The organism is Aquabacterium sp. (assembly GCF_029946005.1).
In the GTDB taxonomy this organism is placed as follows: Bacteria; Pseudomonadota; Gammaproteobacteria; order Burkholderiales; family Burkholderiaceae_C; genus Aquabacterium.
The window spans coordinates 114,596-170,015 of sequence record NZ_JAQSDR010000015.1 but is presented as its reverse complement, the minus strand read 5'-3'; the positions used below and the strand labels follow the sequence as shown (position 1 = coordinate 170,015).

Genomic DNA, 55,420 nt, shown 5'->3' with positions numbered 1-55,420 from the left:
CGCTCAAAAAAGAGATAGAGATAGATTTCTTGAGAGAAGACGTTCCCCAGCTCTTCAAGGAGAGCCGTGACGGGCTTGACCGGGTCAAGCGCATCGTTCAGGACTTGAAAGACTTCTCTCGGGTTGACCAAGCTGAATGGCAGAGCGCCAACCTGCACGACTGCTTGAACAGCACCCTCAGCATCGTTCAAAACGAGGTCAAGTACAAAGCAGAGGTGATCAAGAACTACGGTGCTTTGCCCTTGGTAGAGTGCATGCCATCGCAGCTGAACCAGGTTTTTCTGAACCTTTTGGTCAATGCCGCGCAGGCCATCAAAGAGCACGGCCGGATCACGATCCGAACCGCCGTTGAATCGGACTGGGTGCTGGTGTCGGTGTCAGATACCGGTTCGGGTATTCCACCGGATGTGGTCAAGCGGATTTTTGACCCGTTCTTCACCACCAAACCCGTCGGGACAGGCACTGGTCTAGGCCTGTCGGTTTCTTACAGCATCGTCAATCGACATGGCGGCCGCATTGAGGTTGATACGCAAGTAGGTGCTGGAACGACCTTTTCGGTATGGCTGCCGATCGTTCAAACTGCGGACGCCGTCGATAAAATTTCTTAACTCATTCAGCGCTTGCTGTTGAGGAAATCCATCGGTGCAGAGCACTCGCCGGACGATCAGGAGAATGCTTTTCCTGACGTCCCTGCTGAACTTGGTGCTGATGTCCCCCGGCTTCAAGCCGCTTTCTGATCCTTGCGGCGCAAGGCCAGGTCGCGGATCGCCTCGTCGCGCAAATCCTTGCGCAGGATCTTGCCCACATTGGTCATGGGCAGGTCTTCTCGGAACTCCACGTACTTGGGGCGCTTGTAGCCGGTGAGTTGTTCCTTGCAGTACTCGGCCACCATCTTCTCGGTCAGGCTGTAGTCCTTGCGCACCACGAACAGCATCACGGCTTCGCCAGCGCGTTCGTCGGGCACGCCCACCACCGCGCACTCGGTCACGCCGGGGTGCAGGCTCACCACTTGTTCGATCTCGTTGGGGTACACGTTGAAGCCTGACACCAGGATCATGTCCTTCTTGCGGTCCACGATCTTGATCTGCCCTTGCTCATCGAACACGCCGATGTCGCCGGTGCGGAAGTAGCCATCGGCGGTCATGACCTTGGCGGTTTCGTCGGGGCGGTTCCAGTAGCCGGACATCACCTGTGGGCCGCGCACGCAGATCTCGCCGGGCTCGCCCGTGGGCTGCACCTGGCTGTCGTCGTTCAGCAACAGGATCTCGGTGGAGGGCAGGGGGTAGCCAATGGCGGCGCTGTACCCCTTGTTGTCCAGCTTGTTGATGGTCAGCACGGGGGCCGTCTCGGACAGGCCATAGCCTTCAACGATGGGCACGCCGGTGATGCGCTGCCATTCGTCGGCGGTGGAGCGTTGCACGGCCATGCCGCCGCCAATGCACATGCGCAGGCGTGAGAAGTCGACCGTGGCGAAATCGGGTTCTTCTACCAAGGCGTTGTACAAGGTGTTGACCGCCGGGAACTGCGTGACCTTGTACTTCTTCAAGGTCTTGATCAGGCCGGGCAGATCGCGTGCATTGTCGATCAGCACGTTCATGGTGCCCATGCGCGCGCTCAGGAAGAAGCACACCGTCAAAGCGAAGATGTGGTACAGCGGCAGGGCCACGACGTTGATCAACTGGCCGTCGATCTTGTCGAGCTCGGGCTTGAGCCAGGCCTCGCACTGGAGGATGTTGGCGGTGACATTGCGCTGCGACAAGGTGGCGCCTTTGGACACGCCCGTGGTGCCGCCGGTGTATTGCAGGAAGGCCGGGTCGGCGCCCTGGATGACGGGGCGCACGTACTTGCCAGCGCGGCCCTTGGCCAGGGCAGCCTTGAGGGTGGTCTGCTTGCAGCGCTCGTTGTCAGGCAGGCTGAAGGCCACGACATTTTTCTCAAGGTGGCGGGCGTTGAAGGTGACCAGCGGCCCCTTGATGGGCCCGAAGACATCGCCCATGGCGCTCAGCACGATGTGCTTGAGCGGCGTGCGTTCAACCACCTCTTGCAAGGTCACCGCGAAGTTTTCGAGGACGATGATGACCTCGGCGCCGGAGTCCTTCAGTTGGTGTTCCAGCTCGCGCGGTGTGTACATCGGGTTGACGTTGACGACCACGAAGCCTGCGCGCAGCACGCCTGCGATGGCCACGGTGTATTGCGGCACGTTGGGCATCATGATGGCCACGCGCGCACCCTTGGCCAGGTTCAGTGACTGCAACCAGGTGGCCAGGGCCTTGGAGTGGGCATCGATCTCGGCAAAGGTCCAGCGCGAGTCCCGGAACGCCGCCATGTCGCGCTTGGCGTGCTTGGCGAAGGCTTCTTCCATCAGGTCAACGAGCGAGGTGTACGCGTCGGGGTTGATCTCGGGGGGCACGCCTGCGCCGTACTGACTCAACCAAGGTTTGGCAATCGACATGAATTTGTCCTGTGAAAAAAGCCGGGATCAATCTGAAAACAACTGCTGTCATTTTGCAATAGATCCGGGCTTTTGCCATCCCTCAGTCAAGTGCGGGGTTCTGCCGAAGTCTGGTGCCATGGCATGAAAAAAGGCCCTCTTTCGAGGGCCTTCGCGCATCGGTCGATGTCGTGCCGACATCACTGGAACGTGAAATGCTCCGCGTCCATCGCCATGACGGCGCTGGTGGGCGCCAAGGCGCTCTTCTTGTGGCCATCTGCACGTGGCAGCATGCGTTCGAAGTAGAACTCGGCCGTCTGGATCTTGGCCTTGTAGAACTCGGCCGGCTCTTTGCCCTTGCCACTGGCCAGCAGGTCGTTGGCCTTGACGGCCTGCAGCAACCAGAAGTGGGCCATCATCACGTAGCCCGAGTACATCAGGAAGTCGACGCTGGCCGAGCTGACCAGGTCACGGTCCTTGGCGGCGCGCAGCATGATGCGGGTGGTCAACACGTTCCACTGAACGGCGCGGCAGGCCAGCGTGCGGGCCATCTTGCCCACGGCACCACCCGACAGCAGGTGTGGCTTGGCCAGTCCCAGCATGTCGCCGGTGAACTCGCGCACGCACTTGCCCTTGGTGGTCAGCAGCACCTTGCGGCCCAGCAGGTCCAAAGCCTGGATGCCGGTCGTGCCTTCGTACAAGGTGGAGATGCGCGCGTCGCGGGCGATCTGTTCCATGCCGTGTTCCTTGATGTAGCCGTGGCCACCGAACACCTGCATGCCCAGGTTGGCCGCTTCCAGGCCCAACTCGGTCAGGAAGCCCTTCAGGATGGGGGTGTAGAAGCCCAGCTGGTCGTCGAACGCTTCGTACTTGGCCTTGTTGCCTTCCAGCACGCCGTTGACCATGTTGTCGGCCAGCTTGGCGGCGTGGTAAATCATGGCGCGGCCGCCTTCGGCCACGCACTTCTGGATCAGCAGCATGCGGCGCACGTCGGCGTGCCAGATCAGCGCGTCGGCGGTGTGCTCGGCGTCTTTCTTGCCCGACAGGGAGCGCATGGAGCGGCGCTCCTTGGCGTAGGGCAGGGCGCCTTGGTACGACAGCTCGGCATGGGCCACGCCCTGCACGGCCGTGCCGATGCGGGCGGTGTTCATGAAGGTGAACATGGCTTCCAGGCCCTTGTTGGGCTCGGCGATCATGTAACCCACGGCGCCGTCGAAGTTCAGCACGGCGGTGGCCGAGGCGCGGATGCCCATCTTGTGCTCGATCGAACCGCAGACCACGGGGTTGCGTTCGCCCACCGAGCCATCGGCGTTCACCAGGAACTTGGGCACGATGAACAGCGAGATGCCACGGGTGCCGCGCGGGGCGTCGGGCAAGCGGGCCAGCACGATGTGGACAATGTTGTCGGCCAGGTCGTGTTCGCCAGCCGAGATGAAGATCTTGGTGCCGGTGAGCTTGTAGCTGCCGTCGCCCACGGGCTCGGCCTTGGTCTTGACCTGGCCCAGGTCGGTGCCGCACTGGGGCTCGGTCAGGCACATGGTGCCGGTCCATTCGCCGGACACCAGCGCAGGCATGAACAGGTCTTTTTGCGCTTCGGTGCCGTACTGCATGATGGTGTTCATGCAACCCAGGCTCAGGCCGGGGTACATGGTGAACGACCAGTTGGCCGTGCCCATCATTTCCGCCTTGAGCAGGTTCAGCGACATGGGCAGGCCCTGGCCGCCGTGCTTGGGTTCGTGCGACAGGCCTTGCCAGCCGCCTTCCACGTAGGCACGGTAGGCTTCCTTGAAGCCCTTGGGCGTGGTGACGTTGCCGTTGTCGAAGTGGCAGCCTTCTTGGTCGCCTGACAAATTCAAGGGGGCCAACACCTCTTCGCAGAAGGTGGCCGCACCTTCCAGGATGGCTTCAACCATGTCGGGTGTGGCTTCGCCGCCGTTGGACAGGCTGGCGTAATGGCTGGTGTAGTCGAACACGTCGTTCAACAGGAAGCGCATGTCGCGCAAGGGCGCCTTGTACTGCGGCATAGGAAGTCACCTCTTTGTAAGCCGCGTGAACAGCGGCCGGGCCATGGGAGCAATCTGGGATTTTCGAACGACCGTGCTTTTCAAACGATCGTTCGAATTAAGGTCGCATTTATACCGCAGACTGGAGCGTTCAGGGGGATGTTCTGACAGCAAAGGGGCTAATTTGCCCATTGGTCGGCCATTTCTGCCCCCTTGAAACGGGGGTGCCTCGGAGATACCCTGGTGGGCTTGAATGCCTTGCGTGCAACGATCGCCTCTGTCACGCGGATCCGAATTGAGGAAGTAGCAGTCATGTTGGTGATCAAAAAACAGCGCTCAAAAACCGTTTGGGTGGTGGCTGGCGCCCTGGTGGTGGCCATGTCGGGCGGCGCTTACTACGCCAGCCGAACCTACTCGGCCGATGCCCTGCCCATGCCGCCCCACGAGGAGGCTTACGCCAAGATGCTGGACAGTGAACCGCCTGCAGCGGCCCCCTCGTCTTCGGGCAGCCACGAACTGGAGCGCCCGGCCGACATCGACCCCAAGGAGTGGCAGCAACTGGTGGACGCCTTGCGCAACCACCCGCAGCGTGACCAGGAACTCAAGCGCATGGTGGGTTACCTCCGCTTCAAGCGCGACATGGACAAGTGGACCGCGTTGAAAGACCAGCCCAATGCGATCGAGCGCGCCCAAGTGGGCCAGCGCATCCTGGATGCCTTGCCGGTGCGCTTTGCCAACCAGGAGGTGACCGGGCCGGAGGCCTTGATGCTGCAGGCAGCGATTTACGCCGACATGATCCCCGACGAGGCCCAGCGCAAGCCCATGGAAGAGGCCGCGCGCCAGGCCCTGATGCGCGCGCTGGATCACGACGCGGCCATGGACGCCAAGCTCATGGCCGAGGATGGCCAGACCGCCGTTTACAAGGAGCGGGAAAAGGTCATCATGAAACGCTTCCAGGACCAGCTCATCGACCAGGGGCAGATGGAGAAGGAGCTGGACGTGGCCCGGGTGGCCGCGTTCAAGTAAGGCAGGACGCGCCCTCGTCCAGCGGTCTCGGACGAATGGGCATGAATGCCGTACGGAATGAACCCTTGGGTTCGTGAAGCGCCGGGACACTGAGGGCTCCATTCATCCACAAGGAGTCACCATGTCCCGCGTCAATCTTCTCCAGTCCCCGCAAGCTCCTGCCGCCAGCCAAGCCCTCCTCGGCCAGATCCAGCAGGCCTTTGGCGCCACGCCCAACATGTTCAAGGCCGTGGCCAATTCGCCGGGCGCACTGCAAAGCATGTGGGCTGCCTTTGGCGCCTTGAGCAAGGGCAGCCTGGGGGCCACTTTGGGCGAGCAGCTTGCCGTGGCCATCGCCAACCGCAACCACTGCGAATACTGCCTGTCGGCCCACACGGCGCTGGGCCAGAAAGCCGGTGCATCAGCGCAGCAGATGGCCGCCGCGCAGATCGGCCAGTCTGCCGATCCCCGCACGGCCGCGGCGTTGCGCTTCGCGCTCAAGGTGGTCAGCGAACGGGGGCAGATCACCGATGGCGATGTGGCCAGCTTGCACGAAGTAGGCTTTGGCGATGAGCAGGTGGTCGAGATCCTGGCCCATGTGGCTTTGAACCTCTTCACCAATTACGTCAACGTGGCCTTGAATGTGCCCATCGACTTCCCCAAGGTGGCTTTGCAGCATGGCGACTCCGCCCATTGACCGACTGTCCTCGCTGCTCGAGCGCTTCAGCGTTCGGGCACACCTGTTCCACACCGGGCCTTTGTGTGGCGTGACCACTTACGCCGCAAAACCCGGGCGTGGTTTTTTGCACGTGCTGCGACAAGGCGAGATGGTGGTCACCCACCGTGCCAGCACCGGGCTTCAAAAGCGCATCAAGGTGTCCGAACCCAGCCTGCTGTTCTACCCCAGGCCGATGGCGCACCAGTTCCACAACACCCCCGACGACGGCGCCGACTTTGCCTGCGCCACGCTCGATTTCGAGGGCGGCCCCACGCACCCGCTGGTGCTGGCCCTGCCGCCCCTGGTGCTGTTGCCTTTGAGCCGAGTGGAGGGGCTGGCGCCCGCGTTGGCATTGCTTTTCGCCGAAACCGAACGCGTTCAATGTGGCCAACGCTTGCTGGCCGATCGCCTGTTCGAAGTCGTCTTGCTGCAAATGCTGCGCTGGCTGCTCGACCACCCCGAGGATGGCGGTGTGCCGGTGGGCATGCTGACCGGGCTGGCCGACCCGCGATTGGCCCGCGCACTGGTGGCGGTGCACGACCACCCGGGCCAGCCGTGGAGTCTGGAGTCGCTGGCGCAAGAGGCCGGCATGTCGCGCACCTCGTTCGCGGCCAGGTTCAAAAGCATGGTGGGGACTACCCCGGGCGATTACCTGGCCAATTGGCGGATGACCTTGACGCAGACCGGCTTGCGCCAAGGCAAGCCAGTCAAGCTGCTGGCCTCGGACTTGGGGTATGCCAACGCATCGGCCTTGTCTCGGGTCTTTGGGCAAAGGATGGGGATGTCGCCACGGCAGTGGTTGATGCAGTCGCGCGCAGAATTTTGCGTCTGAGGTGTAAGAAGTGGACGGTGTACTCGACTACACCCTGGTCCCGAACGAGAAACAGCGTTCGGGCCTTGTTCACCAACCATGTTTGACCCATCGGAGAAACACCATGACCCAACGCACCACCTCTTCTTCCGCCGCCCTGGCCGCCGCTGCCGCCCTGATCGCCATGTCGGGCGCCGCCTTCGCTGCCGAAGCACCCGCCGGCAGCATGGGCTCGGCCGTGGCCGCCAGCGACAAGGTGCATTGCTACGGCTTGCACACCTGCAAGGGCAACAGCGATTGCAAGACCACGGAAAGCGCTTGCAAGGGCCAAAACGCTTGCAAGGGCCACGGCTTCAAGGCCATGGACGCCAAGGCCTGCCTGGGCAAGGGCGGCACCATTGGCGACCTGGGCGCCGCCAAGTAATGCTTGAGGCGACCACGGCATGAGTGCTTCACCGCATGCCGCGCTGACGCGGCCCTCGCCCGGATTTGGGCTGGGGCTGCGCACCGTGCACTACCCCGACTTCCTGGCCGCACCGCAGAAGGTGGATTGGCTGGAGATCATTTCCGAGAACTACATGGTGCCCGGCGGCAAGCCGCTGTGCATGCTCGACGCCCTGCACGAGCGCTACCCCATGGCCATGCACGGCGTCTCGCTGTCCATCGGTTCGGTGGCCGGACCAGACCCCGCCTACCTGAAGAAACTGGCCGCGCTGGTGCAACGTGTCGATCCCCTGTGGGTGTCAGACCACCTGTGCTGGACGGGTGTGCACGGCCGCCAGTTGCACGACCTCATGCCTTTGCCCTACACCGACGAAGCGCTCGCGCTGGTGGTGCGCAATGTGCGCCAGGTGCAAGATGCCTTGGGCCGCCGCCTGGTGCTGGAGAACGTCTCCAGCTATGTTCAATTTCAAAGCTCCCACATGACCGAGTGGGACTTCATCGCCCGCCTGTGCGAAGAGGCCGATTGCCTGCTGCTGCTGGATGTGAACAACATCCACGTCAGCAGCGTGAACCATGGGTTTGATGCCTTGGACTTCATCCGGCACATCCCCGTGGGCCGCGTGCAGCAGATCCACCTGGCGGGCCACACCGACCATGGCGACCACATCATCGACACGCACGACCACCCCGTGGCCGATTCGGTGTGGGCCCTGTATGCCAAGGCCTGCGAGCGCTTTGGCGCGGTGGCCACGATGATCGAACGCGATGACCACATCCCGCCTTTGCCAGAGCTGATCGCCGAGTTGGACCATGCGCGCAGCGTGGCCGCCTCGGTGTTGGAAAGGCAGGCCGCGTGATGCTGCCGCTCGACGCAAACTCATTGTCGCTGGAGGCTTTGCAGTCACGCCTGCAGGGCCATGTGTTGGCGGGCGATGCAAGCGCATTGGCCGATGTGGTTTGCGTGGTGCCGGGCAGCGCGGCGCAGCGCCTGGGCATCTACCACCACGCTTACCGCGCCCGCTTGCAAGAGACGCTGCGCGACAGCTTTGGCCACACCTTGCTGTACCTGGGGGATGAGTGGTTCGATGCCTTGTCGACCGAGTTCATCGAGGCGCACCCATCGGAGTCGGCCAACTTGCGCTGGTATGGCGGCGCCTACCCCGATTGGCTGGCGCAGCGATTGAACGATGCGGACAGCGCCTTGGGTGATCACCCCGAGGTGGGAGAGATTGCCCGCCTGGACTGGACCATGCGTGCGGCCTTTGATGGCCCCGATGCACCGGTGTTGGCCTTGGCTGAGGTGGCCGCGCTGGCGCCCGAAGCCTGGGCCACGGTGGTGTTCAAACCGCACCCCACGCTGGCCTTGATCAGCCTGCGCTGCAACACCCTGAGCTTGTGGCACGCGCTGGACCAGGACGCCGACGTGCCTCCGGTGGAGGTGCTGCCATCGCCGATGGACGTGGTGGTGTGGCGCTTTGAAGAGCGGCCGCATTTCAGGAGCGTGGCGCCGATGGAGGCGGCCGCTTTGCGGGCGGTGATGCAGGGGCAGTCGTTCGCCGAGACTTGTGCCTTGCTGGCGGAGTGGTTGCCCGAGGATGAGAATGCGGCGGCGGTGGCCGGTGGCCATTTGCGCCGCTGGATCGATGAGGGGTTGTTGGCAAGTCAACCATGAATTACCCCCGGCTCTCCTCGGGCTGAATGGTCAGCGGCACACCTTTTGGCCATCGATGGCAGCTGTTGTGGCCGTTTGGGGCATTGCCTGTGCTGCGGCAAATCCTTAGACTTGATGAATACACACAGATAAACAGAGAGGATCTCGTCATGACAGGCATGTTCGTTCAACGCCCATTGATGCTGCTGGCCGCTTTGGCCACCGCATCGGCCTTTTGCCACCAAGCCCACGCCGAGGCCCACAGCAAGGTATCTCTTGGCAACTACCAATACACGCTCACGGATCTGGACCTGACCGATGGCATCGACCCGTCGATCGCCTTGGGACCAGGTGTGATGACACAGTCGGTGAGTGCGTCAATGTCCAACGGCGTCGGCAGTGGCGGCGGCCCCAATTCCATCGCCTCCAGCAGCGTCAAGAAAACCTACGAAGTACCGTTGGGCACGCCCAAGTCACTCGCCTACCAGGGCTTCGCTGTCTCCTCCGATGCCGGGAGCATGTCTGCTTCGGCGGACATCCTCGCTGGCGGAGGCACGTGGAGCCTGCTGGCCATGCATGAGCAGGCATTTGTGCTCAGCCCGCACACGGCCATCACGTTCACCGCAGCCGCAGACATCGAGCACAGCGTGGTGGTGCCGCCAGGCTCCGTGATCTATGGGCCGTACGGCAACCAGAACGGTTACTTCGATTGGGCACCCATCCAGGTCGATGGCAAGGCCTTCCTCACGGTGGGCAATGACGCCTTGTCTGCGCTTGGCAGTTCTCCTCCGTGCTGGGGTGATCGGTGCCAGTCGATGGATTATCTGCAGGACTTCATGCGCAGCTACAACACGGGTGAACACGTTCAAGGCAAGCTGCTGAGCCTGACGGTGAGCAACGACTCAAGCGGTACTTTGAGCAAGACGCTGTCGGCCGTGGCCTACACCAATGGTTATGCAACGGCCCCGCTGGCGTTGGTGCCGGAATCTTCCACCTGGGCCATGATGGGCCTGGGGTTGGTCGGCATTGGGGGGGCCATCGTGCGGCGTCGGCAGGCTGTGTCCCTGGTCGTCAAGGCACCATCTGACAACCGCGGAACCGCTGTTTGAACCTGGGCAGCGCCTTGCACCGGCTTGGCCGCATCGTCACTGTTGTGCGCGGCGGCCAAGTGCCATGATCGGCAACAGGCCAAACAGCATCAGTGCCCAGGTGGTGGGTTCAGGCGTTGACGGACTGGACCGAGGTGCCCGACGCCGAGACCTGCCTCCGCTGAGCGACATCTGAACCGTTTTGTTGAAGCATGGCCAAGGTGGTCTAGCGGGACTTCGCGTGGCATGCGCCCCTCGCTTCAGGGGTTGGCGGCGCGTTATGCTGACCGGCAGCATTGAAAGATCGCCCATGAAGACCGTGTACAACGCCGCCAATCTGCTTGAAGCCCAGATGCTGCTGGACGTGCTCAGGCAAGAGGGCATCACGGCCCACATCCGTGGCGCGCACCTGCAAGGGGCCATGGGCGAGTTGCCTGCCGCCGGTCTGGTGCGGCTGGAAGTCCTGGAAGAAGATCACCCGCGTGCCCGGGAGGCGATCGATCGCTGGGAAGCCGTCAACCCCGTTCCCGACACGCCCGTTGGCGCCACCGCGGACGGCAGCGGTGGCCGCTCGAGTTGGGCGCGGCCCGCCTTGACCGGCGTGGCTGTGGGCATGGCCTTGTCCTTTGCCTTGATGCGCTTGCCCGCCTCCACCGAAGGCCAAGACAACAACGGCGACGGCGTGCTCGATGAACACTGGCGGTTCTCGGCTTCGGGCCGGCACTTGTCGACCGAACTTGATCGCAACTTTGACCAGCGGATTGATGAGATCAGCACGTTCGACGGACATGGTCAGTTGCTTCGCTCCGATTCGGACGAGGATTTCGACGGTGTCATGGACACGCACATCCATTACAAGCGCAACAACCCCGAGTTGGCCGAGGTGGATCTGGACGGCGATGGCCTGACCGACGTGCGAACCCTGTATCGCGACGGCGTGGCGCACACGGTGGAGTACGTGGATCCCATCACGCAGAAAGTGGCTCGCCTTGAGCGGGTGCGCCTGGGCGCCGCCCTCAGTGCCGACATTGACACCGATGGCGACGGTCGGCTGGACACCACTGAGAATTACTCTCGCGTTGGCGCGGTGACATCGCGCGCGCCCATCGCGGTAGACAGATGAATGGTGGGGCCAGCTGTTTGAGAATGGGCTGGTCGGGCTTTGTCAAAGAACTCCATCCGCGGATGGTTTTCGGGCAACGATACCTCGGCGGCGCCAGCACGTCAGGCCAGTAACACCAGCCATCAGCAGTGCGGCGGTAGATGGTTCTGGTACGGCGGTGGCATCCAGCACCCAAGTACCCGGCACGTCATTTGGCGCCGGCCTCACCGTACCCGTACTTGAAACAGACGAGAAGTAGCTGCTCAGCCAGGGCGAGCCCTTGTAGGTCGTGTCGTAGGTGCTTGCGGTGATTGCCCCCTGCCACTCCTGCAGCGCTTGGGTATAGCCCATATTTGGCAGCACTTCGGTGAGTAACAAGCGCCCTCCTAACGACAAAGTTCTCGTCATCGAGAAGACCCCTTGCATGTCAATGGTAGCGGGCGCGAGCGATGTGCCGGAGAAGGTTCCGAACGCGGTTACCACGGCGTGAGAGGTGACCAACGCATCGTCGTAAGACAAGACCTGCCCCGGGAACTGAACGGCCATCAACTCACCCGTAATCGAGAAGGTGCCGGTCGATGCGTCAAAGTTGAGAACGGGGTTGGTGAACATGGCGAAGGCGTTGTTGTCAGGCACCGGTACTACTGCTGCCATCGCGCAGGGTGGCGCCGATGCGAGCGCGACCAGCAGCACTCCGGTAATGCGAAAGCAAGGGCTTCTCGTTTTCATAACATCTCCTTGGGTTGCTATTTGGTCCGCCGATGGTAGGGCAGATCACCACTGGAGTGAACCCCTAAGGCTGGATCTGGTGACGAAGACTGAGAGCGCTGCTCACATGGATGTTGAGAGTTGCCAGATCGCTGTCTTTGGCCGGCAGCGGCGGTTCGTGGACAGTGCCGACGGCTGGCTTTGGTTGGCGAGAGCTCTTGCAGCGAAGGTCATGTTCCTGGCACTGCCGCGTGCTCACGCGCCGACGCGCTACATAGCGGCCTGAAGGTCGGGTAGAGGCTGTCTGCGGTCGGTGGGTTTGGACTGGTGAATGTCGGCAGCAGCCTAAACCTGCCGTCCAGCAGTCGCCGAGGCGAGCGACCGGTCCACTCCGGAACTTGACGCCTACCAGCGCCGTCGTGCGATTGACCGTCAAGTCGAAAAGGCGCACGGGTTTACCATCAAGGGGCGCAGTCGGCCGACTGACTGCATCCAACAGCAGCGCAATCAACCTACCGACCCTGAGCAGTCGTAGGCTCACCGAACGGGCCCGCCAGATTGCTGACGGTCGCGCTGGTGCGCGAGTCGATGCTGCCTGAGATCCAGCACGGCGCTTGAAGATGTAGTGCGGATGCACTACAATGAAATCATGAAAACCGCCGTCATCCCCCAAGTTCGTGTTGAACCTGAGTTGCGCGCTGATCTTGATTCGGTGCTTCTGCCTGGCGAGACGCTGACTGACTTTGTCGAGGCATCGGTGCGTCGCGCCGTCGAATTTCGTCGCGTACAAACGGACTTCGCCGCGCGGTGCGAAGCATCATTGGCAGCGTATGAGCACTCCGGTGTTTCCATCCCGTCGGACGTTGTCTTGTCCAAGCTTGAGGCGAAGGTCGCAGCACGGGTGAAGCAACTTCGCAAATGACGTTCAGAGTCGAGTTCACGCCTGAGGCCGAGGCCGATCTGGATCGCCTTTTCGACTTCCTGCTGGATCGCGCCGAGACTGTCGAAGAAGCCATGCGTGCCTACGAAGCTGTCGAGGCCATTCGCACCGCTGCCAACAGTCATCTCGCGACCACGCCCTATAGCTATCGCAAGGTTGGTCAACGCCCAACATTGCGTGAACTCATCATCCCGTTTGGCTCCACCGGGTACGTCCTTCGCTTCGATATACGCACCCCCGAATTGGTCCTCGTTATCGGCGCGCGCCACCAGCGCGAGGAGGATTTCCACTGACAGCGGCTCGCTTGGTAGCCGCCGTTCATTGACGTCAGTAACTGGCCGACAGCTCCAATTCGTGAACACCACCAACAGGTGACATTGGTTGGCAGGCGGGCAGGACCTCGGGCAGGAAAGGTCAGCTTCCCGGCACTGCCGTGTGTTCACGCTCCCGGCCATAACCTGCCGCTCGCCACGGTCAGCTTTGCGGCACGGAGCACAGTAGCTTAGACCAGGTAATTTACTCCTGGAAAATTCGGTGGCCACGGGACTGGCTTTACCCCATGCGCCCAATGGAGGTAAAAACAGAATCGCCTTGACATCGCTACGAGGGTTTGAACAGTCCACAGTCACTTATGCTGGACTGCGGCCTGAAGCGTCAATGACAGTGGAGCGCTCCAAGACGACGACATCTGTTGACTTGCCTCAAGCTTCAACGACTCTTTAACACTATGCTTCCAACGAACGCGCCCAGGCGCTCTACCACTGCAGGGGACTCCGTCATGACCATTTCGCCCGGCCTGTCACATCGCGTCGCACTAACCGCCATTGTCCTTGCCGGTGCTGCCGGAGCCTGCCCAGGCCAGGCGGCCGCCGCGACTTTTTTCAGCTCATTCGCCAACGTGACCGCCACGGTTAGCCTTGGACAAGGCGCGTCATGGTCCGGCCTCGGCTTCGCTGCAGGTTCGAACTTTCTTGATGCCTCGGCCCAGGTGGCGACACCGGGGGAAGCGGCCTACCAGATCTCGCACGTCAACCAATCGGTCAATCGCGGCGATTACGCACCGCCGATACCCTACGATGAGGTCAACCTGAACGGCGGAATCGCCCTGCGGATCTTCAAAGACGAAAATGGCTCTCTGGACTATCCCTACGCAGCCGCCAGTTCGTCGATGGGGACAGCAAGTGCGATCGCGACGCCGTCCGGGTCAGGGTTTTCATTCACGATGAATTCCAACATCACTGGCGAGGCGTTTGAACCCAAAGGCTACGCGACGGCCAGCGTGGACTGGCTGGCGAACACGTTCTTCAAAAATCTGACAGCAGATCCGCTAACCGTGGTCTGGACCGTGGCCTACAACTTGACAGCCAAGGCGCATGCCGATCATCCGCCCAGCGACAGTGCCGTAGTGGAGACCAAGCTTTTTGCTGGAATCGGAGCGGGTCTTCCTTGCTGCGATCCTAAGGATGCCTTCGCCTTCAATGTCGCAGGAGATCCCCCCCTTGATCCGCCGGTGTCCATGGTCCCGGTGCGGCCGAATCCGGACCCCAGGATCGGGGAAAAGAGGTACGAGATCACTCTTGCCCCGGGTGCGACTGACCAATTTTCGATCCACCTCACACAGTCCGGTTTCGCCGAGGTTGCCCATGTGCCGGAGCCGGCCATCGTGTGGCTTGTCGCCGCCGGGCTTGGTGCGCTGGCCATCGCCGCACGGCGGCGGGTGGCCTGAAGTCAGGTACGGGTTGCCCCAATATCCGGCCAAGCGTGGTGCGCAGCCAGCGAAAAACCAGGAAAAAACCCCCGGAAACTTGTTCTCCGAGCCGCGACCGGGCTTGCCGCCCACGCGCTCGCCACCGAGGTAAGCGTCGTTGACCTGAATGGCACCATGAGGTCTCACGCGCTGCCATTGCCCGGTTGATCTCTAATGCAGCAGCCAGGCGGTGGCGTACTTCACACCGACCAGGCGCTTGGCTTGGCTGCGGTTCGCCGCTAACCCGATGATTGACCGCTTCGCGGCAGCAAATCAGCACTGGTCAGTACCCGCGCTGGGTCGGCAGCGCAAGTTGACGCCCGAGGCCAGCAGACGTTCAGGTCGTGGGAACATACCGGCAGGCTGGCAAAGTCAGCATGACTTTGAAACCGGCCATTGGATCTGTGATGTCACTGGCGAATGGATGACCGCTATGTGGCCCAGACCGTGTATTCAGGGTGGCTGCATCCCCGTCAGCAGCCGCTGCACACCTGCCGGTCGCCAATGCGTTTCGGCTCCAGGCCGATAGGAGCCATTCGAACCGGAGAGGCCGCCGGATCGCTGCAAACCCCAAGAATCGGCATACAAGGGTGTCCGCAGCCCTTGTCGGCGACCACCCCGACCCGGCCCCTTGACGACGCTTCACCGTGCCTCCAGGCAAAATCCAGATGATCGGGGCAAGCTTGGCGTCAGGTCTGCCGGGAAGACCACCTTGAAGAATGGAACAACATCAATGGCACTGACAAAGAAGGGCGAGTTCTGGTACGGGACGACGTCCGGCGACACCCAAGCCGAGCTGCGCAGCTACAGCGTTGCGAATCGCCATGAGGCCGTCCGGTTTGCCTCGTCCAAATGCGATTGCGGGTGCCGGACTTTTGCGCTGCAAACCGATGAAGAAGCCGGCGTGGCAATCCGCACCTGCACCGACTGCGGGCAGGAACACCTGATGGGCGACAGCGCGGACTACGTTGAAGAGGCCGACCCCGAGGCGCACGAGTGCGTGTGCGAGAACGAGGTGTTCGAGCTGATGTCCGGCGTCTCCGTGTACGAGGGCACACATGACGTGCGCTGGTACTACATCGCTTGCCACTGCGTGGAATGCAATCTGGTTGGGGTCTTCGCAGACTGGAAGTGTGAAGCGGGTGATGCGGCGGCCTTCCTCGCCAAGGTATGAGCGCGCGCCCTCCTGCAGAGATCATGCTCGCAGGCTCGAACGGCCGAGGAGTGTCATGAGGTGGTCGGTGGACTTGGTGTATCAATGACGGCAATCGCTGACAGAGCTGCCGCTGAAGCGGCGAGGTCGGCTTCAGGCTGACAGCAGCCATGGGGGGATGCAGCGACATTCGCTGCCGTGAACTCGTTGCCCCGAAGCGGCCGATGGCATATGCGCCAGGGCCCCCGAAGGTGGCAGCTGTTCCGCCGAAGTCCGACTAGCCTTGCCGTCGTCATGCCAGCGCAGGCTGGTATCCCGGGCGAACCTCAGCGAGCGTTGGGCACGACTGGCTTCCAGCCTTCGCTGGAATGACGGTCAGGTCAGACAAACATCCCGCCCGACGCCTCGATCCGCTGTGCATTGATCCAGCCGCTGCCCGGCGCCAGCAGCGCCGCAATGGCGCCGCCGATATCGTCGGGCAGGCCGACCCGGCCGAGCGCAGTTTGTGCGGCGACAAAGCCGTTCAGCTGCGCGTTGTCTCGTACCGCGCCGCCGCCGAAGTCGGTCTCGATGGCGCCGGGGGCCAGGGTGTTAACCGTGATGCCTCGTGCGCCCAGCTCCTTGGCCATGTAGCGGCTCAGCACCTCCACCGCCCCCTTCATCGCGGCGTAGGCGCCGTAGCCGGGCAGGGCGAAGCGGGTCAGGCCGCTGGAGATGTTGACGATGCGGCCGCCGTCGTTCATCAAGGGCGCCAACTTCTGGGTCAGGAAGAACACGCCCTTGAGGTGCATGTTCACCAGGTCGTCGAACTGCGCTTCGGTGGTCTCCATGATGCTGGCGTGGCGACCTTCGCCGGCATTGTTGACCAGATGGTCGAAACGCTCGCGCTGGAAGGTTTCGGCCAAGGCCTGCTGCACGCTGGTGGCGAACGCCGGGAAGCTGGCGCTGATGCTGGTGTCCAGCTGCAGGGCCACCGCGCGGCGGCCCAGTGCCTGAACGGCGGCGACGGTGGCTTGCGCCTCGGCTTTGGCGCTGCGGTAGGTCAGGATGATGTCGCTGCCCTGGGCGGCCAGGTGCAGGGCGGTGTTCTTGCCAAGGCCGCGGCTGCCGCCGGTGATGAGGGCGATGGGGGGGCTGCTTGCGGTCATGAGGAAGTGCTCCTAGGTTGGTGTGATCGAAGTCTATTGATTGACTTGACAAACATAAATCCGCTAAATTGGATTTAACTGTTATTGAAAATTCGACCAATGGACCCGCTTGAGCGCTTGCAAATCTTCCACCGCGTGGCCGAACTGGCCAGCTTCAGCCAAGCTGCCTTGAGTCTGAACCTGCCCAAGGCCAGCGCCTCGACCGCCGTACAGCAGCTTGAAACCCAGCTCGGCACCCGCCTGCTGCACCGCACGACGCGGCGGGTGCAGCTGACGCAGGACGGCCAGGCGTTCTACGAGCGCAGCAAGGACGTGCTGGCCGACATGGACGAGCTGCAGGCGATGTTCCAGCAGCAAGCGGCCACCGGCCTGAGTGGCCGCGTCCGCATCGACATGAGTACCGGGCTGGCGCGCGATATCGTCATTCCCCGCCTGCCCGAATTGCTGGCCGCGCACCCACTGCTGGAGGTGGAGTTGAGCAGCACCGAGCGACGGGTCGATCTGGTGCGCGAAGGATTTGATTGCGTGCTTCGGACCGGCAGCGTGGTGGACACCAGCCTCATCGCCCGGCCGCTGGGCGCGCTGCGCCAGTTGAACTGCGCCAGCCCGGCCTACATCCAGGCCTTCGGCATGCCGCAGACCTTGGCTGACCTGGCCGACCACCGACTGATCCACTTCGTCGGTACGCTGGGCGGCAAGTCGGCCGGGTTCGAATACACGGACGACGCTGGCATGGCACGCAGCATCGCGATGGCCGGTGCCGTGACGGTCAATAACGCGGAGGCCTATGCGGCCGCCTGCCTGGCGGGCCTGGGCATCATTCAGGTGCCGCAGATCGGCGAATCGGCACATTTGCGCAGCGGGGCACTGGTGCAGGTGCTGCCGCAATTCCTGGCGCCGCCGATGCCGCTGAACCTGCTCTACGCCAACCGCCGCAACCTGTCTCAGCGGGTGCGGGTGGTGATGGATTGGCTGGCGGGAGTGATTGCGGATGCGCAGGTGGGCAGCTAGCGTTTTGCCAAGCTCTGAGCTCGGGCTTCAGCGTGGCCTGGCCGGTGGCGATGTTGATGGTGATGGGAAAGAAGCCCTACAGCAGCCGTTCGACAGTACCCGCAATTTGGCCGAAAGCTGGCATTCGATGTCGGTCTGCGGAATTACCGCACCCGCTGCAAAGCCGCCACTCTGCACACGGGTTTTGATACAAAGCAATCCAATCTGCAGACCGTTCCACTGTTCTCTTTGGCACAGCATCCAACACGCCACCACCGATCAATCATCCAAGCCGGCCGCCTCGCCTTGGTCGGCACCTGCAAGCGCTCAACGCGCGCCGTGGCGGCGGCTGAGCCGCACGGCCAATGAGGCGCCAGCGGCCACCGTGGCCAGCGCCACCACGCCCATCCAGCCCCAGCGAGCCAGCGCCAGGCTGCCCAGCGCCGCGCCAGCCGACATGCCGATGAACATCCCGGTGAACAGCAGCGCATTCAGGCGGCTGCGGGCGGCAGGGGCCAGGCTGTAGACCACGGTCTGGTGGGCCACCAGCGTGGCCTGGATGCCGAAGTCGAAGCCCACCGTGGCGGCAAGGATGAGACCGATCTGGGCCTCGCGCGTCAAGAACATGCCCAGCCCCATCACGGCAAAGGACACCATGGCCAGGCCGGCACCCAGGCGGGTCACCAGTTCAGGGCCGCGCTGGTCGGCCAGTCGGCCAGCCAGCGGTGCGGCCAGCGCACCGGCCGCACCCGCCAGGCCGAAGTAGCCTGCCGCTTCGCTGCCCAGGTGGTATTGGTGGTGCAGCATCACCGCCATCGTGGACCAGAAGGCACTGAAGCCCATGGACAACAGGCCTTGGGCCAGGGCCGCGCGGCGCAGCTCGGCGTGCTGGCGCCACAGTTTCGCCAGCGAACCCATCAGCTGGGCGTAGCTCATGTGGCTTGTCACCGGCAGGCGTGGCAGACCGCGCCAGGCGGCCAGGCCAAAGACCACCAGGCTGGCAGCGGCCAGCTCGTACACCATGCGCCAGCCCCAGCGCTCTGCGATGAAGCCGCTGGCCACGCGTGACAGCAGGATGCCCAGCAGGAGCCCGGTCATGACGGTCCCGACGGTCTTGCCTCGGCTGGACTCGGGCGCCAGCGTCGCGGCGGCGGGCACGATGTCCTGAGCGAGCGTCGCGGTCAGCCCCACGACCAGGCTGGCCGCCAGCAGCGAAGGCAGCCCGGGCGCCAGGCCGGTGGCCAACAGCGCCGCTGCGAGCAGCGCGGTCTTGACCAGGATGAGCTGTCGGCGATCGAAGCGGTCGCCCAGCGGGGCCAGCAGCAAGATGCCCAGGGCATACCCCAGCTGCGTCAGCGTGGGCACAAAGCCGGTGTCGCGGGCATTGGCGCCCAGCGCGCCTGCCAGCACCGCCAGCATGGGCTGGCTGTAGTAGATGGAGGCCACCGCCAGGCCGGCACCACTGGCGAGCAGCAGCACCAGCGGGCGGGGCAGATCGGCAGCGTGCGCAGGGGCGACGGTGCCGCGCTTCAAAGACATCGGGCTCATGACAGGACTCCAGCGAATGGCATGGCTTGATTCTTGTCGCGCATGACAAATTGTTGTAGACGGCTGATGTGAACATCGGATATACATGCCATGCATGAAGTCGCCGAACTCAAGCGCGCTGGACCGCCTGGAATTGATGCAGACCTTTGTCCGCATCGTCGAGGCCGGTAGCCTTTCGGCCGCCGCCACACAGATGGGCAGCACCCAACCCACGATCAGCCGGCGCCTGCAATGGCTGGAGAAGCTGCTGGGCCTGCGGCTGCTGCAGCGCTCCACCCACACCATGCGGCTGACCGAAGACGGCGAGCGCTGCTACGCCCACGCCAAGTCCTTGCTGGAGAACTGGGCTGCGGTTGAGGCCGATCTGCGCGGCGCCAAGGATCAGCCCCGCGGTCAACTGCGCGTGATCGCGCCGCACGCCTTCGGGCAGGAGGCTCTGATCAAGCCGTTGGCGGCCTTCCTGGCTGACTGTCCCGAGGTCAGCGTGGACTGGCTCCTGCATGACCGCGCAGCGAATCTCATCGCCGAAGGCATCGACTGCGCCATCCACGTTGGCGGCGTGCAAGACCCCTCTCTGGTGGCCGTGCAATTGGCGGAGGTGCCACGCATCCTGGTGGCCGCGCCCGGCCTGCTGGACCTGGATGCGCCACCGCGCAAGCCGGCCGACCTGCAGGCACTGCCCTGGCTGTCGCTCCCCCATCTGCACCAGGACGAGCTCGATCTTGTTCAGCTCGGCACTGGCAAACGCGAGCGAGTGCGCTTGAGCCCTCGGCTCCGCACCGACAGCCTCTACGCCGCGCGCAGTGCCGTGCGTGAGGGGGTGGGCGCCGCGCTGGTCTCGGCATGGCTGGTGGCCGACGATCTGGCCACGGGCCGCCTGTGCCAGCTCATCCCCGACTGGGAGGCCTCGCCGCTACCGGTGCACCTGGTCTATCCGTACGCCCGCATCTACCCTGCACGGTTGCGGGCCTTTGCCGATGTCATGCGGCAGGCCATGCCGGGCATCGCAGGTATGCGGCCGCCAAGGGGGCGGTGAGCGCGAACGTGCCGGCTCAGGCGGCTTGCTTCAGCCGCTCGATGCGCTGTTCCATGGGCGGGTGGGTCGAGAACAGCGCCATCAACCCGCTGGGACGGGCGCTGATGCCCATGGACTGCATGGCCTTGGGCATCTCGCCCGGGTCCAGGCCGCCCAGGCGGGCGAGCGCGTTCATCATCGGCTGCTTGCGGCCCATGAGCCGTGCCGCGCCTGCGTCGGCGCGGAACTCTCGCTGCCGCGAGAACCAGGCCACGATCAGCGCGGCCACCACACCCAGCAAGACATCCATCACGATGGTGGTGACGTAGTAGCCCATGCCCGGCCCGTCGTTCTGGTTGCGCAGAACCACCTTGTCCACGAAGTAGCCGATCACGCGCGACAAGAAGACCACGAAGGTGTTCATCACGCCCTGGATCAAGGCCATGGTGACCATGTCGCCATTGGCCACGTGAGCCACCTCATGGCCGATGACGGCTTCAACCTCTTCTCGCGTCAGGGACGTCAGCAGCCCGGTTGACACGGCCACCAGGGCCGAGTTCTTGAATGCACCGGTGGCGAAGGCGTTGGGCGCCCCTTCGTAGATGCCGACCTCGGGCATCTTCACGCCCGCCTGGTTCGCAAAGCGTTCGACGGTGCTCACCAGCCAAGCATGTGTCGGGTCGGGCGAACCGTTGATCAATTGCAGCTTGGTGGTCCACTTGGCCATGGGCTTGCTGATCAACAGCGAGATGAAGGCACCGCCGAAACCCATCACCAACGCAAAGCCCAGCAGGCTGGTCAGGCTGAGCCCGTTGGCCGTCAGGAACTGGTTGAGGCCGAGCAGGTTCACCGCCAGCCCGAGAACGAGCATCACACCCAGGTTGGTCAGCAAGAACAATGCAATGCGTTTCATCAGCGGTTTCCTATTCTTCAGTTGGGCGATCGAAACATCTCGCGGTGCAAACCCCAGTGCGCCACCGCGGCGGTCAATACGATCGATTCGCCATCGTCCACTTGCCCGTCGGCTTCGGCAACCTCAATGCACACGCGCAGCAACCTTCGCCGCAGGGATGGATCCTCGATCTCGCCCATGAACCCGGCGAGCGTGGCGTCATCCACCGGACACTTGTCGGCCCATCGCAATTGTTCGCTCGACAGGAGGTCTTCGCAGAGGCTGTCAAGGACGGCATGGAAGTGCTGGCGGTCAAGCCCCAGTTGTTCGTGAACGGCCAAGCGGTCCAGCAGGTCGAGCTCGTCCTGGCCGATCTCGCGGTCTGCCAGGACGGTCAAGGCGACGATTCGGGCTGCGGCCTGTGGGCTGTCGCAGGGATAGGTGCGCATGTGGTTTTCTCCAGGGATGAGGGGTTGAAAGTCAATCGAAGATGTCACTCAGCCACGACTTCCTGCGGCTGGTGTTCCGCGGTCTGTCCGCCCAGTCCGAGTCGACGAAGCCGGGCTCGCGCCCCTGGCTGACTCGGTCGGACCTGGCTGGCTCCGCCGTGGCAGAGCGCTCGATGAGCTTGTCGAGTTCGCCTCGATCGAGCCACACCCCCCGGCACGCGGGGCAATAGTCAATCTCGACACCTTGGCGATCGGTCATCACCAATGCGGTTTCGGGGCAAGTGGGGCACTTCATGGTTTTCTCCTTGAAACCGTCATTCATCCGGGCTGCTCTTCGCCATGGCTCAGGGCGATGGCGCGTTGGCGGGGCCGCCTGTTGTCAGTCCCGCGCCGCCATTGGCGCGTCAAAAACCGCACGGCGCGCGACAAAGCTTGGTCCAAAGCCGTGCGCCAGTCGCGGGCCGTGGAGGCGACCACGATGTTGCCGACCACATCGCTCTTGATCTCGATCTGGCAGCGCTTGTCGATGCCGCCGCGGGGGCCATTGACATCAGACAATTGCACTGTGGCTTTCGGTACCAGCCAGTCGATCCGGCGAAACACGAAGCGCATGCGGCGTTGAACCAAGTCCTGCATTTCGTGGGCTTGGGGATCGCGAGACTTGAAAAAAACCTGCATCAGAGCTCTCCATCGGTTGGGGGGCAGACGGAAGTTAGAGCTCAGCGCCACTTTGAAAAAGAAGTAAATCAGTGAGGCCAACATCGGAAAATCCGATGTGCTCGTCAAGTCCGCACTGCGGCCAGCATCTGCGTCACCAAGGGGTGATGCTGACCTCGGCGTGACCAAATGGCGTGGACCTCGTCCGACACGTCTTCGCAGCGGCCAAGCAGCCGCAACCCGCGCATCATCGCCATGCCCGAGGCGCCAAACCGGCTCACTGGAAATGCCCCAAGCCCACGCGCTGCAAACACCGCCAACATGGCGCTGTCTTCGAACTCGCCCACGATCCGTGGTCGGACGCCTTGGGCTTCGAACCAGCGATCAAGCCTGAACCGCAGCGCCGAGTGGCCGGTCGGCAAGAGCACGGGCAGCCCGTCCAGCGATTGAGGGAACCCTGCCACCGCGGCCGTGCGCACGATCGCCGTGGGGCCATACCACTCGATCGGAGACTGGACCACGCGCTCACTGCTCAGCCTCAGGTTCGGATTGTTGGGCGCGGCCTGCCCGGCCAGCACCACGTCCAGCTGGTGCAGTGCCAGTTCGGCCAGCAGTTGCTCGAACTCTCCCTCGTGGCACAGCAAGCGCAGCGAAGGCGTGGCCAGGATCGGCTCAAGCAAGGCGTGGGCGGCCAGCTTGGAGATCCCGTCCGAGAAGCCCACCGCGAGGCGTGCCAGCTTGCCGTTGGCCGCCTCACGCACTTCTTCTGGGATCGCCTGCGCGATCTGGAAGGCCTCTTCGGCCCGTGCGAAAGCTGCTTGCCCTGCCTCCGTGAGCGCCACGCCCCGGCCCGAGGGCTTGAGTAATTGGTGCCCCAGCGCCTTCTCCAATTCGCGCACCTGGGCGCTGATGGTCTGCACGGCCATGTCGAGCCGCTCGGCCGCCCGCGCGAAGCCGCCTTCTTTCGTGACGACCCAAAAGTAGTAAAGGTGGCGGAAATTCAACATGGGCGCGCACTTCGTAAAAACCGAACCAGGACTCACTCTAGCGCTGATTCCTTCGAATCGAAAGAGCACCGAACATCGGCCATCTTTCCACACCAGACTTCACATGGAAACTCTGATTCAACTTCTCGCGACCGACATCCTGGACAAGCCGGCGTGGGTCTGGCTGACCTTCTTCGGCGTCGTCGTCACACTGCTGGCCTTCGACTTGGGCGTGCTGCACAAGGACGACCACGCGATCGGCGTGCGCGAGAGCCTGATGCTGTCTGCGGGCTACATCAGCGTTGCGCTCACGTTCGGGGCCTGGGTCTGGTGGTACCTGGGCGCGCAGAGCGGCATGGCCTACTACACGGGCTTCATGATCGAGAAGTCGCTGTCGATGGACAACGTCTTCGTCATCGCGCTCATCTTCACGTTCTTCGGGATCCCGCGGCAGTACCAGCATCGGGTGCTTTTCTGGGGCATCCTGGGCGTGATTGTGTTGCGCGCCCTGATGATTGGGCTGGGCGCCACGCTGGTCAGTGAGTTCAGCTGGGTGCTGTACCTGTTCGGCGCCTTCCTGGTGTTCACGGGCATCAAGATGTGGCTGATGGTCGACCACGTGCCCGACATTGCCAACAACCCGCTGTTGAAGTTCCTCAAAAAGCACATGCGCGTGACCGAGCAGCTGCACGGCAACGCATTCTGGGTGCGGCAATTGGATCCGGCGACAGGCAAGCTGGTGCGCACCGCGACACCGCTGTTACTGGCCTTGGTCATGATCGAGTTTGTCGATCTGGTGTTCGCGGTCGACTCCGTGCCGGCCATCTTCGCGATCACGACCGACCCCTTCATTGTCTACACCAGCAACATCTTCGCCATCCTGGGCCTGCGGGCGCTGTACTTCGCACTGGCAGCGATGATTCACCGCTTCAAGTACCTCAAGTACGCGCTGGCGCTCGTGCTCGTGTTCATCGGCACGAAGATTTTCCTGGTGGGCTTCATCGGCAAGTTCCCACCCGCCATGTCGTTGGCGGTCACATTCGGACTGATCGCCGGGGGCGTGCTGTTGTCGATGTGGAAGACGCGCGGGCAGCCGGCTCCGATGGAGACGGCATGACACACAGGCATGTCACACGTGCGGCGCCCACCCTTTCGCCGCCTCCGTCAGGTGACGCAGGAATTCGGCGGCGAGGGGCGACAGGCGCCTGCCTTGGGGGAACAGGATTGACCAACTGGACCGGACCGGGAAGTGCTGCACGGGCAGCACCGCCAATCCATCGTCGGCCGGATCTGCCGCCAACGCATGGCGTGAAAGCACCGACAGCCCGATGCCGGCCGCGACCGACTGCTTGATCGCTTCGTTGCTGCCCAGCTCCAGTCGCACACGTGGCAAGAATTGCCAAGCCTTGAAGTGGGCATCGCAGGCCAGGCGGGTGCCAGACCCGGGCTCGCGCAGGATGAAGGGTTCACGCTGCAACCGCGCCAGGGAAACACGGCGTTGCGTGGCCAGATCGTGGGCCATGGGTGCCACCACCACGAGGGGGTTGGGCAGGAACTCCTGCTGCACCAGCGGCAGGTCGGATGGCGGCATCGACAGGATGTACAGATCATCACGGTGCTCCCGCATGCGGGCCACCACGCCGTCCCGGTTCAGGACTTGCAGAGAGATGTCGATGTGGGGGTGCGCGGCAAAAAAACTGCCCAGCATGCGGGGAACGAAGTATTTGGCTGTGCTCGCCACCGCGATCCGCAGCCGGCCTTGCTCAAGCCCTTTCATCCTCGCGATAGTCTGGCCGAACGCCTCCCACTCGTCGACCATCGTGCGCGCGGTTTGGGCGAGGGCCTCACCGGCCTCGGTCAGGCGCAGCTTCCGCCCCAGTTGCTCATACAGCGGCAACCCGACCGCCGCTGACAGGTCCCGCAGCTGCATCGACACCGTCGGTTGCGTCACATGGCAGAGCCGCGCGGCCCCCGTGATGCTGCCGCTCTCGGCGAGGGCAAGCAGGAGCTTCAATTGGCGAAAAGTGGCATGCATAGAAAAATCTCTATGGAATAGATCAGAAGAATCGATTTTCCTTTAAATCCGGCTGTCCCTAGGATGCGCACACCATGCAAAATTTCCTCGACCCCGCGATTCTTTTCTTCGTGTTCGGCATCACCGCCGGACTGCTTCGCTCGAACCTGGAGTTGCCGGCGGCCATCTCCCGTTTCCTGTCCCTGTACCTGCTGATGGCCCTTGGCCTGAAGGGGGGTTTCGCGCTGTCGAAATCGGGCTTCACCGAGGAGGTGGTGGCCAGCCTCGCCTGTGCGGTGGCCATGGCGGCTTTCGTGCCGTGGGTCGCTCACGCGTTGCTGCGGCGACTGGTGCCGCCCTTCGACGCGGTCGGCATTTCGGCCACTTACGGCTCCGTCAGCGCGGTCACCTTCATCACAGCGGTGCAGTTCCTGGAATCGCAGGGCACCCCGGCGGGCGGGCACATGGCCGCGGCCATGGCGCTGATGGAGTCGCCCGCCATCATCCTGGCGGTGGTCATGGCCAACCTGCTCAGGCGTCAAGCCGCCAGCATGGTTGTGCAGCGCCCGGCCGTCACGGCCGTGCTGGGCAGCGGTGGCGGTGGCGGGGCCCCGATGCCCCTGGGCAAGGTGCTGCATGAGGCGTTCACCGACGGCGCTCAGTTGTTGCTGCTGGGTGCCATGGTGATCGGCATGGTGAGCGGGACACACGGCGAAGCGGTGATGAAGCCCTTCGTCGGCGATCTCTTCAAAGGACTGTTGGCCTTCTTCCTGCTCGACATGGGCCTGCTCACCGCTCGCCACCTCGCCGGCCTGAAGGCACTGTCGCCCTGGCTTCTGGTCTACGCCGTCGTGGCGCCGCTGGTGCACGCCACGGCAGCGCTCGGACTGGCTGCCATGGCGGGGCTGGATGTGGCGAATGCCACGCTCATCGCGGTGTTGTCAGCCAGTGCCTCGTACATCGCCGTGCCCGCCGTGCTGCGCCATGCGGTCCCGGAAGCCCAGCCCGCGCTGTACATGGGCATGTCCCTGGGGCTGACCTTCCCGTTCAACATCCTGGTCGGCATTCCGTTGTATGCCAGCATGGCCAAGGCGTGGCTGGGATAGAAAGCCCCCCTTTCAGCCCGGCCCCCAACTCCGAAAGCCTTGCCAGCCACGTGGCAGTGCCTTGCACGCCAGGCCGAGATGCTGGCGTTGCCCATCGTCACTCAAGACCTGGAACCCCTGCGTGCCCGGCACCGCGAACAGCGCCTCCGGGTGCAGGCCCTTGAAGTCCACCCCCTTCACCAACACAGGCCCCTGGGCCGAATCCCCCGACCACCGATACAGCGCGAACGAACCCTGGTCCGCCCGCGGCCCCGCCACGATCAGGTAGGCCGCGCCGACCCGGTCAATGCTCCGAATCCCCCGCCCACCCAGGTCCAGTTGAATCGCCTGACCCCAGCGAGCCCGCGCGCCATGGTCGATCACCTCGGCCGGATTCTCCAGCGGCACCAGCAGCGCGCGCTGCTTGGGCATCGGGCTTCTGAACCCGATGAGCAGGTGCCCTTCTGGCGTGGCGGCCAGGCCTTCGATGTTCAGCCCGCCCTCCGCCTCGGGCGCTTTTGCGGCCGCATCGGCCAGTTTGAAAGCGGCCAGCGACGGGGCCGCCATCAAATCCTCCAGCAAGCCTGAATACGCCTTGCCCACGGTGGTCAGTTTGGGCGGGCCTGGTGGCGCAGTGCTGCTCACCTCGGTCGCAAAAAACCGCAATCGCCGATCCTGCCGCTTGCCCTCGCTGTTGCGCCCATGCGAAGACACCCAGTAGGTGCGCGGGCCGATGGAAGCCGCGCCTTCAAGGTCCGACTCCTTGTCAGCCCTGGTGCCCAGAAACGCCGACACGTCCAGCGCGGCCACCGCGTCGGCTTGGCCGTGCCGGTAGACCACCAAAGTGTTGCGTTCATCGTCGGCCACCACGAAGTGGTTGGCATCCAGCGCCACGGCGGCCGATGCATCGCACAGGCCCCGGTAGCTGAAGGTGTCTCGAGCAAGGGCGCAGCTGGATGCGCCCATGACCACAGCCCAGAGCGCAGTCCGGATCAGTGTGAGTTTGAGGTTCATGGTTTCTCCTGGGCGGCGCGGATGCTCATTGCCACCCATATCGGCGGATGTAGAAGCGCTTCATCGCAGTGGTCAGCAAGCCGTAGCTGATCAAGATGCCCCCAAGCCAGGCAAAGTAGGCCAGCGGCAAGGGGCTGAGTTTGAAGTAGGTGGCCAAGGGCCCCATGGGCAGCCAGATGCCCACCGCCATGATGGTCAGGGTCATGGCCATCAACAGGGGGGCGGCCCGGCTCTCGATGAAGGGCAACTTGGACGTGCGGATCATGTGCACGATCAGGGTCTGGGTGAGCAGCCCCACCACAAACCAGCCCGACTGGAACAGGCTTTGCCCCGACGCGCTGTTGGCATGGAACACCCACCACATCAAGGCAAAGGTGACGATGTCGAACAAGGAGCTGATCGGCCCAAAGAAAATCATGAACCGTCCGATGCCTCCGGGGTTCCAGGTCAGCGGCCTCTTCACCAGCTCCGCATCGACGTGGTCGAAAGGGATGCCAATCTGCGAGATGTCGTACAGCAGGTTCTGCAGCAGCAGTTGCAAAGGCAGCATCGGCAGGAAGGGCAGGAACGCACTGGCCACCAACACCGAGAAGACATTGCCAAAATTGGAGCTGGCCGTCATGCGGATGTACTTGAGCATGTTGATGAAGGTCGTGCGGCCCTCAATCACCCCTTCCACCAGCACCAGCAAACTCTTTTCCAGCAGGATGATGTCCGCGGCCTCCTTGGCAATGTCCACGGCCGAATCCACCGAGATGCCGATGTCGGCGGCATGCAGTGCAGGGGCATCGTTGATGCCGTCGCCCATGAAGCCCACCACGTGGCCATGGGCCCGAAGGGCCTGCACGATGCGCTCCTTGTGCAAGGGGGTGAGCTTGGCGAACACCTGGTATTGCGAGGCGGCGATCGCCAATGCCGCATCGCTCATGGATTCGACCTCTGAGCCCAGCAACACCTGCTTGGTGGACAAGCCCACCTGGCCGCACACGTGCGCGGCCACGGCCCCGTTGTCGCCCGTCAGCACTTTCACGGTGACGCCGTGGTCGAGCAAGGCTTTGATGGCCGGTGCGGCCGAGTCCTTGGGTGGGTCCAGAAAGGCGATGTAGCCGATCAAGGTCAGTTGGTTTTCGTCGGCCACGGAGTAGATGGTCTGATCGGGTGGGGTCTCCTTCATCGCCACCGCGATGACCCGCAGGCCTTCCTGGTTGAGCGCCTGGGTCACCTGCTGAACCCGGGCCAACCTGGCCGCGTCCAAGGGCTCCTCGCGTGAGCCTGGTCCGTCGGCAAAACGGACGTGGGTGCACACCGCGATGACTTCCTCAAGCGCTCCCTTGCAGATCAGCTCATGGTGTTCATCACGTTCAGACACCACCACCGACATGCGTCGGCGCTCGAAGTCAAACGGGATCTCGTCCACTTTCCGATAGTCCTGTTCCAGCTTCAACTCGGCCTGCAATTCGACGTGGTCGAGGATGGCGTGGTCAAGCAGGTTCTTCAGCCCCGTCTGGTAGTGGCTGTTCAGGAAGGCAAAGGCCAACACCTCTTCCGAAGGATGGCCCAGGACATCCGTGTGGCGCTCGATCGCGATCTTGTCCTGGGTCAGCGTGCCGGTTTTGTCGGTGCACAGCACATCCATCGCCCCGAAGTTCTGAATGGCGTCCAGGCGTTTGACGATGACCTTTTTGCGCGACAGCAGCACCGCCCCTTTGGCCAAGGTGGTGGTCACGATCATGGGCAGCATCTCTGGGGTCAAACCCACGGCCACGGACAAGGCAAACAGGAAAGCCTCCAGCCAGTTGCCCTTGGTGAAGCCGTTGACCAGCAACACGATCGGGACCATGACCATGGCAAATCGGATCAGCAACCAACTCACGCTGTTGATGCCGGCCTGAAAGGCGTTCGGGGCCTCGTCCGTGGCGATCACATGCGATGCCAATGTGCCGAAATAGGTCTTGCTGCCCGTGGCGACCACCAGAGCCGTGGCCGAGCCTGAGACGACGCTGGTTCCCATGAAGACCAGGTTGTTTTGATCGAGTGCGCTGTCGCCGCTGGGTTGGTGTTCCGCGAATTTCTCCACGGGCAAGGGCTCACCCGTCATGGCGGCCTGGGCCATGAAGAGATCACAGGCGGCAAGAATGCGGCAGTCGGCGGGAACCATGTCACCGGCGGACAGCGTGATCACATCACCTCGCACCAGGCCACTGGTGGGAATGTCCACCGGCTGCGAAAGGCCCCGCAGGACGGTGGCCCGGTTGCTCACCATGGCTTTCAGGCTTTGGGAGGCTCGGTGGGAGCGACCTTCCTGCACGAATCGGATGAGCGTGCTCAGCAACACCATTGCACCAATGACCACGGTGGCTTTGGCATCGGCGCTCAGCCACGAGATCACCGCCAAAGCCGTCAGCAAGAGGTTGAAGGGATTTTGGTAGCAATGCCAGAGGTGAAGCCAGCCTGGCAGGGGCTTCTCGTGCGCGACCTCGTTGGGCCCATCGCGGCTCAGGCGGGCAGCGGCCTCTTGCGCACTCAAGCCACTGGCGCTGGACCCAAGCCGTGCCAGGGCGGCGGCGACGTCATCGGCAGCAATGAGCAGGAGCCCCGAGGCGATGGATTCAGGCGGGGGCTTGGCCGGCCCATGGCTGGCCAAGGTGGCCACCAGCGCATGGCGCCCCCACAGTCTGGGCGCGCGCCTCAAGAGGCGGGTGAACCAAATGGGCAGCAAGGTGTTCACGGAGGATCGCGCGGCCTCAAGCATGGGTCCATGATGACTATAGCAGTCGCGTTACAGTGCTTGCATGAACATTCTGAGTGACTGGTTGAGCCGCCACGTGGGCATCGAGCCGTGGGTGGCATCCTTGATCGCCATCGCGGTGATCACCATTGTGCTGAACCATTTCGCGCAGGTGTTGCTGCGCCAAGCCGCGCGCTGGACGGCGAACACGGCCACGGCCTGGGATGAGGCCGTGGTCAGCACCGCCCGCCGGCCCATCCTGGTGGCCGTGTGGGTGGTGGGCTTCAGCCACATGGCGCGCGTGCTGCAGCGGCATGTGGAAGAGCCCTTCCTGGCCGAGGTGCAGGCCTTGCGCGATGTGGCGTTGATCACCTGCCTGGTCTGGTTTCTGTTGCGTTTCATTGGCAAGGCGAGCCGCAACATCATCGCCGCCCGCGTGGCGCGTGGCGCTGAGGTGGACGACACCACCATCGATGCCCTGGGCAAGCTGGCGCGTCTGGTCACTTTCGTGGTGGCGGTGCTCATGGTGGCGCAAACGCTGGGCTTTCAGATCACCGGGCTGTTGGCCTTGGGCGGCGTGGGCGGCATCGCGGTGGGCTTTGCCGCCAAGGACATCCTCGCCAACTTCTTCGGTGGCCTGACCATCTACCTGGACCGCCCCTTCAGCGTGGGCGACTGGATCCGCTCGCCCGACAAGAGCATCGAGGGCACGGTGGAGTACATCAGCTGGCGCCACACGCGCGTGCGTGCCTTCAACAAGAACCCGATCTACGTGCCCAACGCGGTGTTCACGACCATCGTGGTGGAGAACCCCTCGCGCATGAGCCACCGGCGCATCAAGGAGACCATTGGCCTGCGCTACGAGGACATCGACCGCGTCGCGCCCATCGTGGCCGACATCCGAGCGATGCTGGTGGCGCACCCGGACATCGACGAAACGCAGACGCTGATTGTCAATCTCACCCAGTTCGGGCCGTCCTCACTGGATGTGATGGTCTACACCTTCACCAAAACCGTGGTCTGGGTGGCTTACCAAGAGGTCAAGCAAGACGTGCTTCTGCAGATCGGCCGGATCGTGGCGCAACACGGCGCCGAGATTGCCTTTCCAACGCAGACCTTGCACGTGTCACCTGAATCGGCTTACCCCGAATAATCCTTGGGAAACAAGACGCGGAACATGGTGCCCGTGCCAGCTGTTGATTCGACTTCGACACTCGCATCAAGCATCTCGGCCAAACGCTTGACGATCGACAGGCCGATGCCTTCGCCAGGTTCCTGATGCGCCTGAGCCCTGTCGGCTGGCGTGGACGCTGGCGCCGGGCTTGGTGGCGCACCATTGGCCAGTGTTTCGGCCTCGACCTGTTGCACCAACTCCGTGCCGGCCTCGAGCGCCGCGATCAGCGGGCTACCAGGCCCGGCATCGAAGCCCGGCCCGGTGTCCTGCACGGACAGCACCCAGCGCTTGGCATCGCCGACCGCACCGTCGTCCCAGGTGACCGTGACGCCGCCGTGCTGGGTGTACTTGATGGCGTTGAGCACCAGGTTCTGGGCGATCCGCCGAATCTTGACGCGATCTCCGCTGACCACGAAGGGTGATGGCCCGCCGAATGCGAGCGTCAGCCCGCGCTGCTCTGCCAACGCGCGCAGGCCATCGGCCAGCTCGCCCAATTGCGCCGCCACGTCCACCTCACTCAACTGCAGGCGTTCCTTGCCCGCTTGCAGGCGGGCCAGATCGGTCACATCGTCGAGCAAATGCTGCAATGCCCTCACGTTTCGATCAAGCACTTGCAGGAACCTGTTCGGGGGCAGATCGGCCATCTTGAAGCGGGTGATCCCGGCCGTCGCCGTGACAACCACGCCGAGGTTGCCTCGCAGGTCGTGCGCCGCCTCGTGCCACAGCTCTGCGCGCTGCTGCTCCAACTCGCGGATGCCCTTGAGCGCTTGCTCGAGGTCGTTGATGTGGCCAGCGGCTTCAAGCTGCTGAAGCCGAAAGTACTCCGCAATGCTTTCGCTGAACTCCAGCCCGCTCAGTTCAGCCCAGATGCGGCGCGCGGTCGGCATCACTTCGGGCCCCAGCCCCAGATGCTGCCGTGAATAGTCTTCCAGTTCGGCGACCAGGCATTCGTTCAGGCGGCCGAGCTCGCGCGAGACCTCGACCAAGTCGTAGCCCTGCTGCCATCGGTGCAGGCCGTGCGCCGTGGCCGTCGACGTGGCCCCGGGCAGCATCTCGGGGGTCTGCCCCTTGAGCGCAGGGTCGAGCCGCTCCTCGAAGGTGGTCAGCAGTGCGGGGATGTGGTCGTCAAGTTGCGCGCGAGGCAGTGAGTTGGCCGTGGTCAGGGCCGGGTCCCGCTTGACCGCGTGGCGCCAGGCGTGAAGGATGGCTTCACGCCTGGCGCGCAGATGCGCAGCCAGTGCAGCCAGTTCGGGCTCTCTCAGTGACACGGTTTGGTCTCCTTAGTGCGCCAAACTCATTCTACGCACCCAGGTTCGGTCTGCCATTGGGGCCGGGTGGCGGGGCCTGACGCGTTCGACCGGTTGGCACACATGTTGCTGGTATACAAGTTGGTACATCAACAGTGCATCAAGCCGGTGCAAGGAGAAAACGCATGTCGCTGGATCAATCGAATCGTCGTTCTTGGCTCAAAACGGTGGGCGCCACGGGGGCGGGTGTCGCCATGGCGGGCTGGTCCGACCTGGTGCTGGCGCAAAAGCCCATCACCATCGGCATGATCTACGTGGGCCCCAAGGACGACTTTGGCTACAACCAGTCGCACTATGAAGCGGCGTCCGAGATCAAGAAGATGCCTGGCATCAAGATCGTGGGCGAAGAAAACGTGCCCGAGACCCAGTCTGTGCAAAAGACCATGCAGGGCATGATCTCGCAAGACGGCGCCACGCTGCTGTTCCCCACCTCTTTTGGTTATTTCAACCCCCACATCCTGGACGTGGCCAAGAAGAACCCCGACGTGCGCTTCGCCCATTGCGGCGGCATGTGGGACGCGGCCAAGCACCCCAAGAACGTGGGCAGCTTCTTTGGCTACATCGACGAGGCGCAATACCTCAACGGCGTGATCGCCGGGCATGCCACCAAGTCCAAGAAGATCGGCTTCGTGGCGGCCAAGCCCATCCCCCAGGTGCTGCGCAACATCAACGCCTTCACCTTGGGCGCGCGCTCGGTGCACCCCGACATCACCTGCTCGGTCATCTTCACGGGTGACTGGTCCATGCCGGTGAAAGAGGCCGAAGCCACCAACAGCCTGGCCGACCAGGGCGTGGACGTGTTCACCATGCACGTTGACGGCCCCAAGGTCATCGTCGAAACCGCCGCCAAGCGTGGCAAGTTCGTGTGCGGTTACCACGCCTCGCAAGCCAAGCTGGCGCCCAACGCCTACCTCACCGGCGCCGAGTGGAACTGGGTCACGCCTTACAAGCAAATCGTCGATGCCGCGCGCACCGGCAAGCCGCACCCCAACTTCTTGCGTGGTGGTTTGAAGGAAGGCTTCGTCAAGACCTCGCCTTACGGCCCGGCTGTGAGCGAGGCCGCGCGCAAGAACGCCGATGCCATCAAGGCCCTGATGCTGAAGGACGAGTTCGAGATCTTCAAGGGCGAGATCAAGGACAACACCGGCAAGGTGATGGTGGCCAAGGGCGCGACCATCAAGCAGATCGACCCGGTGCTGGAAGGCATGAACTACCTGGTCGAAGGTGTCATCGGCAAGGTCTGAGTTCCGGTTGCTGGCTTGAAAAGGCGGTTCACATGAGCGGTTCTTCATCGATGGCGTCGGCTGTGGAAAGCATCGCCTTGCCCATCCTGGCCTTGGCCGGGGCGGTGCTGCTGTTTGGCGGCTTCGTGTGGCTGGGCGGCACCTCGCCCACCGAGACCTGGATCCTGCTGTTCAAGGGTGCGTTTGGCGATGCGTTCTCGTGGCAGAACACCTTGCAGCGCTCGGCGCCTTTGATGTTGACCGCCTTGTGCGTGGCGATACCGCAGCGCGCGGGCTTGATGGTGATTGGTGGCGAGGGTGCCTTGGTGTTGGGGGGGCTGGCTTGCGCGGGCTTGCCTTACCTGTTCGTGCCGCCGGCGTCGGCCGTGGGCACCGTGATGGTGTTGCTCGCTGGTGCCGTGGCGGGGGCCGCGTGGATCGGCCTCGTGGGGGCGCTGCGGCAGTACAGGGGCGTCAATGAAACCATCAGCTCCCTGTTGATGGGTTACCTGGCGGTGGCCTTGTTCAAGCACTTTGTGGAAGGGCCCATGCGCGACCCGAGCAGTTTGAACAAGCCCTCGACTTTGCCTTTGGACCCAGCCATTTTGCTGGGCGCCATCCCCGGCTATGACGTGCACTGGGGGCTGGCTTGGGGCGTGGCTTGTTGCCTCATCGCGGGCCTCTGGCTGTATGGCTCGACGCACGGCTTTGCCACACGGGTGGTGGGCGGCAATGCCCGGGCCGCGCGCCTGGTGGGCTTGCCGAGCCACCGCCTCGTCATCACGGCTTGCGCCTTGGGTGGCGCTTGTGCTGGCCTGGCAGGCGCCATCGAGGTGGCGGCCGTGCACACCAATGCCAACGCTTCTTTGATCGCGGGCCTGGGCTACACGGGCATCCTGGTGTCCTTCGTGGCGCGCCACAACCCCTGGGCGATCATCCCGGTGGCCATCCTGTTTGGTGGCTTTGGTTCGGCGGGCAGTTTGCTGCAACGTCGGCTGGATTTGCCCGACGCCTCGGTACTGGTGCTGCAGGGCTTTGCCTTCGTCATGATCCTGGCCAGCGAGGCATTGCGGGGTCGCCTGGGTGAGTTGCTGGTCCGCCGTCCTGGCATCCCTGCCAACCTGTCACAGGTGCCTGCATGAGTGAATCAACCATCTGGTTCGACGTGATCATCGCGGTGCTGGGCGGCGCGATCCGCGTGGGCACACCGTTCTTGTTCGTCAGCCTGGGCGAGTGCCTGACGGAGAAATCCGGCCGCATCAACCTGGGCCTGGAGGGCGTGCTGGTGCTGTCGGCCATGGCCGGTTTCGGTGGCAGCTACCTGACTGGTTCGCCTTGGTTGGGCGTGTTGCTGGCGGGGTGCGCGGGCGCTTTGCTGGCCTTGCTGCACGGGCTGCTGTGCTCGTTGAAAGGCGTCAACGACATCGCCACCGGCATCGCCTTGATGCTGCTGGGCGCGGGGCTGGCCTTCTACCTGGGCAAGGGCCTGATCCAGCCGCAAGCCGCGCAGATCCCATCGCTTGACCTGGGCGGTTGGAGCGACTCACAACAGGTGCAGGCGGCCTTGCGCATCAATGCCTTGTTCCCCATTGGCGTGGCGCTGGCGGCCTTGATGGCCTGGGCCATGGCCAACACGCGTTGGGGTTTGATCGTGCGCATGGCCGGTGACAGCAGTGATGCGTCGCGCGCCCTGGGCTACTCGGTCAACACGGTGCGCGTGCTGGCCACGATGGCGGGTGGTTTCATCGCGGGCCTGGGTGGTGCGTCGTTGTCTTTGTACTACCCGGGCAGCTGGAACGAAGGTTTGTCCAGCGGGCAAGGCCTGATCGCGGTGGCCCTGGTGATCTACGCGGGCTGGCAACCGATCAAGTGCTTGTGGGCGGCCTTGTTGTTCGGTGGTGCGGGGGCTTTGGGCCCCGCCTTGCAATCGGTGGGCATCAGCGCGGGCTACCACCTGTTCAATGCCATGCCCTATGCGCTGACCTTGCTGATCCTGATCTGGACCTGCTCACCCAAGCGGGCCTTGCAAGGCGCCCCGATGGAATTGAATGTGTCACGTTGACGACCTGAAAGGAGCACAGCATGAGCGGACTCAGTGGACTCAACAAATCACCCAACGGTGTGGTGGTGGGCCTGGTGCAATTGCAGCTGCCGGTGGTCGAGACCCCGGCGCAACTGGCCTCGCAAACGCAGCGCGTGGTCGACATGGTGGGCAAGGCCCGGCGCAGCTACCCGGGCATGGACCTGGTGGTCTTTCCCGAATACTCGCTGCATGGCCTGTCGATGAGCACGGCGCCCGAGCTGATGGTGACGCTGGATGGCCCCGAAGTGGCGGCCCTGAGCGCGGCCTGCATCACGCACAAGATCTGGGGCTGCTTCTCGATCATGGAGCAGAACCCGCATGGCATGCCCTACAACACCGGCCTGATCTTTGACGACCAGGGCGCGCTCAAGCTGTACTACCGCAAGTTCCACCCTTGGGTGCCGGTGGAGCCCTGGGAGCCTGGAAACATGGGCATCCCCGTCATTGATGGGCCCAAGGGCGTCAAGCTGTCGCTCATCATTTGCCACGACGGCATGTTCCCTGAGATGGCGCGCGAGTGTGCATACAAAGGCGCCGAGCTGATGATCCGAACGGCGGGTTACACCGCGCCGGTGCGCCATGCCTGGAGCATCACCAACCAGGCCAATGCATTCCACAACCTCATGGCCACCGCCAGCGTTTGCCTGTGCGGCAGCGACGGCACGTTTGATTCGATGGGCGAGGCCATGGTGTGCAACTTCGATGGCGCGGTGGCCGTGCAAGGCGGCGGTCGGCCCGATGAGATCGTCTGCGCCGAAATTCGGCCCGATCTGATCCGCGAGGCGCGCCTGAATTGGGGCGTCGAGAACAACATCTACCAGCTCTACCGACGTGGTTACGCCGCTGTGAAGGGTGGGGCGCAGGACTGCCCCTACACCTACATGCAAGACATGGTGTCGGGCCAATATTCATTGCCTTGGGATGACGAGGTGGTGGTGACCGACGGCACCTCGTGCGGCATCGCCGCGCCCACCCGCGAGTTCCAGGGCAACGAGCCCAATCTGCTGGACACCAGCACGCCAGAGTCCTGGTCCAAGGAGGCCGCATGAGCATCACGATTGAATCCCAACCGTATGCATGGCCGTATGACGGCGATCTGCAGGCGTCGAACACGGCGCTGATCATCATCGACATGCAGACCGACTTCTGCGGTGTGGGTGGGTATGTCGACAAGATGGGTTACGACCTGTCGATGGTGCGCGCGCCCATTGAGCCGATCAAGGCTTTGCTCGACGCATCGCGCAAGGCGGGCATCCTGGTGATCCACACCCGCGAAGGCCACCGCCCCGACCTGACCGACCTGCCGGCCAACAAGCGCTGGCGCTCGCGGCAGATCGGCACCAACGGCGTGGGCATTGGCGATGTGGGCCCTTGCGGGCGCATCCTGGTGCGCGGCGAGCCGGGCTGGGACATCATCCCCGAGCTGTATCCCATTGCGGGCGAGCCCATCATCGACAAGCCGGGCAAGGGCTGCTTCTGCGCCACCGACCTGGAGATGCTGCTGCACACCAAGGGCATCAAGAACATCATCCTCACCGGCATCACCACCGACGTGTGCGTGCACACCACCATGCGCGAAGCCAATGACCGAGGCTTCGAGTGCGTGATCCTGACCGACTGCACCGGCGCCACCGACCCTGCCAACCACGCGGCCGCCTTCAACATGGTGTTGATGCAGGGCGGCGTGTTCGGCACCGTGTCTGATTCCCCATCCGTCATCAAAGCACTGGAGACCTTGTGAACTCATCTTCTTCGAACAACAAACCCGGACGCCGCCAGTTCCTCCAGGCTGGCGCCGCCTCCGTGGCCCTGGGCGCCGGGCTCATGACGGCTGGCACCGCGCAGGCCAACGACGACAAGATCCTCATCGGCTACTGGCCCATCGCCTCGGGCTTGCCGCTGTACACCGCGCTGGAGCGGGGTTTCTTCAAGGAGGCGGGCCTGAACGTGGAAGGCGTGAAGTTCGCCAGCGCACAACAGGTGGCGGAGTCCATGATCGCGGGCCGCACGCATGGCTCGGCCAATGGCACGGCCTCGGCCGCGCTGGGCCTGGCCGAGATCGTCTCGCCGGGCTTGTACAAGATCATCTGCTCCAATCCCTCCAACCACAAGCTGATCCTGGACCAGTTCGTGGTGCCCAAGGACAGCCCCATCAAGTCCATCGCCGAGCTCAAGGGCAAGCGCGTGGCCTCGGGCCCTGGCATCCAGAACGTCACCCTGGCCAAGATCATCCTGGAGAAGAACGGCATCGTGGACCCGAAGGTGATCGAGTTGCCGATCGGCCAGCACGTGCCCGCGCTGGCGGCCGATCAGCTCGATGCCGTCTACACCCTGGAGCCCACCGGCACCGCGGGCCGCCTCAAGGGGCTGACCCGTGTGCTGGAAAACGGTGTGATCTCCAAGTACGTGCTGGGCGCGGCCGATGCGCCCTGGTTCGGCGGCTCGGCCAGCGTCACCAGCAGCTTCTTGAAAGACCGGCCTGACGCTGCCAAGAAGTACATCGCCGCCTATGCCCGCGCGGTTGATTTCGTGCGCAAGAACCCGGCCGAAGTGCGCAAGCACCTGGATGGCTTCACTTCCATCGATCCCTCGCTGGTCAACGAGGTGCCGTTGGCGGGCTTCACGCTCTACAACGAGTTCACGGCCTCGGACCTGGGCTACTTCCAGAAGTTCTTCGACGTGTTCACCGAGCGCAAGATCTTCTCGCGCGCCGTGCCGGTCAAAGGCCTCATCTACACGGGTTGAACGCGATGATCCGCAAACAGCTCGACCGCTTGTTCGATGCACGCTTGCTGCCCCTGATCGGGCCGCTGCTGTTGATCGGGCTGTGGCAATTGGTCATTGCCGCGCAATGGATCAAGCCGGTGTTGCTGCCGCCGCCGGGCGAGACCTTGCTGCACCTGTGGGACAGCGTGTGGAGTGGCGCCATCAAGGCCGACTTCCTGGCCACCTTGTGGCGCACCTTGGCGGCCTTCGGCATCGCGGTGGCCATTGGGGTGCCGCTGGGTGTGATGCTGGGCAGTTCGGTGAATGCTTATCGCAGCGTTGAGTTTTTGATCGACTTTTTCCGCTCCACGCCTTCGTCGGCGCTGATCCCTTTGTTCCTGCTGATCTTTGGCATCACCGATGCGAACAAGATCGCCATCGCGGCGTTTGCGGCCGTGCTGCTGGTGTTGTTCAACAGTGCTTATGGGGTGATGAACGCGAAGAAGACGCGGGTGATGGCGGCGCAGATCATGGGGGTGTCGCGCTGGCATGTGTTCAAGGATGTGATGTTGATGGAGAGTCTGGCGCAGACCTTCGTGGGTTTGCGCACGGGGGTGTCGATGTCGCTGGTCATCGTGATCGTGGCGGAGATGTTCATTGGGTCGGAGACGGGCTTGGGGCACCGGATCATTGATGCGCAGCAGGTGTTCAACGTCAAGGACATGTACACGTCCATCCTGATCACGGGGGCGCTGGGGTACTTGCTGAACCTGATGTTCTTGTTGATTGAGACCAAGGTTGTTCATTGGAGTGGCAAGGCATGAAGGGCCTGGTTTTGCCGTCGCTTGGGGGGACAGCTTGGCGTCCGTGGTCGGCGCCGCTCATGTCCCCCGTCCAGGCTTTGCCTGGCCTCCTCCTTTACTTCGCTATGCCGACCACGCACGCCAAGCTGTCTGGCGGCGCTCTGGCAAAGCCTTCGCTCCGCGAAGGCCTGGGGATGGGCGACGGCGAATGCCGCCGCCCATCCCCCTCTCTCCACCGATGCGGAGAAAGAAGCGGGCAGTGGGGTGCACGGCGAAGCGAAGTAAAGGAGGAGGTCGGGCAAAGCCCGGCCGGGGGACATGAGCGCAGCCGTGCGCCCCACTGCCCACTTCGGTTTCACCGCGCGCTCCCCCACAACGCAACAACCTCCCATCAGCACCCCAGGCCATCAAAGAGGATCACCCCATGAGCGCCGTTCTCCAACCCGATGAGCCCGTGGCCATGCCCGCTGCGGCCCGTGCTCACGTCACCGTGCGGGGCCTGAGCAAGTCCTTCGCGGGCAAGCCGCTCTACACGGACTTCAACCTCGACCTGCCCCGCAGCAAGATCGTGTCGATCTTCGGCCCCAATGGCTGTGGCAAGTCCACCTTGATGAACATGATCGCTGGCCTGATCCCGCTGGACAAAGGCGAGATCCTGTTCGATGGCAAGACGCTGAAAGAAACCAAGATCGGCTACGTGTTCCAGAACTACCGCGATGCGCTGTTCCCCTGGATCACCGCGCGCGACAACATCGCCTACCCCCTGCGCCGCCATGGTATGAAAGAGGCCGAGGTGCAAGCGCGCGTCGACGAGTTGATCAAGCTGTTCGAGATCCGCTTCGACCTGGCGCGCTACCCCTATGAGTTGTCGGGTGGCCAGATGCAGACGGTGTGCATCATGCGTTCCCTGGCGCCCAACCCCGAGGTCATGTTCCTGGACGAGCCCTTCTCCGCGCTGGACTTCGAGATGACCCTGTTCATCCGAGAGAAACTGCAAGAGGCCCACCTGGCCACTGGTGTGACGATGGTCATCGTCTCGCACGATCTGGAGGATGCCGTGTTCCTGGCCGACGAGATCCTGCTACTGACGCGCCGCCCCACGCGCATTGCCGAGATCGTGCCTTTCAACCTGCCCCGGCCACGCCAGCCAGAGTCCATGTCTGACCCCGAGTTCGTTCGCGTCAAAGCCCACACCTTGGCGGTGTTCAAGCGCGAGATGAAAGCCTGACCGGAGCACCAACACCATGACCGCCCCCCTCGACCCCGTCCCCCCCAAGACCGGCGCGCTGGCGCTGTCCACCTACAAGCTGACCAAACGCTTTGGCAGCTTCACCGCGATGGACGGCGTCTCCATCGACGTGCGGCCCGGCACCGTGCACGCACTGCTGGGCGAGAACGGCGCGGGCAAGAGCACCCTGGTCAAGGCCGTGGTTGGCTACCATCAGCCGGAAGAAGGTTCGGTGCTGATCGATGGCCGCGAGCACGCCATCACCTCGCCGGTGGTCGCCCGCAACCTGGGCATCGGCATGGTCTACCAGCACTTCACCGTGGTGCCCGGCATGACGGTGGCCGAGAACCTGCTGCTGGCGCGGGGAACGCTGCCCACCATCATCCCCTGGCACAAGGTGCGCCAGGAGTTGAAAGCCTTCCTCGACACCACGCCCTTCAAGCTCGACCTGGACGCGCGGCCCATGGACCTGTCGGCGGGCGAGAAGCAGAAGCTGGAGATCCTCAAGCAGCTCTACCTCAAGCCACGCCTGCTGATCCTGGACGAACCCACCTCGGTGCTGACACCGCAAGAGGCCGACGAGGTGCTGGGCTTGCTGCGCGACCGAGCGCACGCGGGCGAGGTCTCCATCATCATGATCACGCACAAGTTCCGCGAGGTGATGGACATCGCCGATGACGTGAGCGTGCTGCACCGAGGCCGCCTGGTGGGCAGCCACCGCGTTGCCGACACCAACCCCACTTTGTTGGGTGCGGAGATGGTGGGCGAAAGCCATGCGCGCAAGGCCCCCAGCAAGGCCGCCGATGATGTGATCGAGTTGGTGCCAGAAGCCGTGCTGGAAGAGGTGGTCTCCACCGCGCCGCTGCACCGCGTGTTGCTCAACCCCACCGCGCCCCTGCGCCTGGAGGTTGACAAGCTTGATGTGCAAGGCGATCGGGGCGAGCGTGCCGTGCACAAGCTCAGCTTGAACGTGCGCGCTGGCGAAATCCTGGGCATCGCTGGGGTCTCCGGCAATGGCCAGCGTGAGTTGATGGAATCCCTGGTGGGCCAGCGCGACCGCGAATCCGGCCAGGTGAAGATTGCTAATGAATCGTACGAAGCGCGGCGCGAACAGAACCAGCGCCTCAACGTGCGCAGCCTGCCCGAAGAGCCCTTGCGCAATGCCTGCGTGGGCGACCTGAGCGTGGCCTTGAACATCGGCCTGCGCCGCTTCGACCAGGCCCCGGCCGCGCGCAGCGGCTGGATCCGAGGCAGCGTGTTGCGCGAACAGGCCCGACAGTTGATCGCCGAGTACCGCGTCAAGACGCAAGGCGAGAACGCGCCCATCAAATCTTTGTCGGGCGGCAATGTGCAGCGCGCCGTGCTGGCCCGCGAACTCGATGGCCAGGTCGATGTGCTGCTGGTGTCCAACCCCGTGTTCGGCCTGGACTTCGCCGCCGTGGCCGAGATCCACTCGCGCATCATGGGCGTGCGCAACAAGGGTGGCGCCGTGCTGCTGGTCAGCGAAGACCTGGACGAGCTGCTGAAACTGGCCGACCGCATCGTGGTGATGAGTGATGGCCGCATCGTCCATGAATGCCAGGCGGCGGATGCCGATCGACGCGTGCTGGGCGCCTTCATGGGCGGTGGCCACCACGAAGAAACCGCCCCTTTGGAGCAAGCCGCATGAGCACCGTCACCCCCCTCCTGAAAGTGCCCGCTCAGCCCTTTGAATACAGCTTCAGCATGGCGCACACGGCCCTGCTCATCATCGACATGCAGCGCGACTTCATCGAGCCGGGCGGCTTTGGCGAAACGCTGGGCAACGACGTGTCGCTGCTGGCCGCCATCGTGCCCACCGTCAAGCGTGTGCTCCAGGCCTGGCGCGCCAGCGGCGGCTACGTCATCCACACCCGCGAGGGCCACGCCCCCGACCTGTCCGACTGCCCCCCCGCCAAACGCCTGCGCGGCGAACCCAAGCTGCGCATCGGCGACGAAGGCCCCATGGGCCGCATCCTGATCCACGGCGAGCCTGGCCATGCCATCATCTCTGAGCTGGCCCCCATCGCCGGTGAACTCGTCATCGACAAGCCTGGCAAAGGCGCCTTCTACGACACCGCCCTGGGCGATGTGCTCAAGACGCGCGGCATCACCCACCTCATCGTGATGGGCGTGACCACCGAAGTCTGCGTGCAGACCACCATGCGCGAGGCCAATGACCGCGGCTACGACTGCCTCTTGGTGGAAGATGGCACCGAAAGCTATTTCCCCGCGTTCAAGGAAGCCGCCCTGGCCATGATCCGCGCGCAAGGCGCCATCGTGGGCTGGACGGCGCCCAGCGCATCCCTGTTGGCAGCATTGCCCTCCTGATCGATCCCGTTGACCATGTCCATTCCCCACACCATCTCGGGCCTGTTGACCGCTTACCGCGATGGCAGCTTGACGCCTGCGCAGGTGTTCGCCAGCTTCCTCACCCTGCCACCGGCCACGCCGCAGGATCCCGCTTGGATTCACCGCGCGCCCGCCGCCTTCATCCAGGCGCAGCTGGATGCCTTGGTCGGCCAAAGCCCCGCTACCTTGCCCCTGTTCGGCATCCCCTTTGGTGTGAAAGACAACATCGACGTGGCGAGCCTGCCCACCACCGCCGCCTGCCCGGCCTTCGCCTACACGCCGGAGCAGTCGGCTACCGTGGTGCAGCGTCTGATGAAGGCCGGCGCCATCGTGGTGGGCAAGACCAACCTCGATCAGTTCGCCACCGGCCTGGTCGGGGCCCGCTCGCCCTACGGCATCCCCGCGTCCACCTTCAGCGATGAGCATGTCAGCGGCGGCTCCAGTTCGGGTTCGGCGGTGGTGGTGGCGCGTGGTGAAGTGGCCTTTGCCTTGGGCACCGACACGGCCGGTTCAGGCCGCGTGCCCGCCGGTTTCAACAACCTGGTCGGCGTCAAACCCACGCCGGGCCTGGTGCCCACCGGCGGGGTGGTGCCCGCCTGCAAGTCGCTGGATTGTGTTTCGATCTTCGCGCTCACCGCGTCCGATGCCGCGCGCGTGCTGGCCGTGATGGAGGGGTCGCAGGCGGACGAGCCGGTCTTCAACCAGGTTACCTTGCAAGCACCTCGTCTGCCCGCCAAGCTGCGCGTGGGCGTGCCTGTTACGCCCGAGTTCTTTGGCGATGCCGAATACGCAGGGGCCTTCGACCGCGCCCAGGCGCAATGGGCCGGTTTGCGCGATGTCGATGGCCGGCCCTGGCCGGTCGAACTGGTGCCGTTGGACATGAGCCCCTTCATGGCTGTGGCCAAGCTCTTGTACGAAGGCCCCTGGGTGGCCGAGCGCTACGCCGCCATCAGCGACTTCATCGAATCGCACGCCGATGACATCAACCCGGTGGTGCGCGGCATCATTGAAGGTGCCAAGCATCACAACGCGGTTTCCGCCTTCAAGGGCCAGTACCGCCTGCGCGAGCTGGCCCAGGCCACCTTGCCCACCTGGCAACACATCGATGTGATGATGGTGCCCACCGCACCCACCATGCCCACGCTGGCCAGCGTGCAGGCCGACCCCGTGGGCCGCAACAGCCAGCTGGGCACCTACACCAACTTCGTCAACCTGCTGGGCTTGGCGGCACTGGCCTTGCCCAGTGGCTTCACGGCCACCGGCCTGCCCTTCGGCATCACCGTGATCGCACCTGGTGGCAGTGACGCGGCCTTGCTGGATTTGGGTGCCCTGTGGCAACAGGCCTTAGCGCGCAGCACCACCACGCCATTGGGCCATGCTTTGAGCCCACCCACCGATGCCGAGCTGACCTGGCCTTGCGGCGTGCAAGCCTTGGCCGCGCCCAACTTGATGGTGTCGGTGGTGGGCGCGCACTTGAGCGGCATGCCCTTGCACTGGCAATTGACCGAACGTCAGGCCCGGCTGGTGTCCAGCACCCGCACATCCAGCCGCTACCGCTTGTTTGCCCTGCCGGGCACCGTGCCGCCCAAGCCCGGACTGGTCCGCATCGCGGCCGATGCACCGCCCGACGAAGGCCATGCCATCGCGGTCGAGGTCTACGCCATGCCCCAATCCAGCATCGGCTCCTTCCTGGCCTTGATCCCGCCACCACTGGGCCTGGGCTCGGTCGAGCTGGAAGATGGCAGTTGGGTCAAGGGCTTCATCTGCGAGCCATGCGGCTTGGCGGGTGCCGACGACATCAGCCAGTACGGTGGCTGGCGTGCCTACATGAGCAGGAAGACCTCATGACCCTGTCCACCGGCCAACTCAACCACCCCGAGGTGCTGCAGGAAGTCACCGCCGTCTTCCTGCGTTACGAGGAGGCCCTGGTGGCCAACGACGTGGACGCGCTCAACGCCTACTTCTGGGCCAACCCCTGCACCACCCGCTATGGCATCGGCGACAAGCAGTTGGGCCACGAAGCCCTGGTGGCCTACCGCCTGACCGTGCCACCCCCGGATTACACTCGCCAGCTCCACGAAGTCCGCATCACCGCCTTCGGGCCAGACCTGGCCGTGGCCATGACCGAATTCACCCGCAGCGACACCACCTTGCGCGGCTTCCAGACCCAGACCTGGGTGCGCTTTTCCGATGGTTGGAAAATCGTCTCGGCCCATGTCAGCATGATTCCCTTCACCCCTGGATGACACCGTGAGCCTGATCGCGCCGCCCTTCAACACCTCGTCGCCCGCGACACTGGCCGAACGGGCTTACGCGCAGATCAAGCAACTCATCTTCGACTTCGTGCTGCTGCCGGGTGATCGCTTTTCGGAGAGCGACATGGCCGGCCGCGTGCAGGTCAGCCGCACGCCCTTGCGCCAGGCTTTGCAACGCCTGCAAAGCGAAGGCTTCCTGCAGGTGTTTCCCAAAAGCGGCTGGCAGGTTGAGCCGCTCAACTTCGAGGTGTTTGACCAGCTCTACGACTTCCGCGTGCTGATGGAAACCCACGCCGTGGTCAAGCTGTGCGAGGCCGAAGACCGCCCCATCCTCAAGACGCTGGCCGACACCTGGCTGGTCAAGACCGATGAGCGCCACCCGGTGACCAGCATGGTCGACATGCTGGACGAGGCCTTCCATTCATCGCTGGTGCACGCCACCGGCAATGCCGAGATGGCGCGCGTGCACGACGACATCACCGAGCGCATCCGCATCATCCGGCGCCTGGACTTCACCAAGCCCGCACGCGTGGAAGCCACCTACCAGGAGCACGGGCGCATCATCCGGGCGATCACGCAAAGGCGCACCGACGAGGCGCAACGCCTGCTGCGCGCCCACATCGAGCAAAGCAAGCTGGAGGTTCGGCACATCACGCTGGACATGCTCTACCAGGCCCGGCGCAGCTGAGCTTACAAGCGTGGCAGGTCGCTCAAGGCGGTGTTCAGGGCACTGGACTTGACCAGGCCGCGCAGCTCGCCGCAGCGTGCCAGCATGGGGATCGCCTTGCCCGGATTGAGCAGCCCCAGCGGATCGAAGGCGGCCTTGAAGGCCAGCATCTGCGCGCGTTCGGCATCGCTGAACTGCGTGCACATGGCGTCCAGCTTTTCAACGCCCACACCATGTTCGCCGGTGATGGTGCCGCCCAGTTTCACGGCCATGCGCAGGATGTCGTTGCCAAACGCTTCGGCGCGCTTCAGCTCATCCGGGTTGTTGGCGTCGAACAGGATCAAGGGGTGGAGGTTGCCATCGCCCGCGTGGAAGACGTTGACGCAGCGCAGCCCATGGGTGATGGCCATGGCGCCGATGGCGTGCAGCATCTCGGCCAGGCAGCGGCGCGGGATGGATGCGTCCATGCACAGGTAGTCAGGGCTGATGCGGCCCGTGGCCGGAAAGGCATTTTTGCGGCCGCTCCAGAAGCGCAGGCGCTGCGCCTCATCCTGGCTGCATTCGATGCGGGTGGCGCCCGCGTACTGCAACACGGCGGTCAGGCGCGCGATCTCTTCGTCGACCTCTTCCTGGGTGCCATCGCTTTCAACCAGCAAGATGGCCGCGGCGCTCAGGTCGTAGCCCGCGCGCACGAAATCTTCCACGGCCACCGTCATGGGGCCGTCCATCATCTCCAGGCCGGCCGGGATCAGGCCAGCGCCGATGATGGCCGCCACGGCGTCACCGGCCTTGCCCACCTCGTCGAAGCTGGCCAGCAGGCAGCAGGCCACTTGCGGTTTGGGCAACAGGCGCACGGTCACTTCGGTGGCCACGCCCAGCAGGCCTTCGCTGCCGATGAAGGCGGCCAGCAGGTCCAGGCCCGCGCAATCAAGTGCCTCGCTGCCCAGCTCCAGCAACTCGCCTTCGATGGTGTAGCCCCGCACACGCAGGACGTTGTGCACCGTGAGGCCATATTTCAGGCAATGCACGCCACCCGCGTTCTCGGCCACGTTGCCGCCAATGGTGCAGGCGATCTGGCTGCTGGGGTCGGGGGCGTAGTACAGGCCATGGGGCGCGGCCGCTTCGCTGATGGCCAGGTTACGCACGCCGCATTGGACGATGGCGGTGCGCGCCAAAGGGTCGATCTGAACGATGCTGGTCAGGCGGGCCAGCGACAGCGTCACGCCCAGGGCGTCAGGCAAAGCCCCGCCCGACAGGCCGGTGCCCGCGCCGCGCGCCACCACGGGCACTTGCAGGGCGTGGCAGGCTTTCAGTACCGCACCCACCTCTTCGTGGGTCTCGGGCATGGCCACGGCCAGGGGTCGTTGGCGGTAGGCGCTCAGGCCATCGCATTCAAAAGGGGCGACGGCTTCGTCGTGCCAGAGCACGCTGCGCGCTGGCAGCACGCGGTGCAGGGCGGCGACCACGTCGCGCTGGCGTTGGGTGCGTTGGGTGTCCATCGCCCCCACTGTAAGGCACTCAGGCGATCAACAGCTCCGTGATGCGGCCCAGCATGAGTTGATCGCGGCTGTCGATGGCCAAGGTGGCGCCGTGGCCTTCAAAGCGGTAGTGCCGACCGGTGACCGAGGAGCGCACGCTCAGGTTGCCGCCTCCCAGGTATTTGGCGCTCAGGTGTGTGGTGCGGCGAGCAGTGGGGGCCGGGGCGCTGTGACCGATGGTGGTGTGACTGGTAGTTTGACTGCTCGCGGTGCGTGCTGGCTCGCTGGCGTGGCCGCTGCTCAAGGCCGAGCGCCGCACGGTGGCGGTGGTGATCTTGTGCGTGCCCAGGGCGGGGCGGGCCCATGACACGGTGGCCAGCGGCACGGCTTTGCGTTGCTCGGGCTCGGCGTCGTCCGACAGGGATTTGGTGTTGAAGGGGATGGGTTGGGTCTTGGTGTAAACGCGAGCAATCATGGCGACATCCTGCAAGTGAATGGCCCAGCGCGGCCGACAGACGGCAGTGTGCTCGGGTACCCTCTTGGTGCCTATCCCCTTGGGTGGGGAACCCAAAAGGGGGTGATTGCTCAGGCCCAGACGGTCAGTACGCCCGTGTAGCCGTACAGGTGGTGGCGGGCGATTTCGCCGCCTGCGAACATGCCCACCAGGGGAATGTCGCCCAGCGCATGCCGGATGATCTGCATTTCGGCATTCGGGCCACCGAAATGCGGGCCACCCCGGCCAGCGCAGCTGATGTAGATGGCCCCGGCCGGCGTGCGGCTGGCCCCGTCTTGTGGGTCGAACTCTTCTCGGATCTCGGCGCAGGCGCGCACCAGGTCGCGCCGCGCCGCGGTCGCGTTGCGCTGGCAAAACGCCAATTGCATGCCAACCTCGACCAGGTCACTCACGGCCACGCCCTGTCGTTGCGGGTCCAGGCCTACCAGGTGGCGCACGCGGGTGTCGGCGCCAAAGGTGTGCCGGTGTTCCAGCAGGTCGCTGGCCGCGTCGGTCAGGCCCACCAGCGTGGCCCGCACCTTGGGCAGGGCCTCGCGCGGCAGGCCGTTGGCCGTCACCGAGGCGTTCAGGTTCAGGTCGCGCAGCAGGCAGTTCAGGGCGGGCTCGCCATCCAGTTCGTAAACCACGTTGCGCTCGGCGGCAGTGATCTGGCGGGCCTGGCCAATGGGTTGGCAACCCTGGGTCACGCGCGACACCAGGTGTACACGGTCGGAAAACGCCACGCCCGAGACGCCGCCGGACCACACGCCCTGGGCCTGCTCGCCATGCTCGGCCAGCGGGTCCAGCGCCAGGTGAACGCTGCGAATGCGCCCCGTGCTCAGGCCCCCGAACAGGTAACCGGTGCGCGTGCGCCCCGCCAGCTCCGTGATCAACTCCTGCAGGTCTGGCGTGTGGGCATCGGCGTGCACCTGCGCCACGTGCGGCACGAAGCCCACGCTGGACGACATCGACAGCGCCGTCAAACCAAGGCGGGGCAGGGGGGGCAAGGGTTGCTGGCCCGAGTACACCCGAAAGTCTTCGCTGGGCAAGGTGGACACCATCACCGCCAGGGCGGGTTCGTCGATGTACTCCACCCCACTGGCGAGCACGCCCATGCCCACGCCCCCCACCCAGGCCACGCCGGGCAAGCGTTCGCGCAGGCCGCGCAGGATGGCTTCAGCCTGCGGCGCCAGCGCGTCGGTCAGGTAGCACCAGCCCAGTGTGGCGCCCATGGTGGCGGCACCTTGCGACTCCAGCTGTGCCCACACGAGTGACAAGGCCAGGTCCGCCTGCGGGTGCGTGGCGTGCGCGTGCAAAAAGCGCGGCGCCATGGTCAGGGTGGAGGCGTCGGGCATGGTGATCGATCAGTCTGATGAGCCGCTGTCCTTGGACCTCGGGCGAACGCTGGCGGCGGAGGTTTTGCGGGTGGGGCGTGGCGTGGTCTTGGCTGCCACCTTGCTGGTGCCCGTGGCCTTGGAGGCCCGCGCGGGCTGCGCAGGTTCTTCCTGGGTTGGCGCTGATGGCGCACTGGCGGCGGCCTCCATGCCCTGCGCGCTGGCCTGGGCCACCTGCACGGCCTGGTTGGCCAGGTTGCTGAACTGCTGGGTCAGGGTGTCCCACCAGCGCAGCGGGTTCACGGCGGGCTGGTCGGCCGACTCATCGGCGGTGGCCGAGGGCGGCGGTGCGGTCGGCTCTGGCTCGGGGTCCTCGGCCGGTGCGGGCGAGGCGGTGCGCGCCTTGAGTGATTCGCGAACCGCGTCCATTGACACATTCATGCCGCGCAGTGTGGTCAAGGTCATGCGCTGCACCTCCAGGCCCTGGATCGTCATGCCGATGAGGCGCGAGTTCTGTTCCAACCAGAACTGCACGGTCTTCAGATCCTGGATGCGCTTGTCCAACTCTTCCGGGTCGAGCGTGGGCAGGCTCCAGGGTGTGGCACTTTTGCCACCCAAGCCTTGGGCTGCCTGAAGGTTGGGCAGTGCGCTGCCAGCGGCTTTCATCCAGTCTTGAAAGAAGGACATGCCTGCCCCCAGCCCGCCAAAGGCTGACGAGGCATCGCCACCGGATGCGTTGCTGGGATCGGGACTGGTCGGGCGGGTGGGCATGGGCAAGGCTCCTGAAGCAATCGGCAGCTCATTGTGCCCCCAAGCCACCGCATAATCACCAGCTTCATGCAACGCCGAGAACTCCTTCGCCACCTCAGTCGAACCGCCGCTGCTCTGGCATGGCAGCAGATGTTCTCGCCGCTGGCGCGGGCGCAGGCCCCGACGCTGGACAACTGGCGCGAAAGCGCCGAGGTCTTCACCTTGGGGGTGGCCAGCGGCGAACCGCGTCCCACCTCCGTGGTGCTGTGGACACGCCTGGCCCCCAAACCCGATCGGGCCGATGGCGGCATGCCTCCGCAGTCCGTGGCCGTGCACTGGGAGGTGGCCAGCGATTCCCGCTTTGACCAGCTCGTGCGCCAGGGCTCGGAGTTGGCCGAGGCCGCGCGTGCGCACAGCGTCCATGTCGAGGTGACGGGTTTGCTGCCGGGGCGCGAGTACTTCTACCGTTTCCAGGTGGCGGGCCAGGTCAGCACCATTGGGCGCACCCGCACCGCCCCCGATCCGCGCGAAGCCACGCCGCGTTTGCGCATCGCGCTGGCGTCGTGTCAGCACTTCGAGGCGGGGTACTTCAGTGTGCACCGCGACATCGCCGCCAGCGATGTCGACCTGGTGCTGTTCGTGGGCGACTACTTCTACGAGAACCAGTTGCCAGGCTACCTGCGCGTGCGTCAGCATTCGCACCAGTTTCCGCGCAACAAGGCCAGGTTCACGCTGGGGCATTACCGCCAACACCATGCCGCCTACCGGCAGGAAGCGGACTTGCGTGCATGCCATGCCGCCCACCCTTGGTTGATGGTCTGGGACGACCACGATGTGCTCAACGACTACGCCGGGTTGACCGAGCCTGACGATGACCTGAAGCAGGCGCAGTTCGTCAAATTGCGAACGGCCGCTTACCAGGCGTATTTCGAGCACCTGCCCATTTCGCCTAATCGTGCACCCGTGGCCGCCAGCATGCGCATGCACGACCGCTACGAGTGGGGCCAATTGGCCGAGCTGTGGACCCTGGACACGCGCCAGTTCCGCAGCGAGCATGTGTGCAGCACCTGGCGCGGCCCGCGCAATGGCCGCATGCTGTGGCGCTGCCCGGACGCCCTCAAGCCCGAGCGCAGCATGCTCGGCCAGGACCAAGAACTCTGGCTGGCCGATGGCTTGGCCACCAGCACGCGCGCCTGGAAGTTCATCGTGCAAAGCACGCAGATCAGCCCGTCCGGCCTGACGGGCCGTTTCGGCAAACTCCTGTATGGCGATGGCTGGGACGCCTTTCCCGCCGCGCGCGAACGCCTGATGGCTGCCATCGCCCAGCCGCGCGTGCCCGACGTGGTTTGCCTGGGCGGAGATGTGCACCGGCATGTGGCTGCCAACCTGCGCTTGCAACCGTCCGACCTGCAATCTCCCATCGTGGCCAGCGAAATTGTCACCTCGTCCATCAGCAGCCCGGGCCTGAGCGAACTCATCTCTCAGTGGATGAAAGCGGTCAACCCGGACCTGCTGCACCTGCGCAGTGACGAACGCGGTTTCGTGCTGCTGAACGTGACCCCTCAACAAGTGTCGTGCGAGTTCCGCGCCACGCCCCACCCGGTGCGGGCCGACTCGCGCCTGCACACGCAAGCCAGCTATGTCATCGACCGAGGCGTGCCCGGGCCGCGCAAAGTCTGAGCCTGCCTACAATCATCGGCATGGCCAATCCCAAAGTTTCATTCAAGCAGCAGGTGCTCAAGGCGCGCGAAGAGGCCATCGTGGCTTCGGTCAACCGCTTGCTGGCCGACAAGGGCTTTGACCTGATGACCATGGACGAGGTGGCTGCGGATGTGGGCATTGCCAAGGCTAGCTTGTACAAGCACTTCGCCTCCAAAGAAGCCCTGGCCGCCGCGGCCATGAACCGCATCCTGCGCCGGTCAATGGACTACCTGACGGAGCTTGAACAACCGCCAGGCCCCGTCGATCCGGTCGAGCGCCTGAAGGCCGTGGCGCGCTGGACCATGGAAGTGCAACTGGCGGGCGAGATGCCCTCCTTGCCCGCGCAGAACTCCAGCCTGCGCGCCGAGCTGATGGCCGATGCCGACTACATGAACCTGCTGATGGCCGTGAGCGAAAAACTGGGCGAATGGATTGTGCAGGCCCAGGCCGATGGTCAGCTCAGCCAGAGTTTGCCACCTGAAGTGATGCTTTACACGCTGTTTGCCCGCGCTTGCGACCCGGTGCTGGGCGTGCTCAAGGCCGGTGGCCATGCGCATGAGCAGATCATCGCGTGGTTGATCGAGAGCTGCTTTTCAGGCTTGGCGCAGCGGGCATGACACGTAAAAAAGCCGGGCATCAGCCCGGCTTGATCTTGAACGTCAAGGACGTTTACTCGTCACGGCCACCAAAGATGCCCAACAGCGCCAGCAGCGACTGGAACACGTTGTAAATGCTCAAGTACACGCCCAGCGTGGCCGTGATGTAGTTGGTTTCGTAGCCATCTTGCACGCGCTTGAGGTCGTGCAGGATGAAGGCCGAGAAGATGCCGATCGAAATCACCGACAGCGTGATCATCAGGGCGCTGGACTGGATGAAGATATTGGCGATGCCGGCCACCAGCAACATGATCATGCCGATGAACAGGAACTTGCCCATCGAGCTCAGGTCACGCTTGATGACGGTGGACAGCGACGCCATGCCCAGGAAGATCGCGCCGGTGCCGGCAAATGCCGTCATCACCAAGCTGGCGCCGTTGGCCAGGCCCAGCACCGTGCCAATCAGTCGGGCCAGCATCAGGCCCATGAAGAAGGTGAAGGCCAGCAGAATGGGCACACCGGCCGACGAGTTCTTGGTCTTCTCGATCGCGAACATGAAGCCGAAAGCGCCGACCAGGAACACGATGGCGCCCACGCCAGGCGTCATCATGCTGGCGATGCCGGAGGCCACGCCCAGCCAAGCGCCCAGCACCGTCGGGATCATCGACAGCGCGAGCAATGCATAGGTGTTGCGCAACACGCGGTTGCGTTGGGCGGCCGTGGTGCCAAAAGCACTTTGGTCGGCGGTTTGAAGCATTTGATTCATGGTGAACCTCCAGTCAAAAACAAAAAACGGTGGGGCAGGGATCAGGCGAGCGACTTGGCCAACTGACGCTTGTTGCGGGCACGGATGTTCAGGGCTTCCACCCCGAGCGAGAAGGCCATGGCGGCATACAGGTAACCCTTGGGCACATGCGCATCGAAGGCTTCGGCGGTGAGAGCCATGCCCACCATCACCAGGAAAGCCAGGGCCAGCACCTTGACCGACGGATGGCGGTCAACGAAATCGCCGATGGGCTTGGCTGCGATCATCATCACGCCAACAGCGCAGATCACAGCCGCCACCATCACACCGATCTCGTCGACCATGCCGACTGCCGTGATGACCGAGTCCAGCGAGAACACGATGTCGATCACAGCGATTTGGCCGATGATGGCCCACATCATTTTCTTGCCGGCGGCAGTCAATGCCGCAGCATCCGTGGCGGGCGGGCCATCTTGTTCGCGGGCTTCCACCTCGACGAAGATCTCGTGCGAAGCCTTGTAGAGCAGGAACAGGCCACCAAACAGCAGCACCATGTCGCGCCCGCTGATGCTGTTGCCGGCCACGTTGAACACCTCGGCGGTCAGGCCCATGACCCAACTCAGCGAGAACAGCAGGGCCAGGCGCGAGAACATCGCGAAGCCCAGGCCAAGGCGCCGTGCCTTGTCACGCTGTTCGGGCGGCAAACGCCCCACCAGGATGGAAATGAAGATGATGTTGTCCACGCCCAGGACGATTTCGAGGGCGGTGAGCATCGCAAAAGCGATCCAGATGTTGGGGTCGAGCAGGAATTCCACGATTTGGTCAAAGTTGAGCGAGCCTTGAATCTAACGGAGGTGACACTTCGCGTAAAGTCGAATTTTCTGAAGCTTCACTTCGAGAAAGCCGCAGTCAATGAATTTCAAGCACCTCTACTACTTCTGGGCGACGGCCAAATCCGGTGGGGTCATGAAGGCGGGCGAGCAACTCCACACCACCCCACAGACGCTGTCCGGGCAGATCAAGTTGCTGGAAGCCCAGTTAGGTTGCGCCTTGTTCCAGAAAGTGGGGCGGCGGCTGGAATTAACCAAGGAAGGCAGGGTGGCTTTGGGCTACGCGGACCAGATCTTTGCCTTGGGAACCGAGCTGGAAGCGGCGATGGGCAAGGTGCGCAGCGGCCAAACCGTGTTGGATTTTCGCGTGGGCATTGCCGATTCGGTGCCCAAGGCCATCGCCTACCGCTTGCTGGAGCCCGCGCTGGGTTTGCCCGAACCCGTGCGTTTGATTTGCCATGAGGGTGATTTTCACAACCTGTTGGGGCAGATCGCGGTGCACCGCCTGGATTTGGTGATCGCCGACGAGCCCATGGGCAAGCAGGTCAGCGTCAAGGCGTTCAGCCATGCGCTGGGCACGACGGCCATGAGTTTTTTTGCCACCCCGGTGTTGAAATCGAAGCTGGAGTTGGGTGGGCGCACATTTCCGCAGTGCCTGGATGGCGCGCCCATGCTGTTGCAAGGGGCGGCCTCTGCCATGCGGCAAAGGCTGGATGTCTGGCTGGCCGAGCACCAGTTGCACCCGCGCGCCATTGGCGAGTTTGACGACGCGGCGCTGATGAAGGCGTTTGGCGGCGAGGGGCGCGGCGTGTTCATGGCGCCCACCGTGCTGGAGGACGAAACCTGCGCCCAGCACGGGGTGGAAGTGCTGGGGCGCACCTCGGAGTTGGTGGAAGAGTTTTACGCCATCTCGGTCGAGCGGCGCATCACCCACCCTTGCGTGGTGGCGATCACGCAGGCGGCGAGGGAGGCCTTGTTTGGGGTTTGATCGCCGACTGCGCCTTCAGGTCAATCGAAAAAGGCAAACCCTGACTTGTTGTCCTTGGCCCGGTACATCGCGTCTTCTGCCCGCTCCAGCAAGACTTGGGTGGTGGCGCCATGGAGGGGGCTGATGGCAATGCCGATGCTGGGGCGCACGGTGATTTCCAGCGTGCCAATCCTGAATGGCACCGATACCGCGTCGAACAGCTTGCGCGCCAGGCGGCTCAACTGAGTCGGGTCCATGGGGTCGGCGGGCAGGCAGGCGAATTCGTCGTCGCCCAGGCGGCTCACCATGTCCCCCGCACGCACAGTTCGGCTGAGCCGCGCGCCCACCAGTTTGAGCAGCTCATCGCCAGTGGCCTGGCCGTG

The 55,420-nt window shown here is 63.9% G+C and carries 56 protein-coding genes (2 of these 56 cut by a window edge); 34 read left to right on the top strand and 22 right to left on the bottom strand.

Annotated elements, in window-relative coordinates; genetic code table 11:
* Positions 1-608 carry the 3' end of an ATP-binding protein gene (locus PSV38_RS12110; protein WP_300547738.1) on the top strand. The gene continues 703 nt to the left of window position 1, outside the view, so the window shows 608 of its 1,311 coding nt (coding positions 704-1,311); its start codon lies off the left edge, out of view; the stop codon is at positions 606-608.
* Between the two features lie 113 nt (positions 609-721).
* Here the strand turns inward: PSV38_RS12110 and PSV38_RS12105 are convergent, their stop codons facing one another.
* Together PSV38_RS12105 and PSV38_RS12100 are read right to left on the bottom strand one after the other, a co-directional pair.
* Positions 722-2,452: an AMP-binding protein gene (locus tag PSV38_RS12105; protein WP_300547736.1), complete on the bottom strand. Its 1,731-nt coding sequence runs from the start codon at positions 2,450-2,452 to the stop codon at positions 722-724.
* A gap of 179 nt (positions 2,453-2,631) precedes the next feature.
* Positions 2,632-4,455 carry an acyl-CoA dehydrogenase C-terminal domain-containing protein gene (locus PSV38_RS12100; RefSeq protein ID WP_300547735.1) on the bottom strand — a complete coding sequence of 608 codons (1,824 nt, stop codon included), beginning with the start codon at positions 4,453-4,455 and terminating at the stop codon, positions 2,632-2,634.
* 291 nt (positions 4,456-4,746) lie between these two features.
* Between PSV38_RS12100 and PSV38_RS12095 the strand changes: the two genes are divergently transcribed.
* From PSV38_RS12095 to PSV38_RS12065, 7 genes are all read left to right on the top strand, one after another.
* The gene (locus PSV38_RS12095) at positions 4,747-5,460 is read left to right on the top strand and encodes a hypothetical protein (protein WP_300547734.1); all 714 of its coding nucleotides are present in this window, start codon (positions 4,747-4,749) and stop codon (positions 5,458-5,460) included.
* A 121-nt stretch (positions 5,461-5,581) separates the two neighbouring features.
* The gene (locus PSV38_RS12090; RefSeq protein WP_300547732.1) at positions 5,582-6,136 is read left to right on the top strand and encodes a peroxidase-related enzyme; all 555 of its coding nucleotides are present in this window, start codon (positions 5,582-5,584) and stop codon (positions 6,134-6,136) included.
* Complete coding sequence (locus PSV38_RS12085; RefSeq protein WP_300547730.1) at positions 6,117-6,989, top strand: AraC family transcriptional regulator; 873 nt, start codon at positions 6,117-6,119, stop codon at positions 6,987-6,989. Before PSV38_RS12090 ends, PSV38_RS12085 begins: the two co-directional genes overlap by 20 nt.
* 103 nt (positions 6,990-7,092) lie before the next feature.
* Positions 7,093-7,392: a hypothetical protein gene (locus tag PSV38_RS12080; RefSeq protein ID WP_300547729.1), complete on the top strand. Its 300-nt coding sequence runs from the start codon at positions 7,093-7,095 to the stop codon at positions 7,390-7,392.
* Between the two features lie 19 nt (positions 7,393-7,411).
* On the top strand, positions 7,412-8,269 hold the full coding sequence (locus PSV38_RS12075) for a DUF692 domain-containing protein (protein WP_300547728.1): 858 nt from the start codon (positions 7,412-7,414) through the stop codon (positions 8,267-8,269).
* Complete coding sequence (locus PSV38_RS12070; RefSeq protein WP_300547726.1) at positions 8,269-9,084, top strand: DNA-binding domain-containing protein; 816 nt, start codon at positions 8,269-8,271, stop codon at positions 9,082-9,084. Before PSV38_RS12075 ends, PSV38_RS12070 begins: the two co-directional genes overlap by 1 nt.
* 149 nt (positions 9,085-9,233) lie before the next feature.
* Positions 9,234-10,172 carry a PEP-CTERM sorting domain-containing protein gene (locus PSV38_RS12065; RefSeq protein ID WP_300547724.1) on the top strand — a complete coding sequence of 313 codons (939 nt, stop codon included), beginning with the start codon at positions 9,234-9,236 and terminating at the stop codon, positions 10,170-10,172.
* Between the two features lie 36 nt (positions 10,173-10,208).
* Here the strand turns inward: PSV38_RS12065 and PSV38_RS20455 are convergent, their stop codons facing one another.
* Positions 10,209-10,343 (bottom strand): PEP-CTERM sorting domain-containing protein, encoded by a 135-nt coding sequence (locus tag PSV38_RS20455; protein WP_366526655.1) that lies wholly within the window; start codon positions 10,341-10,343, stop codon positions 10,209-10,211.
* 118 nt (positions 10,344-10,461) lie between these two features.
* On the opposite strand from PSV38_RS20455, the gene PSV38_RS12060 reads away from it, so the two are divergent.
* Positions 10,462-11,274 carry a DUF2007 domain-containing protein gene (locus PSV38_RS12060; RefSeq protein ID WP_300547722.1) on the top strand — a complete coding sequence of 271 codons (813 nt, stop codon included), beginning with the start codon at positions 10,462-10,464 and terminating at the stop codon, positions 11,272-11,274.
* A gap of 42 nt (positions 11,275-11,316) precedes the next feature.
* Here the strand turns inward: PSV38_RS12060 and PSV38_RS12055 are convergent, their stop codons facing one another.
* Entirely contained in the window at positions 11,317-11,982 is a 666-nt protein-coding gene (locus tag PSV38_RS12055; RefSeq protein ID WP_300547720.1) for a PEP-CTERM sorting domain-containing protein, read from the bottom strand.
* A 610-nt stretch (positions 11,983-12,592) separates the two neighbouring features.
* Here PSV38_RS12055 and PSV38_RS12050 point away from each other — a divergent pair.
* The 4 genes from PSV38_RS12050 to PSV38_RS12035 all read left to right on the top strand — a co-directional run bounded on the left by PSV38_RS12050 (position 12,593) and on the right by PSV38_RS12035 (position 15,822).
* Positions 12,593-12,883: a YlcI/YnfO family protein gene (locus tag PSV38_RS12050; protein WP_300547718.1), complete on the top strand. Its 291-nt coding sequence runs from the start codon at positions 12,593-12,595 to the stop codon at positions 12,881-12,883.
* Positions 12,880-13,194: a type II toxin-antitoxin system RelE/ParE family toxin gene (locus tag PSV38_RS12045; protein WP_300547716.1), complete on the top strand. Its 315-nt coding sequence runs from the start codon at positions 12,880-12,882 to the stop codon at positions 13,192-13,194. The genes PSV38_RS12050 and PSV38_RS12045 overlap by 4 nt, the downstream gene beginning before the upstream one ends.
* A 485-nt stretch (positions 13,195-13,679) precedes the next feature.
* Positions 13,680-14,627, top strand: coding sequence for a PEP-CTERM sorting domain-containing protein (locus PSV38_RS12040; protein WP_300547937.1), 948 nt, complete (start codon positions 13,680-13,682; stop codon positions 14,625-14,627).
* Positions 14,628-15,381: 754 nt separating this feature from the next.
* Complete coding sequence (locus tag PSV38_RS12035; protein ID WP_300547714.1) at positions 15,382-15,822, top strand: hypothetical protein; 441 nt, start codon at positions 15,382-15,384, stop codon at positions 15,820-15,822.
* A gap of 359 nt (positions 15,823-16,181) precedes the next feature.
* Here the strand turns inward: PSV38_RS12035 and PSV38_RS12030 are convergent, their stop codons facing one another.
* Positions 16,182-16,949 (bottom strand): SDR family oxidoreductase, encoded by a 768-nt coding sequence (locus tag PSV38_RS12030; protein WP_300547712.1) that lies wholly within the window; start codon positions 16,947-16,949, stop codon positions 16,182-16,184.
* 99 nt (positions 16,950-17,048) lie between these two features.
* Here PSV38_RS12030 and PSV38_RS12025 point away from each other — a divergent pair, with 99 nt between their 5' ends.
* The gene (locus PSV38_RS12025; RefSeq protein ID WP_300547711.1) at positions 17,049-17,960 is read left to right on the top strand and encodes a LysR family transcriptional regulator; all 912 of its coding nucleotides are present in this window, start codon (positions 17,049-17,051) and stop codon (positions 17,958-17,960) included.
* Positions 17,961-18,266: 306 nt separating this feature from the next.
* Here PSV38_RS12025 and PSV38_RS12020 read toward each other — a convergent pair whose 3' ends face one another.
* Complete coding sequence (locus tag PSV38_RS12020; protein WP_300547932.1) at positions 18,267-19,478, bottom strand: MFS transporter; 1,212 nt, start codon at positions 19,476-19,478, stop codon at positions 18,267-18,269.
* 103 nt (positions 19,479-19,581) lie between these two features.
* Between PSV38_RS12020 and PSV38_RS12015 the strand changes: the two genes are divergently transcribed.
* Positions 19,582-20,523 (top strand): LysR family transcriptional regulator, encoded by a 942-nt coding sequence (locus tag PSV38_RS12015; RefSeq protein ID WP_300547709.1) that lies wholly within the window; start codon positions 19,582-19,584, stop codon positions 20,521-20,523.
* Positions 20,524-20,539: 16 nt separating this feature from the next.
* Here the strand turns inward: PSV38_RS12015 and htpX are convergent, their stop codons facing one another.
* The 5 genes from htpX to PSV38_RS11990 form a co-directional block, all read right to left on the bottom strand.
* The gene (gene htpX, locus PSV38_RS12010; RefSeq protein ID WP_300547707.1) at positions 20,540-21,415 is read right to left on the bottom strand and encodes a protease HtpX; all 876 of its coding nucleotides are present in this window, start codon (positions 21,413-21,415) and stop codon (positions 20,540-20,542) included.
* Between the two features lie 17 nt (positions 21,416-21,432).
* The gene (locus tag PSV38_RS12005) at positions 21,433-21,843 is read right to left on the bottom strand and encodes a TerB family tellurite resistance protein (RefSeq protein WP_300547706.1); all 411 of its coding nucleotides are present in this window, start codon (positions 21,841-21,843) and stop codon (positions 21,433-21,435) included.
* A 31-nt stretch (positions 21,844-21,874) separates the two neighbouring features.
* Positions 21,875-22,138 (bottom strand): zf-TFIIB domain-containing protein, encoded by a 264-nt coding sequence (locus PSV38_RS12000; protein WP_300547930.1) that lies wholly within the window; start codon positions 22,136-22,138, stop codon positions 21,875-21,877.
* Positions 22,139-22,161: 23 nt separating this feature from the next.
* Complete coding sequence (locus PSV38_RS11995) at positions 22,162-22,521, bottom strand: HPF/RaiA family ribosome-associated protein (RefSeq protein WP_300547704.1); 360 nt, start codon at positions 22,519-22,521, stop codon at positions 22,162-22,164.
* A 104-nt stretch (positions 22,522-22,625) separates the two neighbouring features.
* Positions 22,626-23,507, bottom strand: coding sequence for a LysR family transcriptional regulator (locus PSV38_RS11990; RefSeq protein WP_300547702.1), 882 nt, complete (start codon positions 23,505-23,507; stop codon positions 22,626-22,628).
* A 103-nt stretch (positions 23,508-23,610) separates the two neighbouring features.
* On the opposite strand from PSV38_RS11990, the gene PSV38_RS11985 reads away from it, so the two are divergent.
* Positions 23,611-24,603, top strand: coding sequence for a TerC family protein (locus PSV38_RS11985; protein WP_300547701.1), 993 nt, complete (start codon positions 23,611-23,613; stop codon positions 24,601-24,603).
* A gap of 12 nt (positions 24,604-24,615) precedes the next feature.
* Here the strand turns inward: PSV38_RS11985 and PSV38_RS11980 are convergent, their stop codons facing one another.
* Positions 24,616-25,521 carry a LysR family transcriptional regulator gene (locus PSV38_RS11980; RefSeq protein WP_300547700.1) on the bottom strand — a complete coding sequence of 302 codons (906 nt, stop codon included), beginning with the start codon at positions 25,519-25,521 and terminating at the stop codon, positions 24,616-24,618.
* A 74-nt stretch (positions 25,522-25,595) separates the two neighbouring features.
* On the opposite strand from PSV38_RS11980, the gene PSV38_RS11975 reads away from it, so the two are divergent.
* Positions 25,596-26,606, top strand: a complete 1,011-nt coding sequence (locus PSV38_RS11975; RefSeq protein WP_300547697.1) for a sodium-dependent bicarbonate transport family permease — start codon at positions 25,596-25,598, stop codon at positions 26,604-26,606.
* A gap of 12 nt (positions 26,607-26,618) precedes the next feature.
* Here PSV38_RS11975 and PSV38_RS11970 read toward each other — a convergent pair whose 3' ends face one another.
* Together PSV38_RS11970 and mgtA are read right to left on the bottom strand one after the other, a co-directional pair.
* A complete protein-coding gene (locus PSV38_RS11970; RefSeq protein ID WP_300547695.1) occupies positions 26,619-27,599 on the bottom strand; it encodes a DUF3616 domain-containing protein in 981 nt (326 codons plus the stop codon).
* Positions 27,600-27,624: 25 nt separating this feature from the next.
* The gene (gene mgtA, locus PSV38_RS11965) at positions 27,625-30,351 is read right to left on the bottom strand and encodes a magnesium-translocating P-type ATPase (protein WP_300547694.1); all 2,727 of its coding nucleotides are present in this window, start codon (positions 30,349-30,351) and stop codon (positions 27,625-27,627) included.
* Positions 30,352-30,391: 40 nt separating this feature from the next.
* On the opposite strand from mgtA, the gene PSV38_RS11960 reads away from it, so the two are divergent.
* Positions 30,392-31,480, top strand: coding sequence for a mechanosensitive ion channel family protein (locus tag PSV38_RS11960; protein WP_300547691.1), 1,089 nt, complete (start codon positions 30,392-30,394; stop codon positions 31,478-31,480).
* Here the strand turns inward: PSV38_RS11960 and PSV38_RS11955 are convergent.
* Positions 31,468-32,769 carry a HAMP domain-containing sensor histidine kinase gene (locus PSV38_RS11955; RefSeq protein ID WP_300547690.1) on the bottom strand — a complete coding sequence of 434 codons (1,302 nt, stop codon included), beginning with the start codon at positions 32,767-32,769 and terminating at the stop codon, positions 31,468-31,470. The two genes, PSV38_RS11960 and PSV38_RS11955, sit on opposite strands and share 13 nt — an antisense overlap.
* 164 nt (positions 32,770-32,933) lie before the next feature.
* Between PSV38_RS11955 and PSV38_RS11950 the strand changes: the two genes are divergently transcribed.
* The 13 genes from PSV38_RS11950 (at position 32,934) to PSV38_RS11890 (ending at position 46,164) form a co-directional block, all read left to right on the top strand.
* Positions 32,934-34,052: a BMP family ABC transporter substrate-binding protein gene (locus PSV38_RS11950; RefSeq protein ID WP_300547689.1), complete on the top strand. Its 1,119-nt coding sequence runs from the start codon at positions 32,934-32,936 to the stop codon at positions 34,050-34,052.
* Between the two features lie 50 nt (positions 34,053-34,102).
* Positions 34,103-35,173, top strand: coding sequence for an ABC transporter permease (locus PSV38_RS11945; RefSeq protein ID WP_300547929.1), 1,071 nt, complete (start codon positions 34,103-34,105; stop codon positions 35,171-35,173).
* Entirely contained in the window at positions 35,170-36,093 is a 924-nt protein-coding gene (locus tag PSV38_RS11940; protein ID WP_300547687.1) for an ABC transporter permease, read from the top strand. Before PSV38_RS11945 ends, PSV38_RS11940 begins: the two co-directional genes overlap by 4 nt.
* A 20-nt stretch (positions 36,094-36,113) precedes the next feature.
* Positions 36,114-37,163, top strand: coding sequence for a formamidase (locus PSV38_RS11935; protein WP_300547685.1), 1,050 nt, complete (start codon positions 36,114-36,116; stop codon positions 37,161-37,163).
* Positions 37,160-37,855: an isochorismatase family cysteine hydrolase gene (locus PSV38_RS11930; protein WP_300547683.1), complete on the top strand. Its 696-nt coding sequence runs from the start codon at positions 37,160-37,162 to the stop codon at positions 37,853-37,855. The genes PSV38_RS11935 and PSV38_RS11930 overlap by 4 nt, the downstream gene beginning before the upstream one ends.
* 62 nt (positions 37,856-37,917) lie before the next feature.
* On the top strand, positions 37,918-38,859 hold the full coding sequence (locus PSV38_RS11925) for an ABC transporter substrate-binding protein (protein WP_300547927.1): 942 nt from the start codon (positions 37,918-37,920) through the stop codon (positions 38,857-38,859).
* Positions 38,860-38,864: 5 nt separating this feature from the next.
* Positions 38,865-39,644 (top strand): ABC transporter permease, encoded by a 780-nt coding sequence (locus PSV38_RS11920; RefSeq protein ID WP_300547682.1) that lies wholly within the window; start codon positions 38,865-38,867, stop codon positions 39,642-39,644.
* Between the two features lie 403 nt (positions 39,645-40,047).
* The gene (locus PSV38_RS11915; RefSeq protein WP_300547680.1) at positions 40,048-40,851 is read left to right on the top strand and encodes an ABC transporter ATP-binding protein; all 804 of its coding nucleotides are present in this window, start codon (positions 40,048-40,050) and stop codon (positions 40,849-40,851) included.
* 16 nt (positions 40,852-40,867) lie between these two features.
* Complete coding sequence (locus PSV38_RS11910; protein WP_300547679.1) at positions 40,868-42,520, top strand: ABC transporter ATP-binding protein; 1,653 nt, start codon at positions 40,868-40,870, stop codon at positions 42,518-42,520.
* Complete coding sequence (locus tag PSV38_RS11905; protein ID WP_300547678.1) at positions 42,517-43,200, top strand: isochorismatase family cysteine hydrolase; 684 nt, start codon at positions 42,517-42,519, stop codon at positions 43,198-43,200. The genes PSV38_RS11910 and PSV38_RS11905 overlap by 4 nt, the downstream gene beginning before the upstream one ends.
* Positions 43,201-43,215: 15 nt before the next feature.
* A complete protein-coding gene (gene atzF / locus PSV38_RS11900) occupies positions 43,216-45,069 on the top strand; it encodes an allophanate hydrolase (protein WP_300547676.1) in 1,854 nt (617 codons plus the stop codon).
* Positions 45,066-45,467, top strand: a complete 402-nt coding sequence (gene hpxZ / locus PSV38_RS11895; protein WP_300547675.1) for an oxalurate catabolism protein HpxZ — start codon at positions 45,066-45,068, stop codon at positions 45,465-45,467. The genes atzF and hpxZ overlap by 4 nt, the downstream gene beginning before the upstream one ends.
* A 4-nt stretch (positions 45,468-45,471) precedes the next feature.
* A complete protein-coding gene (locus PSV38_RS11890) occupies positions 45,472-46,164 on the top strand; it encodes a GntR family transcriptional regulator (protein WP_300547673.1) in 693 nt (230 codons plus the stop codon).
* Positions 46,165-46,166: 2 nt separating this feature from the next.
* Here PSV38_RS11890 and PSV38_RS11885 read toward each other — a convergent pair whose 3' ends face one another.
* The 4 genes from PSV38_RS11885 to PSV38_RS11870 all read right to left on the bottom strand — a co-directional run bounded on the left by PSV38_RS11885 (position 46,167) and on the right by PSV38_RS11870 (position 50,219).
* A complete protein-coding gene (locus tag PSV38_RS11885) occupies positions 46,167-47,642 on the bottom strand; it encodes an FAD-linked oxidase C-terminal domain-containing protein (RefSeq protein ID WP_300547671.1) in 1,476 nt (491 codons plus the stop codon).
* A 19-nt stretch (positions 47,643-47,661) separates the two neighbouring features.
* On the bottom strand, positions 47,662-48,096 hold the full coding sequence (locus PSV38_RS11880) for a hypothetical protein (RefSeq protein WP_300547670.1): 435 nt from the start codon (positions 48,094-48,096) through the stop codon (positions 47,662-47,664).
* 110 nt (positions 48,097-48,206) lie between these two features.
* Positions 48,207-49,469 carry an FIST N-terminal domain-containing protein gene (locus tag PSV38_RS11875; RefSeq protein WP_300547668.1) on the bottom strand — a complete coding sequence of 421 codons (1,263 nt, stop codon included), beginning with the start codon at positions 49,467-49,469 and terminating at the stop codon, positions 48,207-48,209.
* 9 nt (positions 49,470-49,478) lie between these two features.
* A complete protein-coding gene (locus tag PSV38_RS11870) occupies positions 49,479-50,219 on the bottom strand; it encodes a PhaM family polyhydroxyalkanoate granule multifunctional regulatory protein (protein ID WP_300547667.1) in 741 nt (246 codons plus the stop codon).
* A gap of 66 nt (positions 50,220-50,285) precedes the next feature.
* Between PSV38_RS11870 and PSV38_RS11865 the strand changes: the two genes are divergently transcribed.
* Both PSV38_RS11865 and PSV38_RS11860 read left to right on the top strand, forming a co-directional pair.
* On the top strand, positions 50,286-51,878 hold the full coding sequence (locus PSV38_RS11865) for an alkaline phosphatase D family protein (RefSeq protein ID WP_300547665.1): 1,593 nt from the start codon (positions 50,286-50,288) through the stop codon (positions 51,876-51,878).
* A 20-nt stretch (positions 51,879-51,898) separates the two neighbouring features.
* The gene (locus PSV38_RS11860; RefSeq protein ID WP_300547663.1) at positions 51,899-52,516 is read left to right on the top strand and encodes a TetR/AcrR family transcriptional regulator; all 618 of its coding nucleotides are present in this window, start codon (positions 51,899-51,901) and stop codon (positions 52,514-52,516) included.
* Positions 52,517-52,568: 52 nt separating this feature from the next.
* On the opposite strand, the gene PSV38_RS11855 is transcribed toward PSV38_RS11860, so the two are convergent.
* Positions 52,569-53,261: a Bax inhibitor-1 family protein gene (locus tag PSV38_RS11855; RefSeq protein WP_300547661.1), complete on the bottom strand. Its 693-nt coding sequence runs from the start codon at positions 53,259-53,261 to the stop codon at positions 52,569-52,571.
* Between the two features lie 41 nt (positions 53,262-53,302).
* The gene (locus PSV38_RS11850; RefSeq protein ID WP_300547925.1) at positions 53,303-54,058 is read right to left on the bottom strand and encodes a TerC family protein; all 756 of its coding nucleotides are present in this window, start codon (positions 54,056-54,058) and stop codon (positions 53,303-53,305) included.
* A gap of 94 nt (positions 54,059-54,152) precedes the next feature.
* On the opposite strand from PSV38_RS11850, the gene nhaR reads away from it, so the two are divergent.
* The gene (gene nhaR / locus PSV38_RS11845; protein ID WP_300547659.1) at positions 54,153-55,058 is read left to right on the top strand and encodes a transcriptional activator NhaR; all 906 of its coding nucleotides are present in this window, start codon (positions 54,153-54,155) and stop codon (positions 55,056-55,058) included.
* A 20-nt stretch (positions 55,059-55,078) separates the two neighbouring features.
* On the opposite strand, the gene PSV38_RS11840 is transcribed toward nhaR, so the two are convergent.
* A protein-coding gene (locus PSV38_RS11840; RefSeq protein ID WP_300547658.1) for a GGDEF domain-containing protein crosses the window boundary here: on the bottom strand, positions 55,079-55,420 show its 3' end. 408 nt of this gene lie beyond the right edge of the window; 342 of the gene's 750 nt are visible here — the last part of the coding sequence; its start codon lies beyond the right edge, outside the window; it ends in the stop codon at positions 55,079-55,081.

Coding starts and splice junctions, on each gene's coding strand:
- PSV38_RS12105 (WP_300547736.1), bottom strand. CDS start 2,452: ATGTCGATTGCCAAACCTTGGTTGAGTCAGTACGGCGCAGGCGTGCCC.
- PSV38_RS12100 (WP_300547735.1), bottom strand. CDS start 4,455: ATGCCGCAGTACAAGGCGCCCTTGCGCGACATGCGCTTCCTGTTGAAC.
- PSV38_RS12095 (WP_300547734.1), top strand. CDS start 4,747: ATGTTGGTGATCAAAAAACAGCGCTCAAAAACCGTTTGGGTGGTGGCT.
- PSV38_RS12090 (WP_300547732.1), top strand. CDS start 5,582: ATGTCCCGCGTCAATCTTCTCCAGTCCCCGCAAGCTCCTGCCGCCAGC.
- PSV38_RS12085 (WP_300547730.1), top strand. CDS start 6,117: ATGGCGACTCCGCCCATTGACCGACTGTCCTCGCTGCTCGAGCGCTTC.
- PSV38_RS12080 (WP_300547729.1), top strand. CDS start 7,093: ATGACCCAACGCACCACCTCTTCTTCCGCCGCCCTGGCCGCCGCTGCC.
- PSV38_RS12075 (WP_300547728.1), top strand. CDS start 7,412: ATGAGTGCTTCACCGCATGCCGCGCTGACGCGGCCCTCGCCCGGATTT.
- PSV38_RS12070 (WP_300547726.1), top strand. CDS start 8,269: ATGCTGCCGCTCGACGCAAACTCATTGTCGCTGGAGGCTTTGCAGTCA.
- PSV38_RS12065 (WP_300547724.1), top strand. CDS start 9,234: ATGACAGGCATGTTCGTTCAACGCCCATTGATGCTGCTGGCCGCTTTG.
- PSV38_RS20455 (WP_366526655.1), bottom strand. CDS start 10,343: ATGTCGCTCAGCGGAGGCAGGTCTCGGCGTCGGGCACCTCGGTCCAGT.
- PSV38_RS12060 (WP_300547722.1), top strand. CDS start 10,462: ATGAAGACCGTGTACAACGCCGCCAATCTGCTTGAAGCCCAGATGCTG.
- PSV38_RS12055 (WP_300547720.1), bottom strand. CDS start 11,982: ATGAAAACGAGAAGCCCTTGCTTTCGCATTACCGGAGTGCTGCTGGTC.
- PSV38_RS12050 (WP_300547718.1), top strand. CDS start 12,593: ATGCACTACAATGAAATCATGAAAACCGCCGTCATCCCCCAAGTTCGT.
- PSV38_RS12045 (WP_300547716.1), top strand. CDS start 12,880: ATGACGTTCAGAGTCGAGTTCACGCCTGAGGCCGAGGCCGATCTGGAT.
- PSV38_RS12040 (WP_300547937.1), top strand. CDS start 13,680: ATGACCATTTCGCCCGGCCTGTCACATCGCGTCGCACTAACCGCCATT.
- PSV38_RS12035 (WP_300547714.1), top strand. CDS start 15,382: ATGGCACTGACAAAGAAGGGCGAGTTCTGGTACGGGACGACGTCCGGC.
- PSV38_RS12030 (WP_300547712.1), bottom strand. CDS start 16,949: ATGACCGCAAGCAGCCCCCCCATCGCCCTCATCACCGGCGGCAGCCGC.
- PSV38_RS12025 (WP_300547711.1), top strand. CDS start 17,049: ATGGACCCGCTTGAGCGCTTGCAAATCTTCCACCGCGTGGCCGAACTG.
- PSV38_RS12020 (WP_300547932.1), bottom strand. CDS start 19,478: ATGTCTTTGAAGCGCGGCACCGTCGCCCCTGCGCACGCTGCCGATCTG.
- PSV38_RS12015 (WP_300547709.1), top strand. CDS start 19,582: ATGAAGTCGCCGAACTCAAGCGCGCTGGACCGCCTGGAATTGATGCAG.
- htpX (WP_300547707.1), bottom strand. CDS start 21,415: ATGAAACGCATTGCATTGTTCTTGCTGACCAACCTGGGTGTGATGCTC.
- PSV38_RS12005 (WP_300547706.1), bottom strand. CDS start 21,843: ATGCGCACCTATCCCTGCGACAGCCCACAGGCCGCAGCCCGAATCGTC.
- PSV38_RS12000 (WP_300547930.1), bottom strand. CDS start 22,138: ATGAAGTGCCCCACTTGCCCCGAAACCGCATTGGTGATGACCGATCGC.
- PSV38_RS11995 (WP_300547704.1), bottom strand. CDS start 22,521: ATGCAGGTTTTTTTCAAGTCTCGCGATCCCCAAGCCCACGAAATGCAG.
- PSV38_RS11990 (WP_300547702.1), bottom strand. CDS start 23,507: ATGTTGAATTTCCGCCACCTTTACTACTTTTGGGTCGTCACGAAAGAA.
- PSV38_RS11985 (WP_300547701.1), top strand. CDS start 23,611: ATGGAAACTCTGATTCAACTTCTCGCGACCGACATCCTGGACAAGCCG.
- PSV38_RS11980 (WP_300547700.1), bottom strand. CDS start 25,521: ATGCATGCCACTTTTCGCCAATTGAAGCTCCTGCTTGCCCTCGCCGAG.
- PSV38_RS11975 (WP_300547697.1), top strand. CDS start 25,596: ATGCAAAATTTCCTCGACCCCGCGATTCTTTTCTTCGTGTTCGGCATC.
- PSV38_RS11970 (WP_300547695.1), bottom strand. CDS start 27,599: ATGAACCTCAAACTCACACTGATCCGGACTGCGCTCTGGGCTGTGGTC.
- mgtA (WP_300547694.1), bottom strand. CDS start 30,351: ATGCTTGAGGCCGCGCGATCCTCCGTGAACACCTTGCTGCCCATTTGG.
- PSV38_RS11960 (WP_300547691.1), top strand. CDS start 30,392: ATGAACATTCTGAGTGACTGGTTGAGCCGCCACGTGGGCATCGAGCCG.
- PSV38_RS11950 (WP_300547689.1), top strand. CDS start 32,934: ATGTCGCTGGATCAATCGAATCGTCGTTCTTGGCTCAAAACGGTGGGC.
- PSV38_RS11945 (WP_300547929.1), top strand. CDS start 34,103: ATGGCGTCGGCTGTGGAAAGCATCGCCTTGCCCATCCTGGCCTTGGCC.
- PSV38_RS11940 (WP_300547687.1), top strand. CDS start 35,170: ATGAGTGAATCAACCATCTGGTTCGACGTGATCATCGCGGTGCTGGGC.
- PSV38_RS11935 (WP_300547685.1), top strand. CDS start 36,114: ATGAGCGGACTCAGTGGACTCAACAAATCACCCAACGGTGTGGTGGTG.
- PSV38_RS11930 (WP_300547683.1), top strand. CDS start 37,160: ATGAGCATCACGATTGAATCCCAACCGTATGCATGGCCGTATGACGGC.
- PSV38_RS11920 (WP_300547682.1), top strand. CDS start 38,865: ATGATCCGCAAACAGCTCGACCGCTTGTTCGATGCACGCTTGCTGCCC.
- PSV38_RS11915 (WP_300547680.1), top strand. CDS start 40,048: ATGAGCGCCGTTCTCCAACCCGATGAGCCCGTGGCCATGCCCGCTGCG.
- PSV38_RS11910 (WP_300547679.1), top strand. CDS start 40,868: ATGACCGCCCCCCTCGACCCCGTCCCCCCCAAGACCGGCGCGCTGGCG.
- PSV38_RS11905 (WP_300547678.1), top strand. CDS start 42,517: ATGAGCACCGTCACCCCCCTCCTGAAAGTGCCCGCTCAGCCCTTTGAA.
- atzF (WP_300547676.1), top strand. CDS start 43,216: ATGTCCATTCCCCACACCATCTCGGGCCTGTTGACCGCTTACCGCGAT.
- hpxZ (WP_300547675.1), top strand. CDS start 45,066: ATGACCCTGTCCACCGGCCAACTCAACCACCCCGAGGTGCTGCAGGAA.
- PSV38_RS11885 (WP_300547671.1), bottom strand. CDS start 47,642: ATGGACACCCAACGCACCCAACGCCAGCGCGACGTGGTCGCCGCCCTG.
- PSV38_RS11880 (WP_300547670.1), bottom strand. CDS start 48,096: ATGATTGCTCGCGTTTACACCAAGACCCAACCCATCCCCTTCAACACC.
- PSV38_RS11875 (WP_300547668.1), bottom strand. CDS start 49,469: ATGCCCGACGCCTCCACCCTGACCATGGCGCCGCGCTTTTTGCACGCG.
- PSV38_RS11870 (WP_300547667.1), bottom strand. CDS start 50,219: ATGCCCACCCGCCCGACCAGTCCCGATCCCAGCAACGCATCCGGTGGC.
- PSV38_RS11865 (WP_300547665.1), top strand. CDS start 50,286: ATGCAACGCCGAGAACTCCTTCGCCACCTCAGTCGAACCGCCGCTGCT.
- PSV38_RS11860 (WP_300547663.1), top strand. CDS start 51,899: ATGGCCAATCCCAAAGTTTCATTCAAGCAGCAGGTGCTCAAGGCGCGC.
- PSV38_RS11855 (WP_300547661.1), bottom strand. CDS start 53,261: ATGAATCAAATGCTTCAAACCGCCGACCAAAGTGCTTTTGGCACCACG.
- nhaR (WP_300547659.1), top strand. CDS start 54,153: ATGAATTTCAAGCACCTCTACTACTTCTGGGCGACGGCCAAATCCGGT.